This window comes from Nonomuraea sp. NPDC023979 (assembly GCF_040639085.1).
GTDB lineage: Bacteria > Actinomycetota > Actinomycetes > Streptosporangiales > Streptosporangiaceae > Nonomuraea > Nonomuraea ceibae.
Genome location: NZ_JBEZZG010000010.1, coordinates 153,281 through 208,218, shown reverse-complemented (window position 1 = coordinate 208,218; position 54,938 = coordinate 153,281). Strand labels below are relative to the sequence as shown.

The window sequence follows — 54,938 nt, the reverse complement described above, 5'->3', positions numbered from 1 at the left end:
GGCCGACCTGGTCTTCGAGGCGTGCCGGCGGTTCGGGGTCGCCGTCGAGATCAACTCGCGGCCCGACCGGCTCGACCCGCCCAAGCGGCTGCTGCGCCAGGCGTACGAGCAGGGGTGCGTGTTCGCGATCAACTCCGACGCGCACGCGCCCGGCCAGCTCGACTGGCAGCGCTTCGGCTGCGAGCGGGCGGCCAGGTGCGGGATCGAGGCCGGCCGGATCGTCAACACCTGGCCGGTGGACGAACTGCTCGACTGGGCCCGCTGACCCCCTTCCGGACACCCGAAACCCCGGTGCGCTCGGGATTGTCGGTGTCCGCGCGTAGCGTCGCGGGTGTGAACCGTACCGACCGGCTCTACGCGCTCGTCGAGGACCTGCGCGCCATCTCGCCCCGCTGCCGCTCGGCCCGCGAGCTGGCCGGCAGGTTCGAGGTGAGCGTGCGCACGATCGAGCGCGACATCACCGCCCTGCAGGAGTCCGGGGTGCCGATCTACGCCGAGACGGGGCGCAAGGGCGGCTACGCGATCGACAGGAAGATGTCCCTGCCACCGCTCAACTTCACCCCGGCCGAGGCGGTGGCCATCGCGGTGGCGCTCAGCCGGGCCGGCGACCAGCCGTTCGGCCGGCAGGCCCGCAGCGCGTTACGCAAGGTCGTCGCCGCCATGCCCGGCCGCGAGGGCGAGCTGGCCAGGGAGCTGGCGCGACGGGTGGTGCACGTCACCGAGCCCGCCGAGCCGGGCGGCGCCCGGCCGATGGGCGGCGAGGGCATCTCCCGCGCCATCGAGGAGGCGCTGCTGCGCCGCCGGGTGCTCCGGCTCGACTACGCCGACGCCAAGGGCGCGCTGACCTCGCGCGACGTCGAGCCCGGCGTGTTTCTGGGCGGCCGAGGCGGGTTCTGGTATCTGGTGGCGTGGTGCCGGCTCCGTGACGACGTGCGCGTCTTCCGGCTCGACCGCATCGCCGCCGCCTCCGTCACCGCCGAGCGCTGCCCCGACCGGCCGCTGGAGGGCTATGCCACCGACGTCCCCGACATGCTCGTGCACGGCACCGTACTCGATTGAATGCTCGAAAAGTCAAGAGGAAACACCGACATAGGGTTGTCGCCATCACGTTAGATCGTTGTCTTGTTCGAAAGTGATGGAGGAGACGGCGATGGCTGACAACACGGTCAACTGGTTCGAGGTGGCCACCGACGACCCGGAGGGCGCCGAGCGCTTCTACGGCGAGCTGTTCGGCTGGACCTTCGCCCGGGAGGGCGACGGCTCGATGGACTACCGGTTGATCCGCTACCCGGGCGGTGAGCCCGTCGGCGGCCTGTTCGGCACCAAGGGCGAGTTCCCGGCGCACGCGGTCTTCCACGTGCAGGTGGCCGACGTGGCGGAGACCTGCCGGCGCGGCGAGGAGCTGGGCGGCAAGGTGCTGACGAAGGTGGTCGGCGACGCCCCGGGCACCGACTTCGCCTACGTGCGCGACCGGTCGGGCAGCGTCTTCGGCGTCTACCGGCCCCGCGCGTGAGCCGCCCCTGATCGTCGCGGGCCGGGTGCCGCCTTCCCCGCGTCCCGGTCCCGCGCGGGCCGCTCCCGCGAGCGGCCACCCCTGCCCTGGACACGCCGCCGACCGCCGAGTGGCGGCGCGTCCAGGGCCCGGAGCGTCAGGCCCTGAGCGTCAGGTCCGGAGGCGTCAGGCTGCCGGGCAGGAGGCGCCGCGCTCGGGCACCTTGCCCTTGAGCAGGTAGCCGTTCACCAGCTCGGCCACGCACTTGCTGCCCGACAGGTAGGCGCCGTGCCCCTCGCCCTCGTAGGTGACCAGCGTGGCGGTCCTGAGCTGCCTGGTCAGCTTGGGCGCCCACTCGTACGGGGTGGCGGGGTCGTTCTTGCCGCCGACCACGAGGATCGGCGCCGAGCCGGTGGCGTCGACCTTCCTGGCTTCGTCGCTGCCCTTGACCGGCCACACGTCGCACAGCGCGCCCGAGCCCGCGCCGCCGAACAGCGGCGAGATCTTCAGCGAGGCCGTCTCGGTGCGCCGCAGCGTGGCCGCGTCGGGGCGTTCGGCCGTGTCGACGCAGGTGATCGCCGGGAAGCTGGTCGTCTGCGTGGTGTAGGAGCCGTCCTCGCCGCGGCCGGTGTAGGTGTCGGCCAGGTAGAGCAGCGCCGCCCCGTTGCCCTTGAGCGCCTGGCCCAGCGCGCTCTCCAGGAACGGCCACGTCAGCTCCGAGTAGAGGGCGGCGGCGACGCCGGTGGCGGCCAGCCCCTGCGTGAGCTGGCGGTGGTAGACCTTCATCGGCTTGGCGGCCAGGTCGTTCATCAGCTTCTCGACGTTCGCGCCCGCGGTGGCGACGTCGGCGCCGACCTCGCAGGTGTCCTTCACGCAGTCCTTCAGGAAGGCCTCGTACGACTTCTGGAAGCCCTTGGTCTGGGCCAGCGTGCGCTCCTCGAAGGTGACCGTCGGGTCCAGCGGCGCGTCGAGCACCATCCGGCCCACGTTCTCCGGGAACTGCGTGGCGTACACGGCGCCGAGCTGGGTGCCGTAGGACATGCCGACGTAGTTGAGCTTCTCGTCGCCGAGGGCGGTGCGGATGCGGTCCATGTCGCGGGCGGCGTTGGCGGTGCCGACGTACGGCAGGATCTTGCCGGAGTCGCGCGCGCAGAGCTCGGCGAAGCGCCGGTTGGCCGCGTCGATCTCGGCGCGGGTCTGCGCGTTGGCGGGCAGCGTGTCGAGCGAGGTGAAGCGGTCGAGGTCGGCGGTGCCGCCGCAGCGCACGCCCGAGCTGCGCTCGACGCCGCGCGGGTCGAAGCTGATCAGGTCGTAGCGGGCGCGCAGCGCGCCGAGCGCCTTGCCCGCCTGGTCGAGCGTGTCGACGCCGGAGGCGCCGGGGCCGCCGAAGTTGAACAGCAGCGACCCGATCCGCTTCTTCTGGTCGGTCGCCGCGAGCTTGATCAGCGCCAGGTCGATCTTCTCCCCGCCGGGGTCGGAGTAGTTCAGCGGGACGCTCAGCTTGCCGCACCGGACCGTCGCGTCCTTCTCGACGGGCGGTTCGCCGTCGGGGCGGGCCACGTCCGTGCACGGGCCCCACGCGATCTTGTCAGTCTCCGGAATCACATCGGTGGCGGGCTTGGCCGTGCTCACACAACCCGTGGTTGCGGCGGCCAGGACTGCGGCGGCCAGTACGCGGCGCATGCGACATTTCCCCTCGTCAGCTCAGGGGGAAGTAGTGCCCACAATACGTGACGGCCCACCGGAACGGGCGGGACGGCACGGTCGTGCCGTCCCGCCCGTCCGGGTCGTCTCAGACGCCCATCGACTGGGTGTCGTTGCTCTCGGCGCCACCGGCCTCGGTCACGCCGTTCTTCAGGTGGTAGCGGGCGATCGCCTCGCGCAGCACCTCGCCGTCGAGCTCACCCCGCTTGACCAGGCTGGTCAGCACGGCCAGCGTGATCGAGGCGGCGTCGACGTGGAAGTGGCGGCGCAGCGCCGAGCGCGTGTCGGACAGGCCGAACCCGTCGGTGCCCAGCGAGGACCAGTCACCCGGCACCCACTGCGCGATCTGGTCCTGGACGGCCTTCATGTAGTCGCTGACGCCCACGAACGGGCCCTGCGCCTGCGACAGCACCTGCGTCACGTACGGGACGCGCTGCTCGGCGTCGGGGTTGAGCAGGTTGTGCTCCTCGCACGCGAGCGCGTCGCGGCGCAGCTCGGTCCAGGACGTCGCCGACCACACGTCGGCCGACACGCCCCACTCCTCGGCCAGCAGCCGCTGGGCCTCCATCGCCCACGGGCCCGCCACGCCGGAGGACAGGATGTTGGCCTTCGGCCCCTGCGTCTGCGGCCCCTCGGCGAACTTGTAGAGGCCCTTGAGCAGGCCCTCCACGTCGATGCCTTCGGGCTGGGCAGGCTGCAGGTAGGGCTCGTTGTAGACGGTCAGGTAGTAGAACACGTCCTCCGGCTGCTCGCCGTACATGCGCCGCAGGCCGTCCTTGACGATGTGCGCGACCTCGAACGCCCACGACGGGTCGTAGGAGATCGCCGCCGGGTTGGTCGAGGCGATGAGCGGCGTGTGGCCGTCCTCGTGCTGCAGGCCCTCGCCGTTGAGCGTGGTGCGGCCGGCGGTGGCGCCCAGCAGGAAGCCTCGCGTCATCTGGTCGGCCATCTGCCACATCTGGTCGCCGGTGCGCTGCCAGCCGAACATCGAGTAGAAGATGTAGATCGGGATCATGTGCTCGCCGTGCGTGGCGTACGAGGTGCCGACGGCGATCGCCGAGGCCATCGAGCCCGACTCGCTGATGCCCTCGTGCAGGATCTGGCCCTGCACCGACTCCTTGTACGACAGCAGCAGCTCCCTGTCGACGGCCTCGTACGTCTGGCCGTGCGGCGAGTAGATCTTCGCCGTGGGGAACATCGCGTCGAGGCCGAACGTACGGGCCTCGTCGGGGATGATCGGCACGAACCGGTGGCCGATCTCCTTGTCGCGCATGAGGTCCTTGAGCAGCCGCACGAACGCCATCGTGGTGGCGACCTGCTGCTTGCCCGAGCCCTTGGCGAACGTCTGGTAGGCGGCGTCGCCGGGCAGCTTGACCGGCTTGGCGCGCACGACGCGCTTGGGCAGCACGCCGCCGAGCGCGGCGCGGCGCTCCTTCATGTACGCGATCTCGGGGTCGTTCTCGCCCGGGTGGAAGTACGGCGGCAGGTCGCCTTCCAGCGCCGAGTCCGGGATCGGCAGGTAGAGCCGGTCGCGGAACTCCTTGAGCTCGGCCTTGGTGAGCTTCTTCATCTGGTGGGTGGCGTTGCGCGCCTCGAAGTCCTTGCCGAGCGTCCAGCCCTTGATGGTCTGGGCCAGGATGACCGTCGGCTGGCCGACGTGCTCGCGCGCGGCCTTGAACGCCGCGTAGACCTTGTGGTAGTCGTGCCCGCCGCGCGACAGCTTGCGGATGTCGTCGTCGGTCAGGTGCTCGACCATCTTGCGCAGGCGCGGGTCGCCGCCGAAGAAGTTCTCCCGGATGTAGCCGCCCGACTCGACCGAGTAGGTCTGGAACTGGCCGTCGGGGGTGGTGTTCATCTGGTTGACGAGCACGCCGTCGACGTCGGCCGCGAGCAGCGGGTCCCAGTCGCGGCCCCAGACGACCTTGATGACATTCCAGCCGGCGCCGCGGAAGTAGGACTCCAGCTCCTGGATGATCTTGCCGTTGCCGCGCACCGGGCCGTCGAGCCGCTGCAGGTTGCAGTTGATGACGAAGGTGAGGTTGTCGAGCTCCTCGCGCGCGGCCACGCCGATGGCGCCGAGCGACTCGGGCTCGTCCATCTCGCCGTCGCCCAGGAACGCCCATACGTGGCTGCGGCTGGTGTCCTTGATCTGGCGGTTGAGTAGGTAGCGGTTGAACCGCGCCTGGTAGATCGCCCCGATCGGCCCCAGACCCATCGAGACCGTGGGGAACTCCCAGAAGTCAGGCATGAGCCGCGGATGCGGGTAGGAGGGCAGGCCGTGGAAGCCGTGCGACAGCTCCTGGCGGAAGGCGTCGAGCTGGGCCTCGTTGAGGCGGCCCTCCAGGAAGGCGCGGGCGTAGATGCCCGGCGCGGCGTGACCCTGGAAGAAGACCTGGTCGCCCGACTCGCCGTGGTCCTTGCCGCGGAAGAAGTGGTTGAAGCCGACCTCGTACAGGGAGGCGGCCGAGGCGTAGGTGGCGATGTGGCCGCCCACGTTGGTGCGGGCGTTGGCGCGCGAGACCATGATCGCCGCGTTCCAGCGGATGTAGGCCCGGATGCGCCGCTCGACGTGCTCGTCGCCGGGGAACCAGGGCTCGCGCTCCGGCGGGATCGTGTTGATGTAGTCGGTGCTGCGCAGGCCCGGCACGCCGACCTGGTGCTCGCGCGCCCGCTCCAGCATGCGGAGCATCAGGTAGCGGGCTCTGGTGCGGCCCTCCGTCTTGACGACGTTGTCGAGGGACTCGAGCCACTCGTTGGTCTCACTGGGGTCGACATCAGGCAGCTGGCTGGGTAGGCCGTCGCTGATGATCGAGAAACGCTGGCGTCCGGAAGCCACTGGGTCTCGCCTTCCGAGGATGACTGATGTCTGGTCTGGGTCGCTTTCCATCCTGGTCGCTCGGCGTAGAAAGTGCATCTCTACTCACCGGTAACCAGGGTGTCGCGGCTGGCAGGGGTACTACTGGTGGCCTAGACCACCGATGGTAGGACGAATCAACCGCATAGGTTACATCCGTCCCGCATTTTAACAAGACGGGAAAAGCTACAAATTTTTGCCTTGTGCCCCTGAGTATCCCCCGGCGGGGTGGCCGCGTCACTCCCGGGGAGGGGGCAAGTGCCGCGCGGAGTCTAACGGCAGGCGTCCGGGACCCTCCGGCGCCTCTCTTACGGGCGTTCTCAGCGAACTCTCAGGTAACGGTTCGGTCATGATTGCGGCCGTTGTCGCGCCGCTCCGGCCGCCGCCCTCTTTTCGTACGGCCGCGTCCGTACGAGGCTGTAGCTATGAATGCGACGGTAGGAGACCGGCTCCTCGTGCACGGGAACACCGTTGGCGAAAGGGACCGGAGCGGAGTGATCATCGAGGTCCAGGGCGCCGACGGCGGCCCTCCGTACATCGTGCGCTTCGACGACGGGCACACCGGGCTGGTGTTTCCCGGCCCTGATGCCGTCATTGTGCCTCAGTAGAATTTCCCTGTGAGATCAGAACTCATCTCCGTGGCCACGGGTTCACGCGAGACGGTGCACGACATCACCGGGGAATGCGCCGAATTCGTCCGCGCGCGGGGTGACGACGGGCTGCTGCACGTCTTCGTCCCGCACGCGACGGCCGGCGTGGCGCTGCTGGAGCTCGGCTCCGGCAGCGACGACGACCTGCTGTCCGCGCTGCGTGACCTGCTGCCGGCCGACGACCGGTGGCGCCACGCCCACGGCTCGCGCGGTCACGGCAGGTCACACGTGATGCCCGCGTTCATTCCGCCGTACGTCACGGTCCCCGTGCTGGGCGGCAGATTGGCGCTGGGCACCTGGCAGTCCATCGCGCTGGTGGACCTGAATGTCGACAACCCGCAACGCCAGGTTCGGCTGTCGTTTTTGTCTGATTGATTCTGGCCGAGTAGGGCCGTACCCGTGGCGACCGTTGACGACTGAGGGTCACAGCGTGTGGACTGTCCCGAAGCGATAAACCGCATATGCGGGGCCACTCAAGCAGGAGGGATAAACGTGAGCGCGACCGCGGGTCAGGCGCAGGGCGAGCGCGGCCTGGCCGAACGACTCGGCCTCAAGCCGGGTCAGGTGGTGCAGGAGATCGGCTGGGACGAGGACGTCGATGACGAGCTTCGCGATTCCATCGAGGACCTGACCGGCAACGAACTGCTGGACGAAGACACCGACGACGTCGTCGACGTGGTGCTGCTGTGGTGGCGCGACGGCGACGGGGACCTGTTCGACGTCCTGAGCGGCGATGCCATGCGAGCACTCGCCGACGGTGGCCAGATCTGGTTGCTGACTCCGAAGGCCGGGCGCGAGGGCCACGTGGAGCCGAGCGACATCGGGGAGGATGCCACTACGGCCGGTCTATCGCAGACCAGCAGCATCTCCGCGGCCCCCGACTGGTCGGGGACCAGGCTCGTCGCCCCGAAGGGCCGGCGGTAGGAGCCTGACGACAGGAGCGCGGACGCCAGCCGTACGGCAGGATGGAACCGTGAACGGGCATCCTGCCGGGGTCGGCGCCCCGGCTCCCGAATTCGAGCTGCGGGACCAGCACGGCACTCCGGTGAGGCTTTCTCAGTTCCGGGGCAGGAAGGTCGTGCTGGTCTTCTACCCGCTGGCGTTCAGCGGCGTGTGCCACCGCGAGCTGTCCGATCTGCGTGACTTCGCCGCGGGTGACGCGCAGATCCTCACCGTCTCGGTCGACTCGATGTTCACGCATCGTGCCTGGGCGGACCAGGAGGGTTACGTTTTTCCCCTGCTCTCCGATTTCTGGCCACATGGACAGGTGGCGCGGGCGTACGGTGTGTTCGACGAGACGAAGGGCGTCGCGCGGCGGGGCACCTTCGTCATCGACGGCGAGGGCGTGATCCGCTGGTCGGTGGTCAATCCGGCCGGTGAGGCGCGTGACGTCGCCGACTACGCCAAGGCGCTCGCCGACATCTCGTAACGGAGGAAACGATGCCCTGCTACCGCTGCGGGGCCCGGCAGACCGACCCCGTCCGCGGGGCCAGCCCCTGGAAGCGCGCGGTGCGCCGGGAGCGGCAGGTGCTCATCTGCCCGGACTGTCAACGCCTGCACGACCTCGACCTGGAATCGTGCGGCTCGTGCGGGTCCACGTCGATGATCTGCCGGCTCGGCGAGGTCGAGTGCCGTTCCTGCGGCGCCGTCCGCACCGCCCGTGCCCTGGTCGACCCCGAGGCGCTGATCGGCTCCGGCGCTCCGCCCGGGCTGTCCGCGGAGGTCGAGGCGGCGCTCAACCGGGTGCTCGGACGCGCCTGATCTTGCAGGACTTTTCCAGACATTTGCTGAGCTGCGCTATCGTTCCGTTTCGTGTCCTCAACTAGTTCGTTCGTCGTCGCGCTGGACGTCGGTGGCACGTCCATGAAGGGCGGCCTGGTCAGCGAGACCGGCACCGTGCTGCTGAGCGAGCGCCGCTCCACCCCGCGCGCCGAAGGGCCCGAGGCGGTCGTCGCCGCCATCCGCGCCTTCATAAGCCACCTCGCCGCCTCCGGCGACGGCACGCCCGCGGGCGTCGGCCTGGCCGTCCCCGGCCTGGTCTCCGAGGACACGGCCCTCTACGCCGCCAACCTTGGCTGGAGCGAGGTCCCCGCCACCGACTTCACCGAACTCGACGTGCCCGTCATCCTCGGCCACGACGTCCGCACCGGCGGCCTCGCCGAAAGCGTCCTCGGCGCCGGGCGCGGCGTGCCCGACTTCCTCTTCCTCCCCATCGGCACCGGCATCGCCGGCGCCATGATCATCCACGGCGAGCCGTACGGCGGCGCGTCCGGCTGGGGCGGCGAGATCGGCCACATCCCCGTCTTCCCCGACGGCGAACAGTGCGCCTGCGGCCAGCTCGGCTGCCTGGAGACCTACGCCTCCGCCGCCTCCGTCGGCCGCCGCTACAGCCAGCGCGCCGGCGTCGAAGGCGTACGCGCCGAACAGGTCGTCGCCTCCGACGACCCCGTCGCCATCGAGGTCTGGGACGACGCCGTCGAAGCCCTCTCCCTGGCGCTGGCCACGTACACGCTCCTGCTGGACCCCTCGATGATCGTCCTCGGCGGCGGCCTGGCCGAGGCGGGACCCGCCCTGTTCGATCCGGTTCGTACGCGTCTCGTCAAGCGCCTCACGTTCCGCGACGCCCCGCCGCTGCTGCCGGCCGCCCTGGGTGTCGACGCCGGCATGCTCGGCGCCGCCCTCCTCGGCTGGCGCGCCGCCGGCCGCCCGGACCTGGGCGCCGGATGGGACGTGGAGGTGCGATCGGCTCCGTTGGTGTCGTAAGGTGTAGTGCCGATCAGGGGGCGGTTAGCTCAGCGGTAGAGCACTCGCCTTACAAGCGAGGGGTCACTGGTTCGAACCCAGTACCGCCCACCAGGTAAAACTCATCTCACCCGAAGATCGGTAAAACCGTCTGGGGGACGAGCTGGGGACGATCTTCGGAAACGATCTTCCTGGCCGTCCCCAGAAGCGCATCCACCACCGGCACCGAACTGTGACCGCCGAACCGTCGCACCCGTTCGATCAGGGTCCGCTCCCAGCGGGCCTGCAGCCCCACCGTGACCATCTCGACCATCGGTGGCGACTCATGCGCGTACGTGGCCACGATCCCGCGCAGCTTGTGCCCTAGCCGCCCCTCCGATGCGACTGTCGGCACCAGCATCTCGTCGAGCATCACCTTGTGCGTATGCCTGAGGCCGTGGACCTTCCCCAGCTTGTCCGGGTCATCGGTCGGCTCCAGGATCCGCCCCCACGACGCCAGATGATGTACCTCCGGGTCGTAGCGCCAGAATCCACGCCGACGAGGCGGAGCGAACTCCTCGCCTGGGCTGGCAGCAGGCCATGACCGCTTCACGAGGTCAGGTGGCGATCGTTGAGATGGTCATGGGATGGCTCGACTGGGGTCCAGCCGTAGTTGGCGATGACGGCGTGGTCCGGCCTGCCCGCGTGATGGACCCGCCCGTCGTCATGGCCGACAACAGCACCACGGCTGGCACCTACGCGCACTGCGACAACGAGTCGTGCCAGCACCGATGGAGGCTGCGCCGCCAATTCGCCCCGACATCAACCGCGAAGGAGGAGCGCCATGCCTGAGACCCGAGAGCCGAAGCGCATCCGCCGCGAGCGCACCAAGGGCTGGCGCAAAGGCACCAACTGCACGATCATGGACCGCACCTCGAAGTGGGGCAACCCGTTCAAGGTCGGCGAGAAGATCCGTCGCGACTCCCCGCTCTGGCCCTACATCGCCGCCACCGTCCCCGGCGGAGCCCACGGCCTCGCCGCGCTCACTGTGCTGACCGCCGAGCAGGACCTGGCCACGGGGTTGGCAAGATGTCCTGAGACGCCTCTGGATCATGGGTGTCCGTCCGGCTAATGTCGAACGGGAGTTCCCCTCGCTAACCCCGGAGGCCCTTGTGCTCTTTACACGATGGTTACCCAGCGCCACCCCGCCCAGCCGAAGGTTCACGCGCCTTACCCGCCACCTCGCCATCTTGTGCGGAACCGTCACCCTGGTCGCCGGTCTCGCCGTCTCGCAAGCCCCCGCAGCTATGGCCGCTGACTCACTCACCCCCCTCGGCCATGTCACAGTCACCAGCGACATCGCTGCCGCGGCCGGAAAAGTATTCGTCGCCATGGATGACCGGATCGTCGTCGCGGACACCCAAGGCGTCCTCACTGGAAACATCACCGGCTTGGCCGAAGTGAGGGATCTCGTCACCAGCCCGGACGGAACTCGGCTCTACGCGGCGCTTAGAGGGTCGCACGAAGTGATTGAGATCAACACTGACGACCTTGCCATCATTCGGCGGATCGACCTGGCCGCATACCACTGCCCAAGCCGGCTCGCGATGAGCGGACACCGGCTTTGGGTCTCCCACGGCTGCCCTTGGGAAGGTTCGGCCGGCGCTCTTGGCCTCGACCTGTCCGTCCCTGCCCCGCAGCCTGCCGTCGTCTCGCTCGACAACCCTGCTCAAGCGCCACGGATTGCTGCCGCAGGGAACACGCTCGTCGTGGCGGACTTCTGGGAGCTGCGGGTGTTCGACCTCCAAGACGGCGTTCCCGCACTGCGTGGTGCAATAGACGCCTACGATCACGGGTTGTGGAACGGCTGGGGTCAGATCGCACTCACGCCGGACGGCGCGACAGCGATCACCACGCCGGGAGCTGTGAACGACTTCGACGCCTGGGACCTGACCACCCTCACCAAGTCCCGCTCCTATGGCAAGGAAGAGGGCACTCTCGACTACGCGTCGCCCACGATCAGCCCAGATGGGGAACAGGTTGCCGTCACACGAGGAACCGACGATGTAGAAGACGCACCTCTCGTGCTGTTCGACTTGAACACGGGAGCCGCGGTTGAGACGTTCGACTCCCAATCTCTCGTCACGATTTACGACCTCGTCTTCTCCGGATCTGACCTGTTCGCCGTCATCGAGAACACTCTCAATGGCACCTTTCATCTCTGGCGGATGCACGGTGCCACACTTCCGCCGTGCAAGATGACATTGACAGGGCCGGACACATCAGGGCGGTTCAAGGAAGCCACCTTCGCTGGCCGGCTCACCCGGCCGGACGGCGCCAATCCTGGTGTCCAGACGGTCACGGTCAGCCGCCGCCCGTGGGGTGAGAGCACCTTCGAGCCGCTGCCGGACGTCACCACGAACGCCGATGGGACCTTCATCTTCAGCAACGTCCCCGGGGTCGAGACGCAGTGGACCTACAAGGTCTACTACGACAACACCGCAGACAGTCGAAGCTGTAGCGCGACCAAGGTGGTGGAAGTGCCCGGCTCGTGATCCGGGTCGTCGGTTAGGTTAAGAACACGAAAAGTGGCTCTCCGCCACGAACGGAGAGCCGCCTCGTCCCACTAGTCCTCGCCGACCCCGCCAGTCCCTCAACTGCTCAGGTCTCCCGTAAGCGTACAACCAGCTCACAGGGGGACACGTTGGCTCTGGACTGCCCGGTCGCGTCCTGCGACCGCCTCATGCCCGGCACAGCCCGCATCTGCGGAGCCTGCACCGCCGAACTCGCCCGCGAACTCGACGCCGTCCCCAGCCTGGACGCCGACCTCGATCTAGCCATCAGCCGGCAGACCCGCACCACCGGTGGCAGCGTCGGCGGGCGGAGCAGCGAGAAGCCGCTGCCGTGGAACGAACACGCCTCCGAAGCGGCTGAGCGTCTGCAGGTGATTCTGCTCGGCTGGGCTCGCGTCCTCGTCGCCTCTGTCCACCCCTTGCATGGGCCGACCTGCGCATCATGCACGCACCCGTCGTGCATGTACGCCGACCTCGGCCGTGAACCCCGCCACCAGCCGCGCCATGTCGCCCCCTGGCTGCGCCGCCACGCCGGAGCGTTGATCGCCCACCCTGCCGGGCCGGACGCGGTCGACGAGATCCTGACCGCTGTCCGCAATGCCCGCTACGCCACCGACACCCCGCCCCGCGACCTCGTCTACGCGGGGCCTTGCGACGCCTGCAACGGCGACCTGTACGCCCGCCCCGACGCTTCCCGGGTGGCGTGCCAGTGGTGCCGCGACGAAGACGGCCAACGCCTCGTCTACGAGGTCCAGGCCCGCCGCAAGTGGATGCTCGGCGCGCTGGAGGACAAGACGCTGACCGCGCCGGCGATCGCCCGCGCGCTCACGTCGCTGATCCGGCCGATCAAGCCCGCGCTGCTGCACACGTGGGTGGCCCGCAAGAAGCTTCACCCGGCCGGTCTGGACGACCTTGGCCGGATGCTGTTCCGGGTGGGGGACGTTATCGAACTGATGGCCGCCGGGGACGCCCGGGCGGGGGAGCGCGTGTCTGTAGTTGCGTGAACAACCACTTGGTGACATGATCTGCCCTGGTAGGTTCGCAAGAGCCATCGAAAAGCCCCTACCGTCCCGAGCGGTGGGGGCTTTCGCATGTCCGGCCCTATACAGCCGTAGACACGTCAAGACGCGCGCTCTCTTCCCCGAGGAGTGCGCCGGCTCCGCAGTGCCCCGTGCTGCGTGTGAGCCCACCCTGGTCGGGTCCGGTCGGTGTCTTTGGCGAGGTCGCCGACCGGACCCGCCACCCTTCTACGTGCGGCCCGCTCTCCGCTGGGGGGTGGGATGGCGGGCCGTACCTGACCCCCTGAACACCCCTGGAGAAGTCATGCGCATCCAGATCCTTCCTCTTCCGACGGTGGTCAAAGGCGACGACGTAGAAGAGCCGTTCGCGCTGATCGTGGACCAACACGACGTGGACATGGACGAGCAGACGGCCGAGCAGTGGGACCGGTTCAAGACCAGCGCTGGCGCTCGCGCTCTGCTGATCGTCCCCGACACGGTCGAGGTCGTGGACCGGTACGCCGAACCGGCGGTGGCGAAGGACGATGACGCCGACAGGATCCGCGAGCAGGCGAGGCGTGCCATCGAGCGTTATCGGCTGGCTGACTGATGGCCTCCGACATGCTCTCGTGGCTGCGCTCCACGATCACCGCAGACCTCGAAGCTGCCCGCGCTGCTGACGAAGCCTCTCCTGGCCCGTGGGTGAACACTGGCCAGTACGGGTGCGGGGACGCTTGGCAGATCCACGGAGCGCCCACTGAGGAGTCCGGCACGGAGTGGAGCGAGGAACTGCACGATGTGGTGCCCGCCCGGTCTGGCGTGGCTACAGCCGCGTACGAGGACGGCGGAGGGGTGTGGAAGCGGGAAGTTGCTGACCACATGGTGCTACACCAGCCCAGGGACACGATTGCCCGGTGTGAAGCCGAGCTTCGCATACTCGACCTGCACCAGCCTGTGGATGGCTACGGGCGGGTGGAGTATCGCAAGCTGATGGATCCCGGATCGGTGTGTGAGGTGTGCTGCTTCGACTGAGATGGCTCGCGGATTGGCAAGTTCCCGTGCGACACGCTTATGGCTCTGGCCACCGCCCGCCGCCTCCGTCCCGGCTTCAACGCTGAGTGGGTGAGCGACTGATGCGGTTCCGCTGGCGCAAGCCGTACCTCGTCGTAGACGTGCGCGCCAACCTCGACAAGGGCGAGCACCACCCGTACGAGCCGTTCCTGGAATGGATGCGGTCCGAAGGGCTCAACCCTGAAGACGGAACCCGCTGAGAGGTGTACCGGGGGCTCGTCGGCCCGTACGCGGTCGTGACCCTGTTCCGGCGGCACGGCGACGGCAGCATGGTGGTGGACATGAAGGCGGAAGCGTTCGAGACGTACCGCAAGCGCATCACCGTGTCCTCGCTGCCACCACGCCCCTAGACCTCCGGGCGGGTCAGAAGGAATCGTTCTCTCACGCTGAACGCCTCCGCTTTTGGGCTGAGCCCGCCCGGATACACCTAAGATCACGTCATGCCCAGCACTGGTGAGTTAGCTTCAGCGATCTTCGTAGGAGTATTCGCCCTAGTCTTCATCTCCTTATGGATCCTCTTCTTGGTGTCGATGATCAAAGGCGTGCGGCAACGCCGCGTCTTGAAGTACACAGACACCTTCAGGGCTACCGAGCTCATCGGTCGGATACGTCAACTCAAGGTGCGCGGCCAGGAAGAGCAGGCGATCCAACTCGTCCAGGATGAACTGGCGATGCCTCCCAAAGTGGCCCGCTCATGGGTGAAATCCGTCTAACCCGCCCCTTGGAAGCCTGATCATTCCTGCCGATACTTCTCGATGCCTTCCAGGTAGTCGTCATCCACCGGTTTGATCATCCACCAGCCGACGGGCGGCACCTGGTGTACGAGCACGCGCTCGTAGTCGGGTAGCTCCATCGGCTGCCCGTCCAGATCCACGAGGTAGGCGCGCATCTCGAACCGCCGCTTCAACGGTCTCCCGTCTGGTCCTCGCTGCCCTGGTTTGATCTCGGGGGCGACGTAGCGGGCGTACGCGCGGGTGACATGCCACCGCGAGATGGGGTCGCCGTGTGGCGCGACCCAGCCTCCTGGCCCGTGGTTGTGCGGCCATCCGTGCAGTTCAACGCGCGTCGTCTCCATCCGAGCAACCTCGAACAAGCGTGCTGCTGATCGCCAATCACCTGGCCGGCGCACAGCGAACCACTGCCTGACCCTCCCGCGATCGTCACTCTCGGTACAACTCGTCACCGGCGGGAGACCGCCGAACCGCGACGCTCCGTAGTTCCCGCAGGAGTCGGAGAACCGCCCACCCCCCAGCTTCCGGAGGAACGCTCATGACGGGAGTAACCCGGGACGGCAACGGACGCTTCGAGCGCACCGCCACAACCGCCGCCCGCGACGCCGAAGCAGCCCGCCTCCGATCCCGCGGCCTCACCTACCGCCAGATCGCTGAACAGCTCGGCATGGCTGGCCCCGGCAAGGCCCACGAAGCGGTGAAGCGAGTCCTCGCAGAGACCGTGGCCGACGCCGCCGAGGACCTGCGACAGGTCGAGTTGGAGCGCCTCGACCAGATGTATCAGGCGGCGCTCAAGGTGCTGGAGGGCGAGCACTACGCCGTATCCCACGGCAAGGTCGTCTACCTCGAAGGCGAGACCACACCGCTCGCCGACAACGGACCCGTGCTTGCGGCGATTGACCGGCTCCTGAAGATCCAGGAACGCCGGGCGAAACTCCTCGGCCTGGACGCTCCCGCGAAGACGAGCGTCACCGTGTCGGACGCCATCACCTCAGAGATCGAACAGCTCGCCGCCCAGCTCGGCATGGCAGACGAAACGGAGCCGACCAACACGTAGCGAGGTGAGCATGGCCACCCCTGCGGCGCTCCCTCCCGGCTGGCGCGACTGGCCCGCGCAGGCACAGGAACAACTGCTCGCCGAACTTCGCAAGGCCGCTCTCCGCAAGCACGGCCGCCTGAGGCCCTTGTGGTCAACGCCCGGCGACCTGGCGAAAGCGCTCGACGCGAAGACGAGGCAGACGCCGGCGCTGGACCTGATCGACGACGAGCTCGTCCGGCTGCTGAACACGCCGGACGGCAGGCTGGTGCTGAGCATGCCTCCTCAGGAGGGCAAGTCCCAGAGGGCGTCTCGGCGCTTCCCACTGTGGGCTCTCACCCAGCGTCCGGACACGCGGGTCGCGATCGCCTCCTACGAGCACGGTGTAGCCCGACGGTGGGGCCGCGCAATCCGGGACGACATCCTGGTCCACGGCTCACGGCTCGGGCTGTCCGTCCGTGACGACCTGTCCGCACAGCACGAGTGGCAGCTTGATAGCCACGAGGGCGGCGTTTATGCGGCCGGTATCGGCGGAGCGTTGCCTGGCCGCCCCGTGGACCTGCTCATCATCGACGACCCGATCAAGGACCGGGCTCAGGCCGATTCCCCGACCTACCGGGAGCGGGCATGGGACTGGTGGACGGACGTCGCCGCAACCCGGCTCGCTCCCGGCGCCCCCGTGGTGCTGATCCTCACCCGCTGGCATGAGGACGACCTCGCCGCCCGACTCCTCGCCGCCGAAGACGGCCACCTGTGGCGCGTCGTCAACATCCCCGCACAGGCCGACCACGACCCCGCCAAGGGAGAGGCGGACCCTCTCGGCCGTGAGCCGGGCGAGTTCATGAAGTCCGCCCGAGGACGATCCAAAGCCCAGTGGGAAGCCATCAAGGTCCGCTCCGGCAGCCGTACGTGGGCGAGCCTCTACCAGGGCAGGCCCACCCCCGCCGCGGGCGACATCTTCCTCCGCGAGTGGTGGCGAGAGTTCACCACCTCGGTGGATCGTCCGCGACGACGGCTCCTGCTGGGATCCTGGCGCCGACGAGGTGTGCATGTCGTGGGACATGGCGTTCAAGAACACCGACGGCTCCGACTACGTGGTGGGCCAGGTCTGGGCCCGCTACGGGCTGGAGATGTTCCTCCTCGACCAGGTGTGCGAGCGGCTCAGCTTCACCGAGACGTGCGCCGCCCTGCGGCAGCAGGCCGCCAAATGGCCTCAGGCGACGCTCAAGCTCGTTGAGGACAAGGCGAACGGCACTGCGGTCATCAACAGCCTCCGCCGCCAGGTGGCCGGGCTGATCCCCGTGGAGCCAGACGGCAGCAAGGAAGCGAGAGCCCGCGCGGTAACCCCGTTCATCGAGGCCGGCCAGGTCTGGCTCCCCGCACCCGAGATAGCTCCATGGGTGGGCGGCTTCGTGAACGAAGCCGCGGCCTTCCCGAACGGCTCCCAAGACGACCAGGTGGACGCCTGCACGCAGGCGATCAACCGGATACTGCTCGCGCCGATTCTCACAGGGACGCTCATTCTTGAGGGCGCGGACCTCGACGAGGGGATCGACGACTACTCGATAAGTCCGTACTAGCGGAGCGGAGCTGACGTGAAGCCGCCTCAATGAACGCGCTCAGAGCCGCCTGCGATTGTTCCGACCGCTCATCCCTTGCGGACTCGTCAGCGGCGCGGTGGATCGCTGTCGTGGCTTGCAAGGCATCCTGAGCTAGCCCAGCTAGGGCCGGGTCAGGGTTGACGAGCTGGAGCCTGAACAGCGCCGATTTGGCGTTCACTCTTTCGGCGTAAGAGGCGTCACGCGCCTGGGCATGATTCTCTTTCCCGTCAGGCTTGCGCCGTAGCCGCCAGCGAGCGTTCTGACTGCCTCGATACGAGGTGATGGCGTTAGCAAAGGCGTTGTACGCGGCAAGCTGCTCTTGCCACAGCCGTTCGGTGTGAGCTTCTAACCGCGCCTGACGTGCGGCTCGGGCCTGGAAGACATAAGTGGCCAAGGCTCCGAGAAGAGTGCCAGCGACCGCGATGAGGCTCGTTATTGCGCTCTGCATCTGCCCAGTTCAACACCTCGCAGGAACTTCGTCAGCCCAACCAGGGAGCGCACTCTAAAGACGTGCAAGGGAGGCCGCTCGTGGGTATCGCCTCTCGCCTGCAAGAGACCTGGTATAGGGCCACTGGCCGTACAGAGCTCGCCGAGGACTTGCGCGCAGACCGTCAGATGGTGTCGCACATAGCGGAATCCATCGCCGACCTTGAAGCCCGCATGTACGAGCCGGGCTGGCAGCGGCTCACCGCGCACGCCGACGAGGAGTTCTCTCGCAGCGGCTTGCAGCAGATCACTGCCGTGTGCCGCATCATGGCGATCAAGTCTTCATTGCTGCGCCGCGGCCTCAGCCTGCGGACCGGCTACGTGTGGGGGCAAGGCGTCCAGATCTCCGCCCGCGCCACAGGCGAGCAGGGGTAGGACGTCAACGCCGTTGTGCAGATGTTCCTCGACGATGTCGGAAACCGCCGCACCCTGACCGGGGATCAGGCGCACGAAGAACTTGAACGCGCCTTGTACACCGACGGCAACGTGTTCCTCGCGCTGTTCACTAACCCGCGCACGGGCCGAGTGCAGGTGCGGACGCTGCCGTGGGATGAGATCACCGACGTGGTCTGTAACCCTGAGGACAGGTCGGAGCCGTGGTTCTACCGCCGTGAATGGTGGGAGGACCGCCGCACCGAGTCCGGTATGCAGCAGATCCGTAAGGTGGCCTACTATCCGGCGCTCGGCTACAACCCCACGGTCAAGCCGCGCAGGCTGACGTTCCCTCACTACGGCGACTCAACACTGGCCGACGTGGTGTGGGACGCGCCCGTCTACCACGCGAAGGTCAACAGCCAGCTCGGCTGGAAGTTCCGCATCCCCGACTCCTACAGCGCTGTCGACTGGGCCCGCGCCTACAAGGACTTCCTGACCGACTGGGCGACCCTGATCAAGGCGCTGTCTCGCTTCGCCTGGCGGCTGACGAGCAAGGGCAGCAAGCAGTCGCAGGCCCGCGCCAAGCTCGCCGCCGCCCCGTCGACCGACCGCTACTCGGGCGAGCCGCAACGCGCCGGCGCCACAGCGCTGCTTACTCCTGAGATGGCTTTGGAGGCCGTGCCGAAGTCGGGTGCCACCATCGACTCGGAGTCGGGCCGGCCGCTGGCCGCCATGGTCGCCGCCGCGTTGGACGTTCCTGTCACGATGCTGCTCGGCGACCCCGGCACAACCGGCGCCAGGGCAACCGCTGAGACGCTGGACACCCCGACCGAGCGCAGTATGGAGTTGCGTCGCTCGGTGTGGAACGAGGCGCACAAGCGGATCCTCGACTACGTCATCGACCAGGCTGCCAAAGCCCCGCAAGGCTCCCTTAAGATCCGCATGGCCGTGCCCGAACTTCTCGTCATCATCGCTGCCCTCTGTTTGGTCGCGGCTGCGATCTACGCCGCCGTGCACAAGGGCTGGGTGACCACCCATGCAGCTCTCGAAGTGTGAGACCGGGTCGTGCGTGAGCAACGGCCCCACCGGTCGCCTTTGCCCGCGAGAGTGCGTGGCCTGGCGGCAGGGCGTCCCGGTTGGGCGACAGTGGCCAGGAACGGTAGTGGGTCCGCTTCCCGTCATGGGAGAACGCCGATGTCTAGGTGCGGCCGTAGAACTCGCGGATGAAACGGTAACTTCGCGGTACCCTTCGGGCGGCCTCTTCCTTGTCTTGAGGGTCCCACTCCTCGTCCGTTGAATGAAACACTCCCTCGAACGTCTCACCGCGAGCTTCAAGAACGTCGTACAGGGCTTGGGAATCCGTGCCCGTCACCTTCTCCCAGGCGATCGGAGCCACATAGGCGAGGTCTTCCAGCTGCGGCCAGTCGTCATCGGTGCGGGGGAGCCGGTCTCGCTTCATGGTGAGAAAGCGCTGGACCTCGGGCACATCCGAAAGCGTGTCCGGGTCGGCGGTGACCTTTTCGAAGGTTTCACGGCCGAGGCCGACCAGCCACATCTGGAAATACTCGAAGCTATTGCTACCGCCTGTCAGGTATAAGATGTTGGACGCGCCTCCCAACAGGTTGGTGTTGGCCTTGCGCTGAGCTTCGAGAATCCATGACTCAAAGTCGATGATGTCCTCGACGGGTCGTCGCATGAGCTCCTGTTGCAGCCATTGCAGGCGCGCTTCGTTCGGACGATGTTGTGCGGAGCGCTCGATCAGGTGCCAGAACTCGTCGATGTCCATAGTGATGATCGTGGCATATGCCGATGACATAACTGGTGGACTGGCAAGGGGTGCCGCCTCGTCGTCCGCCGGATGACGAGGCGCTGGATCGAAGAGACAAGCGGGACTCCGTGGGCAGGCAGGCTTGAGGCGTGGGAGGTCGTCGCCCTGAGCGGGAGCCACGAACCTGCCACGGCGCATCCTGCCGGCAGGAAGATAGGCGCTAGGAACAATACGAGTGACCAGCCCCGTCACTGTATGGACAGTGGCCGGTGCGCTTTTCGTCGACGGCGTAGACCGCGATGGGATTGGCGTGGAGGAGTGGCGAATTTGAACTGGTCCTGGGGGGCGGCTGATGTGGGCCTCACCTGGTCCGCCGGGTGCCGTCCATGACGTGACCGCGACCCGGGTGATTGGCCTGATCGACGCCCTGAGCAGCGTCGCGTACGAGTTGGTGGGGTTGCGGGACACGGGGGTGGAGAAGGGGACGTGAGCAGCCTCTGGCTTGTGGACATCGACGGCACACTCGCGTTACGCGGCGATCGCGGACCGTACGAGTGGGATCGGGTAGGCGAGGATCAGCCGAACCGGCCCGTCGTCGCGATCGTTCAAGCCCTGCTGCGTGACGAACACCGCATCGCCTACGTGTCCGGTAGGAAGGAGAGGTGCCGGCGCCAGACGGAGAAATGGCTGCGCGCCCATGTCGGCTACTGGGACGACACGGAAGGGCTGTGGATGCGAGGCAACGGAGACAACCGGGCTGACACGGTCGTGAAGCGGGAGATCTACGAGCGGCATTTCGCTCACCTCCGGATCGCCGGGGTGATCGACGACCGGGCGTCCGTGGTCGCGATGTGGCGGCGGCTCGGGTTGACCGTGCTGCAGGTGGCTGGAGGCCGGTTCTGATGAACCTTCTCGATCTCACCGAGCCTGCCGCCCTCGACCACGTCGCCAAGTGTGCGGCCTGCAAGCACACCCTCAGGACCCCGGAGTCCCGCGCGTTGGGGTTGGGGCCTGGCTGTGCTTCCAAGCTGGGGCTGGCTCCCCGGAAGCCGTTGCGGATCACCGGAGTGCCGCGAGGATGGGCTGTCGAAGGGCAGATCGACCTGTTGGAGGAAGAGTGATCCTGGAACGGCATCCCGGAGAGTGGACGTAAGGCTCTGGGGTGGGGCGTTTATGGCCGACCTTGGCGGCGGGGCGGCGCTGTGATCACTGTCTGCGTGACCGAGGTAGGTGACAAGTACCATTCCTCCAGGACCGCCGGGATCTCTCCATGCCGCCCCAGAAGAGTGGCTGTGGCCAGGAGCCGATCGAGTCCGGGGAACTGAGCGAGGCCGTGGCGGAGGGCTGGCGGCCGTGCGGCACCTGCGGAGGGACGACGCCGTGACCAACCACCAGTGCACCTGCTCCGGTTCGGCCGTTGGGGAGCCGTGGCGTTGCCCTGACTGTGGCACGCTGTGGGAACCGCTGCCGCAACAGGCAGCGGAGCATGCCGGCCATCAGGCGGACATGCGGCAGGCGGACACACCGCCGTGGGCCGAAGAGCCGATGAGCACGAAAGGCGTCGTCATCGGTGTCGCCATGGGGTGCGCCGTGGGCCTCCCGATGCTTCTCCAGTACGAGATGCCGATTCTCGCCGGCGTGCTGGCCGTCGTGGGGATCGGGGTTCTCGCCTGGTGGTTCTGGCAGGTCGTCCGCGGGTGAGGCGAATACGGTCCATCCCGTTGCCCGCCCGCCGACCATGATGCTGCCGCCGTTCTTTTGCCGGGCGTGTCTGGCGATTCGGGTGTCCGGTCAGTCGTAGACGCGGATGGCGGCGGTGTTCTCCGCGACCACGGTGAGCCGGATCTTGTGGAGGCGCATTTCCGCGAAGCCGTATCGGCAGATCACTCTCGCGGTGTCGGTGGCGTAGCCGCGGTCCCAATATTCTTTGTCGCCGATCCGAAGGTCGAGTTCGGCGGCGCGGAGGCGTACTGAGCCGATCAACTGGCTTTTGTCGAGCGGTTCGACGCCGAAGAAGACACTGGCACAGGAGTTGCGGGGGAGTTCCTCGAAGCATTCGGTGATCTGTGCGAGCGACTCCGGATAGCTGCCGAACATCCAGCGCCCGACCTCGGGGATGGTCATCGGGCGGGATTCCTGATGGCCGTTTGTGTGAGCCCGCAGGTCGGGATCTCCTGGCTGTGGCCGGCCGCCGTCTGTGGCTGGGGGCGATCGCTGGTGCTCCCTGATTGGGCCGTGCGTTTTGCTTGGTGGAGTTCGGGCTGGAGAGCGGGCTGTGGTCGTAGTATCTTCGCGCCGTGACCACTGTTGAGGTCTTCGGGACCCTCGCCCTCGGGGCGGTGGCCGTCATGTTGCTCGCAAGAGCACGGTGGCCAGGTCGGACGGATCGGGAGCGTAGGGATGCTCGTGTGGCAGTAACGCTGATGTTCGTCGCCTGGTTCAGTGCGATTCTGTACGGGAAGCTCGTTCTCTGGGCGAGTTGATCGGTTCCGACAGGTCGTTAGCCCTACGCTTACTCGCCATGAGAAATCGCGACATACTGCTCTGTTTCATCGGGCTCGGCTTACTCGCGCTGATTGTCGCCGCATTTATGTCGGGAGGCATGTCGGGGGTCACCTTCGCCCTTATCGGGATTGCCTTCATGGTGGCGTCAGGGGTCATGGCGCTGGTGGAACGGAACGATCAGCACCGTGTGCCTCCCGTGGGGCCTCGGCCTCGCGATGGCCGGGAGGGCGGCCCTGGCCGTCCGTAGGCCGGTGGCCTGAGGGGTTCGGGCGACTGCGAAGGGTGGGCACACGCGGCGAAGTGTTCCACCTGTCATGGGCGGGGAGGGGGCGTGTCGGTGCGTCGCCTGGTGCCTTGTGCTGACATTTGGTGACTCGTCCGAAAATCAGGTGTGACTCATCATGCCTCCCGCTACGGTGGAGGCAGTTCATGAGGCCCGAAAAGCGCAGGATCGAATGCGGCGCCTTCCCGGGGCTCATGAGCTGGTCAGGTCTGGTGCTGGTACGGGTCGAAGCTTGTCGGTTATCCACTTCTCATGGGGTTGTCGCAGGTTCGAGTCCTGCCCGAGGCTCCGGTCTCGGTAGCTCAGTCGGTAGAGCGCCAATACCGGCGGGCGCGCCCATATCCGTGCCGGTTCCAGACCTGATCGCTCGTCAGTCCCGTCGGTGGCGCGGGTCGAATCTGATCGGTTATCGCTCTTCAAAGCGGAGACCCGGGTTCGAATCCCGGCGCCGCCCCTCGGGCGGTGTGGTGCAGCGGCCTAGCACGTCTTAAGCCGGTCAGTCCCTCCACATCCGCGCCACCGACGGGGCTGACGAGCGAGGGGAGCGGGTCGAAGGTCGTCGGTTATCGGGAACAGAGGGTCGCAGGTTCGAATCCTGCCCTCCCGGCTCGTCGGGAGGTGGCGCAGCCTGGACAGCGCATCTGTCTAACCCGGCGGTCACCACCACATCCGCTCCCTTTTCTCATGTCCGCCCCCGGGCGGGTCGAATCGAAGGAGCGCACGATGGCACGTGACCCTCTCGCGAACGTCTCGACGATCGCCACTCCGCAGACCCTGCCGATGCCGGGCCGCGCCGACCAGGTGCGCAACGCCGCCGGCGGCTACGTGTTCGCCAAGGACCTGTGGACGCGCGTGGAGGACTTCCTGATCCTCGGCACCACGGGCGGCACGTACTACGTGGGCGAGGACCAGCTGACCGCCGAGAACGCGGGCGTGCTGTTCCAGGCGATCGCCGAGGACGGGCCGCGCGTCGTCGCCCTGCTCACCGAGATCTCGACGGCGCGGCCGCCGCGGGCGCCGAAGCAGGGCCCGGCGCTGTTCGCTCTCGCCGCGGCGTACGCGAGGGGGGACGCGGACACGCGCCAGGCGGCGAAGGCGGCGTTGGCGAAGGTCGCGCGCACCACGGATCATCTGGCGAAGTTCTTCGGCTACTACAAGAACCTCGGCGGCAAGCCGACCGCCCGCGGCACCGCCCCCAGGGTGGGGCGTTCGCTGCGGACGGCGCTCGGCTCCTGGTTCCTGGCCGGGTCGCCGGACGACGTGGCGTTCCGGGCGTGCAAGGCCCGGCAGCGCAGGACGCCGCAGGGCGAGAGCCTGGACCTGCGCGACGTCCTCCGGATCGCGCACCCGGTGGCCGACGACGAGCAGCGTAAGACGTTGTTCGGGTGGATCGCCGGGAACGTGTCCGACGACGAGGCGCGTGACGAGCTGCCCGCCGTCGACCGGTTCCTGACCGCGAAGGCCGTCACCACGCCGGCCGAGGCGGTCCGGGTGGTGACGGCGGCGCGGGCGCCGTGGGAGTTCCTGCCGGACGCGATGCTGCGTGAGCCCTCGGTGTGGGAGGCGCTGATCGACACGGTCGGCCTGACCGCGCTGATCCGGAACCTGGCCCGCATGACGCGGATCGGCGCGCTGGAGCCGCTCGGCGACGGCACCGCCCGCGCCGTGGCGCGGCTGACGGACCGGGAGGCGATCACGCGTGCCCGCATCCACCCGATGGACGCCTGGCTGGCATTGCGCGTCTACGCCTCCGGCCAGGCGCAGCCGAACCCGCGCGCCGTCCGGCACACGTGGAAGCCGGTCCCGGCGATCCTGGACGCGCTGGAGCAGACGTACGAGCTCGCCTTCGGCACGGTCGAGCCGTCCGGGAAGCGGCTGCTGGTCGCGGTGGACTCGTCCGGGTCGATGGCCTGGGGCGATGGCGTCCGCGTCGGAGGCTCGCCGGTCGGCTCGCCGTACGAGGTCGGCTGCGCGATGGCCGTCATGCTGTCCCGCGTCGAGAAGGGCAACGTCCACGTCATCGACGTCGACACGAGGGTGCGCGGGTCCACGGTGACGCCGCGCACCAACCTGCGCGAGATCGCCCGCTGGCAGCCGTCCGGCGGCGGCACGGACCTGTCGCTGCCGTTCACGTGGGCGGCCCGCAAGGGGTTCCACGCCGACGGGATCGTCGTGTTCACGGACAACGAGACGTGGGCGGGGCGGTCCCACCCGGCGCAGGCGCTGGCCGCCTACCGGCGTACGGTCAACCCGGACGCGCGGGTCGTCGTCGCGGCGATGACCTCCACCGGGCACTCGATCGGCGACCCGGGCGACGACGGCGTGCTGAACGTGGCCGGGCTGGACGCGTCGCTGCCGCTGATCGTGAACGGGTTCGTCCGCACGCGGTAGCCGGGCCAGGAGTCAGGCCGGGCCTGCCCGGCCTGAAGGGGCGCGTCGGCCGGGCGGGCGGCGATATAGGGGAAGTATAGCGGCCCCGACAATTCTTCCTTCATCGAAGTTTATGGAGGAGAAGAATGACGGAGCTAAGTGCGGCCGCCGGTCTTGATTCGGAGCAGCGCAGCCTCATCAAGGAAATAGTCTGCGAGATTCTCGAGATCGACCCCGCGGAAATCACGGACGACAGCCTCTTCAAGGAGGACCACGACGCCGACTCGCTGCGCGCCATCGAAATTCTCGCCGCGATAGAGCGAGCCTGCAAGGTCACCATCGACCAGGCCGAACTGTCCAGGATGACCAGCCTGAACGGCGTCTACGCCGTCGTCGCAGAGGCCTAGGGCAGACAACCGCGGAGGCGTTGTGATGCGCAGGGTGGTCATCACCGGCATCGGAGTGGTAACCAGTATCGGGATCGGCGTCGGAGAATTCCTCTCCGGCATCAGGTCCGGGCGCAGCGGGGTCAAGCCGATCGGCGCGTTCGACACGACCGGGTTCGAATATGGCAACGCCTGCGAGGTCGCGGGTTTCGATCCGGAAGCGTATATCGAGAGGCTCGACCCGGCCGAGCTCGGGCGGGCGAGCCAGTTGTCCGTGGCGGCGGCCGGGATGGCCGTCAAGGATGCCGGGATGTCGCTCGCCGAGCTGCGGTCGCGGCGTTCCCTGGTGTCGGTGGGGACGACCAACGGCGAGGGGCGGGACTTCGACGTCCTGACCGGCCAGGGGGTCGACTCCGGGATGGAAGGGCTGGACCCTGCCCTGGCCGGCAGGATCGGCGCGGGGCGGCTGTCGTCCAGCATCGCGCGGGAGATGGGCCTGACGGACACCGAGGCCGTCACGCTGCCGACCGCGTGCGCGGCCGGCAACTACGCGATCGGCTACGGCTTCGACGCCGTACGCAGCGGTGACGTGGAGGTGGCGCTGTGCGGCGGCGCCGACGCGCTGTGCCGTAAGACGTTCGCCGGCTTCTACCGGCTCGGCACGATCGCGCCCGAGGTGTGCCAGCCGTTCGACCGGGATCGCAAGGGCATCCTGACCGGTGAGGGCGCGGGGATCCTCCTCATGGAGAGCCTCGACACGGCGCTGGCCCGGGGCGCGAAGATCTACGCCGAGGTGCTGGGGTTCGGGCTCAACTGCGACGCCCACCACCCGGTGGCCCCGGAGCGCGACAGCATCGCCTCCTGCATCCGGCTGGCGCACGAGGACGCGGGCATCAAGCCGTCGGAGGTGGACTTCATCTCCGCGCACGGCACCGGCACCAAGGCGAACGACGTCACCGAGGCGCAGGCCATCCACCAGGTGTTCGGCGGCAGCCCGCCGCCCACGGTGTCGATCAAGTCGATGCTCGGGCACTCGATGGGCGCGGCCAGCGCGCTCGCCGCGGCGGCCTGCGCGCTGGCGCTCACCGAGGGCTTCATCCCGCCGACGATCAACCACGTCGAGACGGACCCGGAGTGCGCCGTCGACTGCGTGCCGAACCAGGAGCGGGTCGCCGACCTGCGGGTGGTGCAGAACAACGCGCTGGCCTTCGGTGGCAACAACGCGGTGCTCATCCTCGGCAAGCACGAGGAGAGCTGATGTCGGGTGTGGCCATCTGCGGCGCGGGCGCCGTGGCGAGCGTCGGCTCCAGCCTGGGGGAGATCTTCCAGGCGCTGTGCGCGGGCCGCAGCGGGCTGGGCACGCCGAACGGGTTCGACCTCGGCAAGTACCGTACGCGGCTCTCGTTCGAGATCGACGACCGGCCCGAGCGCGGCCGGGACGTGCCGCTGCGCTCGACGCGCTGGCTGGAGCACGTGATCGAGGCCGCGGCGGCCGAGGCGGAGCTGCCGGACCTGCGCGGCGTGCCGATCCTGATCGGCACGACGCTGCGCGAGCTGCGCTCGGTGGAGCTGCGCTGGCGTGACGGCGTCGACTTCGACCTGGAGGAGCTGCACTTCGGGCCCGCGCTGCGCCGGCGTTTCGGCGCGGTGCAGGTCTCCACGGTCGCGAACGCCTGCGCCGCCTCCCTGTACGCGCTCGCGCTCGGGTGCGACCTCATCGAGACCGGGGCGGCGGACACGGTGATCGTGGCCGGGGTCGACAACATCTCCGAGAGCACCTACGGCCTGCTGGACCGCTGCTACCCGGAGGCCCCGGACGCGCTGCGGCCCTTCGACAAGGCGCGCCGGGGCATGCTGCAGGGCGAAGGGGCAGCGGCGATCGTGCTGCGCCGGGCGGAGAGCGCGCGGCACGGCTGGGTGCGCTCGGTCGCGGTCAACTGCGACGCGCACCACCCGTCCGCGCCGGACGCCAAGAGCATCACGATCGCGATGCGGCAGGCGCACACGCGGGCCGGGCTGACCCCGGCCGACATCGACCTGCTGATGCTGCACGGCACCGGCACGCCGCTCAACGACGAGGCCGAGGCCAGGAGCGTCGGCGAGGTGTTCGGCCAGAGCGCCCCGCCGCCGTGGATGACCGCGATCAAGTCGATGACCGGTCACACCGCCGGCGCGTCCGGGCTGCACAGCCTGCTCGTGGCGGTGGAGTCGATGCGCACCGGCACGATCCCGCCGGTGGTGGGCGTGCGGGAGGTCATGGACGAGATGGCCGGCCTGCGGCTGGTACGCGACCAGGCGGTCGGCGACGAGCTGCGGCTGGCGCAGGTCAACGCGTTCGGGTTCGGCGGGCTGAACGCCGTCGCGGTGGTGGAGCGCCCATGACGACCCCGGAAGCGGAGCGCCCATGACGACCCCGGACGAGGACATGCTGATCACAGGAGCGGGCACGGCGATCAGAGGCGTGGCGGGTCCGGCCGGCCTGCTGCGGCCCGCCGTGCCGGAGGCGTCCGCCGACCCGACGGCGAGCCTGACCGGGCGCGGCCTGCGCTACAAGGACCGGGCCACCAAGCTCGCGCTGTGCGCCGGGCGCGACGCGCTGGCCGACGCCGGGCTGCTGCTCGACCCCGGCCTCGCGGTGCCCGGCGAGAGCGTCGGCGTGGTCGTCAGCTCCAACTACGGCAACCTCGACACCGTCTGCGACACGGTGTCGGCCATCGCCGCGCACGACTACACCGCGACCAGCCCGATGGCGCTGCCGGGTACGGCCAGCAACGTCACCGCCTCCTGGGTGGCGATCACGTACGGGCTGCGCGGGGTCAACCTGACCCTGTGCAACGGGGCGACCTCGGGGCTGGACGCGGTCTCCTGGGCCCGCGTCATGGTCCGGGCGGGACGGGTGCGGCACATGCTGGTGATCGGCGTCGAGCCGGCCAACCCGGTGGTCGCCGAGCTGGTGGGGCCGACCTTCGACGGGGCGGCGGCCCTGGTGCTGGAGTCGGCGGAGACCGCGCGTGAGCGCGGCGCCACGGCGATGGCCCGGCTGGGACGCCACGCCAGGCGGGAGACGCACGCTGGGGCCGTCGGCGACGTGCTCGGCGGCCTGCTCGACGACCGGGTGGACCTGTGGTGCCGTCCGGAGACGGCGCCCGGCGACCGGGTGGAGAGCGCCGAGGAGCAGGATCTCACCGCCCTGCTCGGGCCGGCCTCGGGCGCGCTCGGCGTCGTGCAGTGCGTGACGGGCGCCGCCTGGCTGAACGAGAGGGCGGGCGGCACCGTCCTGGCCACCACCCAGGGCGTGGACGCCGCCGCGGCGACCGTCCTCACGGGAGCGGGAGCCGCCCGATGACCAGCACCCACCCCGCGCTCGCGTCCCGGCCCGCCACCGGCGGCCGGGCGGCGGGCCAGGGGCGGGCCCTGAGGCTGCGCAGGGCGGGACCGGCGGAGCCCGGGGTGCGGACGGTGCTGCTGCACGGGCTCGGCGGCGGCCCCGCCACCTGGAACGCGTTCGCCGCGCTCGCCCCGCCCCGCCTGGAGCTGTGGGAGGCCGACCTGCCGTGGTCGGCGGTGGGGACGCGGGAGTGGACCCTCCAGCCGGACCCCGGCCGGTGGGTGGTGGACGCGGCCGAGGGGGCCGAGGTCGTCATCGCCCACTCCTTCGCCGCCAACCTGCTCCTGGAGTCGCTGGCCCGAGGGCTGAAGGTCGGCGCCGCCGTCCTGGTCGCGCCGTTCTACCGGGCCAGCCCGGCCGAGTTCGACTGGGCGACCATCGAGAGCTACCTGGCCGGATTCCACACGATCCTCGATCACGGCCTGCGCGTCACCTCCGGCGACCGGCTGCCCCCGGACACGCGCCACGACATGGCGGTGAAGCTCCGCGAGCGGCTCGGCCCCTACAGCTGGATGCGCTTCTTCGAGGCGTACCTGCGCTCGCCCCTGGTGGACACGGCGGCGGTCACCACGCCGTGCCTGGTGGTCAGCGGGCGCGACGACCGGGCGGCACCGCCGCGTGACGGGCGGGCGCTGGCCGGGGCGCTGCCCCGGGCGCGCTTCGAGACCCTGGCGGCCGGCCACCTGCCGATGATCGAGCAAGCACAGGCCTTCGCCGAGCTCGTCGGCGACTTCGTTTCCGCGCACACCTTGGAGATCACGTGAACACCACCCGGCTCAGGCCCCGGTACGAAGGCGCCAACGTCGGCACCTGGATCGGCTTCAAACACCTGAACTACCTGGTGGAGGAGGCTGTCCTGGAGCACCTGCGCGGCGCCGGGCTCCGGGTCACCGACCTCTATCACGACCACGGCCTGTGCGTGGACCTCGTGGACATCGACACGCGGATCCTGCGCGCGCTGCGGGTGGACGACGTGGCGGTGGCCGAGGTGGCGGCCGACGGCATGTCGTACACCGTGAAGATCACCGCCGAGGGTGACGCGCGCAAGGCGATCCACGCGCGGGCCACCGTGGCGCTGCGGCTCGACCCGTGGGGCGAGGACGTCAAGGACGCCCCCGCCGAGCTGGCGCCGTACGTGGTGAAGCGGCTGGGGGAGGGCGGGGCGGGCGAGCGGCTGCCCGAGGGCGTGACGGTGGAGGACCACCTGACCGCGGGCCGCAACGCGTTCGCCTGGAAGTGGCGCATCCCGTACTTCTACTGCCATTTCACCGAGCGGCTGCAGATGTCCGGCTACCTGCGGCTGATGGAGGAGGTCGTGGACCGCTTCCTCGCCGACCGGGGAGTGTCGGTCAAGCGGCTGCTGGACGAGCAGCGGCTCATCCCCGCCGTGCCGCACTCGCGCATCACCATCCTCGACGAGGCCCTCATGGAGGAGGAGCTGTACGTCGTCTACACCGTCGAAGAGGTGTTCAAGCGCCTGACGTACACCAGCCGGATGGACTGCTACGTGCTGCGGGACGGCGTGCTCGTCCGGACGGCGACGGGCCGGATCACCCACGGCTACGCGCGGCTGACCGGCAGGTCCGAATGGAGCCTGGTCGACCTCGACGACCGGCTCCACGACGCGCTGACCAACCGCCCGTCATGACGGACGTCCTGGTCACCGGGGTGGGCGCGGTGACGTGCCAGGGGTACGGCGCCGCCGCCCTGAGCGCCGCGATGACCGCCGCGGCGCCGCCGGTGCCGCAGCGGCTGACCGATACCCCGGCCGTCATGCGCCACCCGCTGATCCACCGGGTCCCGGGCGTGGCGTCCGGCGCGGTGGCGCTGGCGGCCTCGGCCGTGGGGGAGGCGCTCGACGACGCCGGCCTGGAGCTGCGGCCCGACCTGCGCGCCGGCGTGGTCCTCGGCTCCTGCCTGGGCGAGGCGGGCCCCGACGGGAGCCCGGACTTCCAGGTGGCCTCGGCGGTGGGAAGGCTGCTGGGCGCGTTCGGCGCCAACATCAGCGTCAGCAACGCCTGCGCGGCGGGCGGGTTCGCGCTGTGCCTGGCCGCCGACCTCATCCGCACCGGCGACGCCGACGTGGTGATCACCGGCGGCGCCGACGCCTACTCGCGGGTCGGCTGGGCCTCGTTCGACCGGCTGGGCGCGGTGGATCCCGTACGGTGCCGCCCGTTCGACCGGGACCGCCAGGGCACGATCCTCGCCGAGGGCACCGGCATCCTGGTCCTGGAGAGCGCCGAGCACGCGCACCGGCGCGGGGCGGAGGCGTACGCGAAGCTGACCGGGAGCGGGTGGAGCTGCGACGCGCACCACCTCACCGCGCCCGAGCCGAGCGGCGAGCAGATCATCCGCGGCATGCGCGAGGCGCTGGCCGGCGACGAGCCCGGCTGCGTCATCCCGCACGGCACCGGCACGGTGCTCAACGACCTGGTCGAGAGCCAGGCCCTGCGCGCCGTCCTCGGGACGGCCGCCGACCGGGTGCCTCTCTACAGCGCCAAGGCCCTGCTCGGACACACCGGCGGCGCGTCGGCGGCGATCGGCGCGGTGATGGCCTGCCTGATCCTGCGGGACGGCGCCGTGCCGGCCAACGTCCCGCTCGACGAGCAGGACCCGCGCTGCGAGGTCTACCTGCCCGTGGACGCGCCGGTGCCGCTGCCGGTCCCCCGCGTCCTGGTCAACGCCTACGCCTTCGGCGGCGCCAACGCCTCGTTCGTCCTGGAGGCCGCATGATCGCGGTCACCGGGGCGGGCGAGGTCCACGCCCCGTCCGACGTCTCGCAGGAGCTGGGCCGGCGCGGCTACAAGTACCTGCTGCCCGCCTCCCGCTACCTGCTGGCCGCCACGCGGCGCGCGGTGGCCGGGGGCGGCCGGCTCGACCACGCGCCGGCCGAGCGCCGGGGCGTGGCGGTCGGCTCCAACACCGCCGTCCGCGAGTACTTTTCCCAGGCCATGACGGCCACCGGCCAGGAGGACCTGAGCCCGGCCATGGCGCCCTACTTCGCGATCAACGCGCTGGCCGCCCGCGTGACCGGCGAGCACGAGCTCAAGGCGTTCAGCCTGACCTGCACGTCGCCGCACGTCGCCGGGTTCGAGGCGATCGAGCTGGGCGGGCGCGCGCTGGCGGCCGGGCGGGCCGACGTGATGGTCGTGGCCGCGATGGAGGGCACGGGCGCGGTGGCGCTCGTCGTCGAGCCGGGCGCCGCCCACCTGCCCCGCGTGCTGGCGCGCACCGCGTTCGCGCCGCCGGACCTCGTCGCCTCCGACCAGGGACGCCGCAGGCTGCTCGCCGACGCCGAAGCGGTCATCGAACGGGTCCGGCCGACGCGTGTCCACGCGGTCGTCGACGGCTCGCCCGTGGCCGAGGCGGTCATCCGGGCCGTCGCCATCGCCGGCGACGGCGTGGTGCCGCTCGTCTCCGAGCCTGCGGCCGGCGGCTGCCTGGCGCCCATGACGCTGCTGTCCGACCTCCTGCGCACCGCGCGGGAGAACACCTTAGTGATCACCGCGACGGCCGAGGGCCACTACGCCTTCGGCGCCTTCCTCCCGGGGGTACCGGCATGCTGACCTCACTCGACAAGACCTGGGGCCTGGTGCTGGGCGCATCCAGCGGGATCGGCCGCGCGTGCGCCCTCGCCATGGCCCAGCAGGGCATGAACGTGGTGGGCGTCCACTTCGACACCGCGGCCGCGGCCCGATCCGTGGCGGAGCTGGCCGACGAGATCACCGCCTGCGGCGTCCAGGCCCGCTTCCACAACCTCAACGCCGCGCGCAAGTCCACCAGGGACGAGCTCGTCGGCACGCTCGGCGAGCTGACGGACGGGGCGGGGCTGAAGATCCTCCTGCACTCGCTCGCCTTCGGCACGCTGGTCAGATACCTGCCCGAGCAGGCCGGCGGCCCCGTGCTCACGCAGCGCCAGCTGGAGATGACCATGGACGTCATGGCGCACAGCCTCCTGTACTGGGTGCAGGACCTGTGCGCGGCCGACCTGCTCCGGCCCGGGGCCAAGGTCTACGCGATGACCAGCGCCGGAGCCGTGCAGCACCTGCCCAGCTACGGGGCCGTCTCGGCGGCGAAGGTGGCGCTGGAGGCGCACGTGCGGCAGCTCGCCTGCGAGCTGGCCCCGCGCGGGGTCGCGGTGAACGCGCTGCGCGCCGGCGTCACCCTCACCCCGGCGCTGCGCCGCATCCCGGAGCACGAGGAGTTCAGCCGCGACAGCGCGCGCAACAACCCGCACCACCGGCTCACCACCCCGCAGGACGTGGCCGAGGCCGTGGTCCTGCTGTCCGCGACCACCTCCTCGTGGATCACCGGCAACACGATCGGAGTCGACGGCGGCGAACTGCTGGCCGCGGGCGGCTCCTGGGCATCTCAGGAAGGGATTCGGCAGGATGGATGAGCTGGTCATCTCGGGATGCTCCGTGATATCCCCGTTCGGGCTCGGCGTCGACGCCTTCGCCGCGGGCCTCGCCTCCGGCGACCGGCCGACGTCCGCCACCTCCGGCGGGCCGTACGCCGACGCCTGCCTCATCCCGGACTTCGACGTCCGCGCCGTCCTCGGCGCGAAGGGGACGCGGGCGATGGACCGGGCCACCGCGATCGCCGTGGCGGGCGTCGGCATGCTGCTCGACACCCCCGTGGCCGAGCACCCGCACCAGGTCGGCCTGGTCCTCGGGACGAGCTCGGGCAGCATCAAGAGCATCATGGACTTCACCGAGGAGTCGCTGACCGGGGACAAGCCCTACCACGTCGACCCGGCCCGCTTCCCCAACACGGTGATGAACCGGGCGGCCGGGCAGAGCGCGATCTGGCACGGGCTGAAGGGCCCCAACGCCACCGTGGCCGGGGGCGCCGCCACCGGCCTGCTGGCGCTCAACTACGCCACCCGTCTGCTGCGCCGCGACCGCTGCCGGGCCGTGCTGTGCGGCGCGGTCGAGGAGTACTCCGAGCAGCGCGGCTGGCTCGCCTGGCACGTCGGCCAGCGGGACGTCCCGCCGGGCGAAGGTTGCGCGATCTTCCTGCTGGAGTCGCGGGAGGCCGCGCTCGCCGCCTCCCGCGAGCCGCTGGCGGCCGTGCTCGGCTCCCGCTTCATGGCCTACGAGCGCGCGGTGGAGGTCCGCGCGATCCTGGCCGCGTGCGTGCGCGGGCTGCTGGACGACCTCGGCCTGCGCGCCGAGGACGTCGGCCTGGTCGTGTCCTCGGGCGCCGAGTCGGAGGACGCCGCCCTCGACGGCGTCGTCGGCCCGCAGACCGAGCGGCGGAGCTGCCGGGACGCGCTCGGCGACACGGCCTCCGCCGCGTCCGCGTTCCAGCTCGCCGCCGCCCTCACCGGCGGGCCGTCCGGAGCCGTGACGCTGGTGACCTCGGTCGACCGCGACGGCGTCGTCGGATGCACGGCCGTGCGGCTGGAGCGCGCCGCATGACCGTGCTGGAGCAGATCAACGCGCTGCCCGAGGGCACCTGGCTGCGCTGCCAGGGCTGCGCCGTCCTCCTGCACCACGAGGCGCTGGCCAGGCACGAGCACACCTGCCCGAACTGCGGCCGGCACTTCCCGGTACGCGCGCTCGACCGCGTCGCCATGCTGGCCGACCCGGGCAGCTTCACCGAACGCCACGCGAACCTGGCCCCGCTCGACCCGCTCGGCTTCACCGACCGGCTCGCCTACCCCGACCGGCTGGCCCGCGCCCAGGCCAGGACCGGGCTCAACGACGCCGTCGTCACCGGCCTGGCCACGCTCGGCGGGCGGCCGGTCGCGCTGGCCGTCATGGAGTTCGCCTTCTTCGGCGGCAGCATGGGCTCGGTCGTCGGCGAGAAGGTGGCCAGGATCGCCGGTGACGCCCTGCGCGGCCGGGTCCCGCTGGTCGTGGTCTCCGCCTCGGGCGGCGCCCGCATGCAGGAAGGCGTGCTGGCGCTGCTGCAGATGGCCAAGACGGCCGAGGCGGTGCGATCGCTCAGGCAGGCCGGGGTGCCGTTCGTCAGCGTGCTGGCCGACCCGGTCTACGGCGGGGTGGCCGCCTCCTTCGCCGGCCTCGGCGACGTGATCGTCGCCGAGGAGGGGGCCAGGGCGGGGTTCGCCGGCCCCCGGGTGATCGAGCAGACGATCAGGCAGGAGCTGCCGCTGGGCTTCCAGACCGCCGAGTTCCTGCTCGAACACGGCCACGTGGACCGCGTCGAACGGCGTCAGGAGCTGCGCGGCCTGCTGGACCGCGTCCTCGGCATCCTGTCGGGGGAGCGCGACGCGGCCGCGCCCGCCGAGCCGCCCGCCGAGCAGCCGCCCGGGGACCTCGACGCCTGGGAGACGGTCCGGCTGGCCCGCGACCCGGGGCGGCCGAACGCCCGCCGCCGGGTGGAGGAGCTGTTCACCGGCTTCGTCGAGCTGCACGGCGACCGCCAGGGCGGCGACGACCCGGCGATCCTCGGCGGCCTGGCGCGGCTCGACGGCCTGCCCGTCGTGGTCGTCGCCCACCACAAGGGCGCCGACACCGCCGAGAACGTCGCGCGCAACTTCGGCATGCCGCATCCGGCCGGCTACCGCAAGGCCATGCGCCTGTTCCGGCTCGCCGAGCGCCACCGGCTGCCCGTGGTGACGCTGGTCGACACCCCGGGCGCGTACCCGGGGGTGGCGGCGGAGGAGGGCAACCAGAGCGGCGCCATCGCCGAGTGCCTGCTGCTCGCCGCCGGGCTGCGCACCCCCGTCCTGTCGGTGATCACCGGCGAGGGCGGCAGCGGCGGGGCGCTCGCGCTGGCCGTCGGCGACCGCCTGCTCATCCAGGAGCACGCCGTCTTCTCGGTGATCAGCCCCGAGGGCGCGGCGTCGATCCTGTACGGGACGGCCGCCCGGGCCCCCGAGACGGCCAGGGCATTGAAGCTGCGCGGCGCGGACCTGCGGGCGCTGGGGGTCGTCGACGCCGTGGTGCCCGAGCGGAACCTCGGGCCCACCCTGGCCCGGCACCTGCGCGACCTGCTCGGCGTGCCGATCGACGACCTGCTGGCCGCGCGCCGCGGCCGATTGCGCTCCTACGGGGTGTGGAGCACGGAGGGAGAAGACCATGACTGATCTCCGCGCGACCGTCGAGGCCACGGGCCGGATCCTGGATCTGGTCCGCGGCAGCGACGTGCGCCGCCTGGTGGTCAGGGGCGAGGACGTCACGATCGAGATCGAACGCTCCGCCCCGGCCGCCGCCGCGGAAGCGCTGCCGGCGGCGGCGCGGCAGGAGGAGGAGCCCCGCGAGGAGCCCGCCGCGGCGGTGACCGCCCCGCTGATGGGCGTCTTCTACCAGCGGCCGGCCCCCGACCAGCCGCCGTTCGTCACCGTCGGCCAGCACGTCGAGGCCGGGGAGCAGGTGGCGATCGTCGAGGCGATGAAGATGATGAACCCGGTCGTGGCCGGGCGCGCCGGCGTGGTGCTGCGCGTCAACGTCGCCGACGGCGACGTCGTGGAGTTCGAGCAGCCGCTCATGGAGCTGGGGGCGGTGGGCTGAGGTGGAGCGTCTGCTGGTCGCCAACCGCGGCGAGATCGCGGTCCGCATCGTCCGCGCCTGCCGCGACCTCGGCATCGGCAGCGTCGTCGCGTACTCGTCCGCCGACCGTGACAGCCTGGCCGTGCGGATCGCCGACCGGAGCGTGCACATCGGCCCCGCGCCCGCGCGGCGCAGCTACAACGACATCCCGTCGCTGCTGTACGCGTGCGCGCTGACCGAGGCCGACGCCGTGCACCCCGGCTACGGTTTCCTGTCCGAGGAGCCGCTGTTCGCGACGGCCTGCGCCGAGGTGGGCGTCACGTTCGTCGGGCCGTCGGCCAAGCACATCGCGCTCATGGGCAACAAGCTCGACGCCAGGGCGGCGATGCGGGCGTGCGGCGTGCCGGTGCTGCCCGGCTCCGACGGGCCGGTGGAGAGCGCGCACGAGGCCGCCGAGGAGGCCGCCCGGATCGGCTACCCGCTGATCCTCAAGGCGGTCGCGGGCGGCGGCGGCCGGGGCATGCGCGTCGTCCGCGACCCCGGCGAGCTCGCCAGGACGTGGGAGGAGACGCGGGCGGTCGCCCGGACGCTGTTCCGCGACGACCGCATCTACCTCGAACGGTACGTGCCGCGCGGCCGGCACATCGAGGTCCAGATCCTCGCCGACTCCTTCGGCAACGTCGTCGACCTCGGCGAGCGCGACTGCACCGTGCAGCGCAGGCACCAGAAGCTCGCCGAGGAGTCCCCCGCCCCGTCGCTGCCCGGCGACCTGCGCGAGCGGCTGCGCGACGCCGCCGTGCTGGGCGCCACGTCGGTGGAGTACGTCAGCGCGGGCACCATGGAGTTCCTGGTGTCCGACGAGGGCGAGCCGTACTTCCTGGAGATGAACACCCGCCTCCAGGTGGAGCACCCGGTCACCGAGGAGTGCACCGGGATCGACCTGGTCGAGTGGATGATCAGGATTGCCCGCGGCGAGGCGCTCCCCTTCGGGCAGCGCGGCCCCGACCTCGGCCGGCACGCCGTCGAGGTGCGGATCAACGCCGAGGACGTGGCGCGCGACTGGGCGGGCAGCACCGGGCGCGTCGAACGGCTGCGGCTGCCCGGCGGCCCCGGCATCCGCGTCGACACCCACCTGTACGAGGGCTACGTGGTGCCGCCGTTCTACGACTCGCTGCTCGCCAAGATCATCGCGACCGGTCCCACCCGCGAGGTCGCGCTGCGGCGGATGGACCGGGCGCTGCGCGAGTTCAGCTGCGAGGGCGTGGTGACCAACGCCGACTTCCATCGAACCCTGCTGTCCGACGAGGGCTTCCGGGCCGGTGACTACCGGCTGGACCTGGTCGAGGACATCGTCGACAGGCTGTGCACGACCGAGAGGAGCACGACATGACCGCCTCCCTGGTGGACAAGGACGAACTGCGGAAGGTGATCGCGACGACGCTCGACATCGACGTCGACGAGGTCACCGACGACGCGCACTTCGTCCAGGACCTGGAAGTGGACTCGCTGATGGCGCTGGAGATCGCGGTGACGCTGGAGAAGCGGTTCCAGGTCAAGATCGACGAGACCGAGATGGCCGGGATCACCTCGTTGTCCAGCACGTACGAGCTGCTGTGCGGGTTGCTGGCGGAAGGGGCCGGACGGTGAGCGCGATCCTGCCGGCGGGCACGCCGCGTGACGGCGGCGTGCGCGTCGATCCGGGGCTGCCGGTGCTGGCCGGGCACTACCCGGGTTTTCCCGTCTTCCCCGGCGTGGGCGTGCTGGAGGTGGCCGACCAGGCGATCCGCGCGAAGTTCGGCGCGGACCTGGTGCTGAGCGAGATCGTCAGCGGGCGGTTCCTGCGGCCGGTCCTGCCGGGCGACACGATGACCGTGGAGGTGGCCGAGCAGGGCGAGGGGTTCGCCGCGGTGGTGAGCACCGAGCGCGGCGAGACCGCCCGGCTTCAGGTGCGCTACCGGGAGACGGCATGAGCGGCCCCGAGGAGATCGGCGTCGACCGGATCAGGAAGGTCATCCCACACCGCTTCCCGATCCTCCTGCTGGACCGGGTCGTCGCCGTCACGCCGGGCGAGAGCCTGGTCGCGGTCAAGGCCGTCACCTGCACCGAGCCCTGCTACGAGGGCATCGGCGACGAGGCGGGGCCCGCCGCCTACGACTACCCGTGGCCGCTGCTGCTGGAGTCCTGGGCGCAGGCCGCGGCGCTGCTGGCGCTGTGGGAGTCGCCCAACCCCGACGTGCTGGCCGGGGACGTGGTGCTGGCCGGCGGCATGCGCAACGTGCGCTTCCACCGGCCCGTACGGCCCGGCCAGGTGATCGAGCACCGGGTGCGCATGGTCCGCAAGGTCGGCGAGAACGCCGTCATGGAAGGCGAGTCGCTGGTCGGCTCGGAGGTCGTGCAGGAGATGGGAACCATGATCGAGACGACTCGGCCGATCGGGGTGCTGGCATGACCGTCGCCCTGGTCACCGGAGGTTCGCGCGGCATCGGCCGGGCCGCCGCCGTCGCCCTGGCGGCGGACGGCCAGGACGTCGCGCTGTGCTACCAGTCCAACACCGAAGCGGCCGAGGAGGCCGCCAAGGAGATCGAGCGGCACGGCGTACGCGCCCTGATCAGGAAGGTCGACGTCACCGACCGGGCCGCGGTGCGCGCCTTCGCCGGCGACGTGGAGACCGAGCTCGGCCCGGTGCACACGGTCGTCACCTCCGCCGGGATCACCCGCGACCGGCCGCTGGCGCTGCTGCCCGACGACGACTGGGACCAGGTCCTCGACGTCAACCTGGGCGGCACCCACAACATCGTGCGCGCGGTCGTCCTCGGCATGATGAAGCGCGGCGGCGGGCGGATCATCACGATGTCGTCGGTCGCCGGGGTGGCGGGCAACGTCGGGCAGACGAACTACGCCGCGTCCAAGGCCGGGATCATCGGCTTCACCAAGGCGCTGGCCAAGGAGGTCGGCCGCTACCGCATCACCGCGAACGTGGTCGCGCCGGGCTTCATCGAGACCGACATGACCGCCGACCTGCCGGAGAAGGCCACCGCCCAGCTGCGCGATCGCATCTCGCTCGGGCGCTTCGGCGCCGCGGACGAGGTCGCCCAGCTCGTGTCGTTCCTCGCCTCCGAGCGGGCCGCCTACATCACCGGGCAGGTCATCCGCGTCGACGGGGGGATGGCGCTGTGAGGTTCTACTTCAACTTCCGCAGCCCCTACTCCTGGCTGACCCTCCACGACTTGCTCGCCGAGCGGCCCGGCCTGGCGCGGCGGCTGGACTGGATCCCGTACTGGGACCCGGAGGAGGCCACGCTGCGCGAGCTCGACGCGGCCGGCGGCCGGTTCGGCTACTCGGCCATGTCCCGCGAGAAGCACCTGTACATCCTCCAGGACGTGCGGCGGCTGGCCAGGGCGCGCGGCCTGGAGCCGAGCTGGCCGCTGGACCGCGGCCCCCGCTGGGAGGTGCCGCACCTGGCCTACCTGGTCGCGGCCGACCACGGCGTGGGGCAGGAGTTCGCGGCGGGCGTCACCGAGCTGCGCTGGCAGCGGGGGGCCGACGTGTGCGACCCGCGCGTGGTCGCCGAGCTCGGGCGCTCGCTCGGGCTCGACGAGGCCGCGCTGACCGGCGCGGCGGACGACCCCGAGCTGCGCGAACGGGGCATCGAGGCGCTGCGGACGGCCGACCGCGACGGCGTCTTCGGCGTGCCGTTCTTCGTCCACGGGCGGGAGAGGTTCTGGGGGCTGGACCGGCTGGCCGCCTTCGCCGAGTCGGCCGGCGAGCAGGAGGCGGACGCGTACCCGCCGGAGGACCACCCCGGTGGCTGTGGCTGAGAGGAGGAGGGGATGAGCTCCATGGACTTCATGAGCACGCTGAGCAGGCACGCCGCCGAGTTCGCCGGCAGGCGCGCCGTGTTCTTCCACGACCGGCGGGGTGAGAAGGCGCTCACCTACGGCGAGCTCGACCTCGCGGCCCGCCGGATCGGCGGCTGGCTGGCCGGGCGCGTCGAGCCGGGCGAGCGGGTGCTGCTGTGCTACCCCGCCGGCCTGGAGTTCGTCGAGGTCTTCCTCGGCTGCCTGGCCGCGGGCGTGGTGGCCGTCCCGGCGCCGTTCCCCGACGCCTCCTCCCTGCACCGCGAGCGGGTCCTCGCGGTGGCCGCCGACGCCGAGCCCGCCCTGGTGCTCACCTCGGCCCCGCTCACCGGGGCGCTGACGGCCGCGCTCGCGGACGGCGAGCCCGCCCTGGTGGCCGAGGCCGCCCAGTACGGCGAGCCGCTGCCCCGCCCGCACGCGACCGGGCCGGAGACGCTGGCGTTCCTGCAGTACACCTCCGGCTCGACAAGTGACGCCAAGGGCGTCATGGTCACCCACGGCAGCCTGGTCGACACCCTGCGGGTCGGCGCGGAGCTGCTGGACCTGCGGGAGGGCGCGCGGTTCTGCAGCTGGCTGCCCATGCACCACGACATGGGGCTGGTGGCCATGCTCCTGCTGCCGCTCCACCTGGGCGGCAGCACCGTGCTGATGTCGCCGACCGACTTCCTGCGCCACCCGTGGCAGTGGCTCGACCTCATCGGCCGGCACGGCGCGGAGGTCAGCGCGGCGCCGAACTTCGCCTACGACCTGTGTGTACGCCGCGTCACCGACCAGCAGTTGCGCGACCTGGACCTGTCCTCGTGGAAGCACGTGTGCAACGGCGCCGAGCCCATCGACGCGGGCACGCTCACGCGCTTCGCCGACCGGTTCGCCGCCGCCGGGCTCAAGCCGGAGTCGCTGACCGCGGGCTACGGCATGGCCGAGACCACGCTGTTCATCTCCGGCACCGCTCCCGGGCACGCCCCGGTCGTGACCACGGTCGACCCGTGGGCGCTGGAACGCGACACGCTGGACCCGGCCGCGACCGGCAGGGCGCTGGTGGGCTGCGGCCGGCCGAGGGCGCTGGAAGTCCTCATCGCCGACCCCGACACGGGCGCGGAGCTGCCGGAGGGCCGCGTCGGCGAGATCTGGGTGCGCGGCCCCGGCGTGGCCGCCGGATACTGGCGCAAGCCCGAGGAGACCCGGCGCACCTTCGGCGGCACCACCGCTGCGGGCGAGGGCGGCTTCCTGCGCACCGGCGACCTGGGCGCGCTGCTGGAGGGCGAGCTCTACATCACCGGCCGGATCAAGGACCTGGTGATCGTCAACGGCCGCAACCTCTACCCGCACGACCTCGAACGCGCGCTGACCCGGGTGCACGCGGCGGTGGAGAACATGCCGTCGTGCGTCTTCTCCGTCGCCGTGCCGCGCGAGGAGATCGTCGTCGTCCAGGAGGTCAGGTCGCGGGCGCTCGCCTCGCCCGGCGAGCTGGTCGAGGAGATCAGGTCGGCGCTCAGCCGCAGGTTCGGCGTCGGGGCGGCCAACGTGTGCCTGGTGCGGCCGGGCGAGATCCGCAGGACGACCAGCGGCAAGATCCGTCGGCAGGTCACCAGGCAGCTCTTCGCCTCCGGCGGGCTGACCGCGCACCACGAGGCCCTGTCCCGTGCGGTGACCGCCCGCTACCGGAAGGCCGCCGATGGCTGAGCCGGTGCTGCCGTCGGTGCTGACCGTCGAGCGCTGCCTGGAGCTGGACGCGCGCGAGGAGTTCCCCGGCGAGATCTGCCGCGCCCTGACGGACCTCGGCGCGGAACGCCACTACCTGCCCGGCGTGCCCGCCGAACGCCTGCTCGCCCTGATCAGGAGCCTGGCCGGCCGCGACTTCACCGTGGCGCTCGCGCACTGCAAGACCTACCTGGGCTCGGTGGCCACCTGGGTCGGCGGCACCCCCGAGCAGGTGGCCGCGCTGTCGGCCCGCGTCTCGGGCGGCGCCGTGGTCTCCCTGGCGCTCACCGAACGCGACCACGGCAGCGACGTGCTGGCCGGGGAGGTCACCGCCACGCCCGTCCCCGGCGGCTACCGCCTCGACGGCGAGAAGTGGCTGATCAACAACGCCACCCGCGCCGACGTGGTGTGCGTGCTCGCCAGGACCGGCGACAGCGGCGACGCCCGGGGGTTCAGCCTCTTCCTGGTGGACAAGGACACGCTGCCCGCGCACGCCTACCGGTGCCTGCCGAAGGTGGCCACCCACGGCGTGCGCGGCGCCGACATCAGCGGCATCGCCTTCACCGGCGCCGTGGTGCCGCCGGAGGCGATGGTCGGGGAGCCGGGAACGGGCCTGGAGGTCCTGCTGAAGGGCCTGCAGCTCACCCGCACGCTGTGCGGCGGCATGTCGCTGGGCATGGGGGAGCACGCCCTGCGGATCGTGCTGGACTTCGCCGAGCGCCATCACATGTACGGGCGGCCGCTGGCCGACCTGCCCCTCACCACCCGCGCCCTGGCCGACTCGTACGTGGACCTGCTGGTCGCCGAGGCCGTCACCGTGGTCTCCACCCGGTCGATCCACTCGCTCACGGGCGAGCAGAGCCTCGTCTCGGCCGTCGTCAAGTACTACGTGCCCACGCTGATCGACCGGACCCTGCAGCGGCTGGCCAAGGTGCTGGGCGCCCGCGCGCTGCTGACGGACGGGCCCTTCCAGAAGATCTGGCGCGACCACGCCATCGTCGGCGTCTTCGACGGCAACACCTGGGTCAACCTCGGCACGCTGGTCAACCAGTTCCCGGCGCTGGTGCGCGGCTACCGGCGCGGGCGCGTGGACGCGGCGGGGCTGGCGGCGGCGACCGGGCTGAAGCAGCCGCTGCCGCCCCTCGACCCGGCCCGGCTGAGCCTGGCCGCGCGTGACGGCTGCAGCCTGGTGCAGAGCCTGGCCGGCGACCCGGACGCGCCGCTGGAGCTGCGCGAGCGGGCCGACCGGCTGCACGAGGCGATGGCCGGGTGGCGGCCACGCGGGCGGGAGGTCCCGCCCGAGCTGTTCGGCCTGGCGCGCGAGTACGCCCGGCTGTACGCGGCGGCGGCCTGCGTACGGCTGTGGGCGGACAACGCCCTGGACGACGTGTGGCTGCGCGCCTGCCTGGCCAGGGTCTTCGACCGCCCGGACGCGGCCACCGATCATCTGCTGGACCTGACGCGGCGCGGCCGCGCGTTTTCCTTCCTGCGAGGAGTCGACCATGACGCTTGACCACATCCGCAACTGGCTGCGCGCACGGGTCGCGTTCTACGTGGAGCGCACGCCCGAGGAGATCGACCCGGACGTCAAGTTCGTCGAGGTGGGCCTGGACTCGGTGTTCGCGATGAGCCTGAGCGGCGACATCGAGGACGAGTTCGGGCTGGTCGTCGAGCCGACCGTGGCGTGGGACCACCCGACCGTCAACGCGCTGGCCGACTACCTTCACGCGGAAGCGGCCTGATGGAGCTGACGATCGGCCAGCAGGCCCTGTGGTTCCTGTACCGGCTGGCGCCGGAGAGCACGGCCTACCTGATCACCGTCGCGCTGCGCGTCCACGACGTGCTGGACCTCGACCGGCTGCGCCGGGCCACCTCGGCCGTCATGGCCAGGCACGAGGTGCTGCGCTCGGTGTTCGACGAGGTCGACGGGGCGCCGCGGCGGTCGGTGGCCGATCGGCCGCCGCCCTTCACGGTCACCGAGCTGGGGGCGGTGGGCGAGAGCGAGCTGCGGGCCGCGGCGGCGCGGGCGGCGGGGGAGCCGTTCGACCTGGGCGTGGGGGCGTTCCGGGTCACGCTGGTGCGCGGCGGCGGCGGGTCGGTGCTCCTGGTGACGGCGCACCACATCGTCAGTGACGCGATGTCGCAGTGGATGATCCTGCGCGACCTGCTGTGGGCGTACGAGCAGGACGAGCCCGGCTGGCCGGTGATCACGCGGACCTTCGGCGACTACGTCCGGCACGAGCGGGAGCTGCTGGGCTCGCCCCGGCGGGCGCGGCTGGAGCGCTACTGGCGCGGCGTCTGCGAGGGCGCCGAGCCCGGGGGGCTGCCGGCCGGCCGGGCGCGGCCGGCGGGGGCGTTCCGGGGGGCCTCGGTGACCGTCGTGTGGCCGGAGGAGACCGGGACGCGCCTGATCGAGCAGGCCAGGACGCTGGGGGTGACGCCCTTCGCGCTCGTGGTCGCCGGGGTCCAGGCGGCGCTGCACCGGCGGGGCACGGGCGGCGACTTCCTCATCGGCTGCCCGGTCAGCACCCGCTTCGCCGGGCGGGCGCGCGACGTCGTGGGCTGCTTCGCCAACACGGTGCCGCTGCGGGCGCGGCTGCGCCCGGGGACCACGCTGGGGGAGGCCGCCCTGGCCGCGCACCGCGAGCTGGTGGCGGCGACGGCGCACGGGGAGTTCCCGTCGGCGCTCATCCGGGAGCTGACGCCGGGCCGGGGCCTGCCCTACCAGCTCGCGGTGAACCTGCTGTCGATGGACGCGATGGACCCGCCGCTGCCGCTGGCGGCCGACGGCTCGATCGAGGGGCCGGTGACGACCTACCGGGGGCTGCGGTTCGCGGTTCTCGACCTCGCGCAGATGGAGGGCCAGTTCGAGCTGATGGTGGATGTGCGCAGGGCGGGCGCGCTGTTCACCGCCGTGGTCAAGTATGACGCCGCCCTGTTCGACCGGCTCACGATCGAGCGTTTCACCGGGCGGCTCCGTCAGGCGGTGGAGTCGGGTCCGGATTCGCCGATCGGCAGGCTGCCGGCGGTGGACGAGAGTGAGGTGGCGCGTTTACTGGCCTTCGGTGAAGCATGAGTCATGCTCATTGTTATTGGCTGACAAAGGCGCCCCGCAACCCCTAATAGAATATTGTTCCCCCCTTTTGGTTTCTGGGGTCTGTCCCGAATGATGGGTATAGTTGCGTTTGGCCCGATCGGGCGCAAGGTCCCATCCTTGTGAGCCTGCAAGGGGAGTTCGTATGGGGGATATTTCTGTTTTCGGGGCGATGCTTCGTCACGTCGAGGAAAGGCCGCAGGCTGACGCGGTCATATTCAAGGGGGACGGCGAAACTCGTATCGGCTACCTGGATCTCCACCTGGCCGCGAGGGAGGTGGCGTCGTGGCTGCAGACCGTGTGCAAACCGGGGGATCGGGTGCTGCTCTGCTACCCGACGGGCATCGAGTTCGTGCGGGCGCTGCTGGCCTGCCTCTACGCCGACGTCGTCCCGGTGCCGCTGCCGCTCCCCACGCACGCGGCTCACCATCTCAGCACGCAGACCGGCGTCGCGCTTGACGCGGACGCCCACCTCGTCCTCACCGACACGGCCCACGCCGACGCCATCCACGCCTGGCTGACCCACGACGACCTGGGCACCTACGCCTGCGTCGCCACCGACGGCGTCACGTACGAGGACCCGGCCGACTGGGTCGAGCCCATGCGGTCCGGCGACGACGCGGCCCTGCTCCACTACACCAGCGGCCTGGCCGGCGAGCCCGTCGGCATCCCGCTGTCGCACACCAACCTGCTGCACAACGTGGAGACCCTGGCCGAGGCCTGCGGCCTGCGCCCGGGGACGCGCACGGGCGGCTGGCTGCCGCTGCACCACGGGCTCGGGCTGTTCTCCATGCTGCTGGCGCCGCTCCTGTCGGGGGGCACGGCGGTGCTGCTGCCGCCTGAGACGTTCTGCGTCGACCCGCTCGCCTGGCTGCGCCTGCTCGACCGCCACCAGGTCGAGGTGAGCGCGGCCCCGAGCTTCGGCTACGACCAGTGCCTGCACGAGATGACCGACGAGGAGTGCTCGACGCTGGACCTGTCGCGATTACGTCACCTGCTCGTGCTGGAGATGACGGGGCTGCCCCCGATCGAGCCGGACATGCTGCACGACTTCGCCGGCCGCCTGCGCCCCGCCGGGCTGCGCGCCGACGCCCTGCGCACCGCCTACTGCCTGCCCGAGGCCACGATGATCGCCTCGATCGGCGCGGCCGGCCAGGCCCTGGCCGCGCCCGGCTTCGACACGCGGGCGCTGGACAAGGGCCTGCTGCTGCCCGGCGCCGACGGGCCCCGGCTCGCCGGTCTCGGCCGGCCCGCCGGGCACGAGCTCCTCATCGTCGACCCGTTCACCGGGGTCCCGGCGGCCGAGGGCGCCGTCGGCGAGATCTGGGTGCGCGGGCCGCACGTCGCCGCGGGCTACTGGCGCAGGGACCGGCTCAGCGCCGAGCGCTTCGAGCAGAGCACTGCGACCGGGGAGAAGGGGTTCGTGCGCAGCGGCACCCTCGGCGCCACCGTCGACGGCCGCCTCCACGTGACCGGCACCTCCCGCGACCTGGTCCTCTTCCAGGGCCGCCCGCTGCACCTGGGCCGGGTCGAACGCAGCCTCCTCGACCTCGGCACCCTCGTGGCCTGCACCGCCTTCCCCGCACCCGACTCCGCCGAGAAGATCGTCGTGGTCGCCCAGCCGGGCGGCGGCCGGGCCGGCGACGGCCTGGTTCGCGCCGTCCGCGACCGGCTCGCCCTGCGGTTCGGGCTGCAACGGGTCGGCGTGGTCCTGGTCAGGCCCGGCCAGTTCCCGGTCACGCCTGACGGCGGCGTCAACCGCCAGCTCGTCCGGGAGCTGCTCCGGGCCAACGCCCTGGACGTGCTCGACCCCACCGTCGCGGAGAACCGCTGACGGCGTCGCCCGGCTTGACCGGCTCCATTTCTCCGCACGCGGAATATAGGCGAGATATAGCGGCGTGCCCGGATAGTGAGCTGGCTGGTTCTGGTTGCGGAACCGGCGCAATTTCATGGACGGAGCCAGCGCTGTGCCAATATCCACCACGACTGGAATTATTTCGGCTATTGGTGGGACGCCGCTTGTCGAACTCGAACGGCTGGTCCCCGGACTGTTGGTGTATGCGAAGCTGGAGCGGTTCAATCCCGGCGGAAGCCTCAAGGACCGCAGCGCGCTCAGCATGCTGAGCGCGGCCATCGACGCAGGTGATCTCGTTCCAGGGATCTCCGTCGTGGTGGAGTCCAGTTCGGGAAACCTGGCGATCGGCATGGCGCAGATCTGCCGCTACCTCGGCCTCAGATTCATCTGTGTCGTCGATGCCAGGACCACGGAGCAGAACCTCGCGATTTTGCGGGCATTCGGCGCCGAGGTCGAGGTCGTGGAGTTCCCCGACCCCGACACCGGCGAGTACCTGCCGCGCCGGATCCAGCGGGTGCGCGAGCTCCTTGACAGCGTTCCGAACTCCTTCCACCCCAACCAGTACGGGAACCGGCTGAACGCGCGGGCGCACGTCCAGACGATGCGCGAGATCGCCGAGGCGCTCAACGGGGAGATCGACCACCTGTTCGTCCCCGTGAGCTCGTGCGGCACGCTGGTCGGCTGCGCCGACTACGTCGCCGAGCACGGCCTCTCCGTCCAGATCACCGCCGTGGACGCGATCGGCAGCATGATCTTCGAGGGGCAGACGCCGGGTCCCCGCCTGCTGCCGGGCCACGGCGCGGCGATCCGCCCGGCCCTCTTCCGCGAGGGCGCCGCCGACCGCGTGGTCCACGTGTCGGACCTGGACTGCGTGGTGGGGTGCCGGAGGCTGACCGAACGCGAGGCCATCCTGGCCGGCGCGTCGTCCGGCGCGATCGTCTCCGCGCTCACCGCGACCCAGCGGGACATCGCGCCCGGGTCGACGTGCGTGCTGCTGCTCCCGGACGGCGGAGATCGTTACCTCGACACTATCTACTCCGACGAGTGGGTGCGCCGCACCTTCGGCGAGGTCTCGCACCTGTGGAAGGAAGGGATCTGACCCATGCTGGTCATCCGACACGACGAGGTGCGCGACATCCTCCACGGCGCCGAGGACGCCGTGCTGGACCTGGTACGCGACACCTACCGCGAGCACGACGCCGGTGAGACGGTCGTGCCCCACTCCACGTTCCTGCGCTTCCCCGGGGACAGCGCCAACCGCATCATCGGCCTGCCCGCGTTCGTGGGCGGCGACCAGCCCGTCGCGGGCATCAAGTGGGTGGCGTCCTTCCCCGGCAACCTCGGCAAGGGGCTGCCCCGGGCCAGCGCCACCATCGTGCTCAACTCCATGGACACCGGCCGGCCGGTGGCCTTCATGGAGGGCGCGCAGATCTCCGCCGCGCGCACCGCCGCCTCCGCGGCGGTCGCCGCCCGCACCCTCACCGGCCCGGACCCCGTCCGGTCGATCGCCGTGATCGGCTGCGGCCTGATCAACCTCGAGGTCCTGCGGTTCCTGCCCGATGTCACGGAGCTGACCCTCTTCGACCTGTCGCGGGAGCGCGCCGAGGAGTTCGGCGAGCGCGCCCGCGCCCTGCTGCCCGGCCTCGGCGTACGCGTCGCCGCCACCGCCGCCGAGGCCGTCGCGGCGGCCGGGGTGGTGTCGCTGGCGACCACCGCCGTCGAGCCGCACCTGACCCTGGACGGGGCCCGGCCGGGAACGGTCGTGCTGCACCTGTCGCTGCGCGACCTCACGCCGGAGACCGTCCTGGCCGCGCGCAACGTCGTCGACGACGTCGACCACGTGCTGCGCGAGCGCACCTCGCCGCACCTGGCCGAGCAGGCCACGGGCGACCGCGCGTTCGTCCACGCCACGCTCGGCGGGCTGCTGCGCGGAACCGCCACGCTGCCCGGCGGCGACTCACCGATCATCTTCTCCCCGTTCGGCCTCGGCGCGCTGGACCTGGCGCTGGCCCGGTACGTGTTCCAGCAGGCCGTCGCCCGGGGCTCCGGGCTGGCCGTCGAGGCCTTTCAGCAACCCGCGTGAAGGAGCAGTCCGCCATGAGCGACAAGTACCTGGTAGTGCTCAACGACGAAGAGCAGTACTCCATCTGGTGGGCGGACCGGGACCTGCCCTCCGGCTGGCAGGCCGAGGGGACCCAGGGCACCAAGGACGAGTGCCTGCGCCACATCGAGCAGGTCTGGACCGACATGCGCCCGCGGAGCCTGCGGTGAGCGACGGTCTCCTCGGCGACCTGGTGTGGCGGCAGGCGGCGGCCACACCGGACGCGGTCGCCGTCGTGGACGGGGACCGCACCCTGACCTACGCCCAGCTGGCCCGCCGGGCCGCCCGCCTGGCCCACCTGCTGGGCGGGTGGGGCATCGGCCGGGGCGACGTCGTCTGCCTCAACCTGCCGCGCGGCGCCGACTTCATCGTCGCCGTCCTCGGCGTGTGGCGCAGCGGCGCCGCCTACCTGCCGACCGACCCCGAGCACCCGCGCGAGCGCCGCGACCGCATCCTGCGGGACGCCCGGCCCGCCATCGTGCTCACCCCGGAGCTGCTGCGCTCGCTGCCCACCCCGGAGGCCGCGCCCGTCCCGGTCTCCGGCGCGGACGCCGCGTACGTGATCTACACCTCCGGCTCGACCGGGCGGCCCAAGGGCGTCGTCGTGACGCACGGGGGCATCGCCAACCGGGTGCTGTGGACGACGCGGACGCACGAGCTGGGCCCGCGCGACAGGCTGCTGCACAAGACGTCCGTCACCTTCGACGCGGCCGGCTGGGAGATGGTCGGGCCGCTGGTGAGCGGCGGCACGGTGGTCGTCGCGCCGCCGGGCGCCGAGCGCGATCCGGCCACGCTCGTCGGGATGGCGCGCGAGCACGGCATCACCGTGCTCCAGGTCGTCCCGTCGCTGCTGCGCGAGCTGGTCCGCGAGCCCGGCTGGGCGGGCCTCGGATCGCTGCGGCTGCTGTTCAGCGCCGGCGAGCCGCTGCACGCCGGGCTGGCGCGGGCCGCCGCCCTGCCGGGGCTGGCGATGTGGAACACCTACGGGCCCACCGAGTGCGCCATCGACGTGACCGCGCACCTCGTCGACCCGGACCAGGACGGCGAGGCGGTGCCGATCGGCCGGCCGATCTCCGGCATGCGGGTGCGCGTCCTGGACGAGGAGGGCGGCCTGGCGCCCATCGGCGTGCCCGGCGAGCTGTGCGCGGGCGGGCCCGGCGTCGGCCGCGGCTACCTGGGCATGCCCGCCCTGACGGCCGAGCGTTTCGTGCCAGACCCCTTCGGCGACGGCGAACGGCTCTACCGCACCGGCGACCTCGTGCGCTGGTCCGAGGACGGCGTGCTGCACTTCATGGGCCGCCTCGACGACCAGCTCAAGGTCAACGGCGTCCGGGTCGAGCCCGGCGAGATCGAGGCCGTCCTCCAGGGCCATCCGGCCGTGGCGGCCGTGGCCGTCGTCGCGTCGGAGGGACGCCTGGTCGCGCACGTCGCCGGCGGCGTCGCCCCGGCCGAGCTGCGGCTGTTCGCCCGCGACGTGCTCCCCGACACCCACGTGCCGACCCGCTACGTCCTGCACGACAGGCTGCCCGTGCTGCCCAGCGGGAAGATCGACCGCGCGGCGCTGAAGGCTCCCGCCGAGGAGGCCGCCCACACGCCGCCGCGCACCCCCGCCGAGCGGCGGGTCGCCGCCGTCTGGTCCGAGCTGCTGGGCGTCGAGCGGATCGGCGCCGAGGACGACTTCTTCCAGCGGGGCGGCACCTCGCTGCTCCTGACCAAGCTCGCCAACCGGCTCGGCGTGCCCGTCCCCGACCTGTACGCGATCTCCACGGTGTCCGGCCAGGCCGAGCTCCTGGACCGGCAGGCCCCCGGTGTCGAGCGCGTCGGCCCGGCCCGGCGCGGGGCCGCCGCCGAGGTCTCCTACGGCCAGCGCCGCCTGTGGTTCCTCGACCGGATCCAGCCCGGCAGCCCCGAGTGGGTCGCGCCGCTGTTCGTCAGGCTGGAGCACGCCGACCCGGACACCGTCCGGGCCGCCCTGTACCGGCTGGCCGAGCGGCACGAGATCCTGCGCACCCGCTACGTCCCGGCCGACGGCGAGCCCCGGCCGGTCGTCGACGCCCCCGCGCCGGTCGAGCTGCGGGTCGCCGCCCCCGGCGAGGACCCCGCGACGCTGGTCGCCGAACAGCTCGCCCGGGGCTTCGACCTGGAACGCGGGCCCGTGTGGCGGGCGCTGCTGGCGGGCGACCTGCTGCTGATCACCGTCCACCACATCGCCAGCGATGGCTGGTCGACCGTGGTGCTCGACCGGGAGCTGCGCGCGCTCTGCGCCGGCCAGGACCTGCCGCCCGCGCCCCTGCAGTACGCCGACTACGCGGCCTGGCAGCGCCGCACCCTGACCGAGGACAGCCTCGCCGGCGACCTCGCCTACTGGCGCGACCACCTGGCCGGCGTGCCCGCGCTCGACCTGCCCACGGACCGGCCCCGGCCCGCCCAGCGCGACCCGCGCGGCGCCATGGTCACCTTCGACATCCCGGCGGACCTGGCCAACACCCTGGCCGCGTGGGGGCGCGAGCGCGGCGCCACGCTGGTCGCCGTGCTGCTGACCGCCTGGGCGATGCTGATCTCCCGGCACAGCGGGCAGCGGGACTTCGCCGTCGGCACCCCGGTCGCCGGGCGCGATCGCGCCGAGTTCGCCGACGTCGTGGGGTTCTTCCTCAACGCCCTCGCCCTGCGCATGGACCTGACCGGCAACCCCTCCTTCGAGGAGGCCGTGGCCCGCGTCAACGAGGTCTGCCGCGCCGGCTTCGCCCGCCAGCGCCTGCCCTTCGACCGGCTCGTGGAGGAGCTCCAGCCGGAGCGCGACCTGACCCGGACGCCGATCTACCAGGTCACCTTCGACCTGCACGAGGTCGGCCACACGGACACGGCGCTGGAGGCGGCGGACGCCGAGGTGATGGCCGGGTCGTGGCTGATCGCCAAGACCGACCTCAGCCTGCTCGCGCAGCGGCGGCCGGACGGCTCGGTGCTCGCCTCGATCGAGTACGCCACCGCGCTGTTCGACAGGGACACCGCCACGCGGATGGCCGGGCGCCTGCTCAGGCTCCTGCGCGAGGTCGCCGCCCGGCCGCGCACCCGGCTGTCGGCCGTCGACCTGGCGGACTTCGAGCAGCCCGCGCGCCGCGCCGCCCCGCCCTCCCGCTGCGTGCACGAGGCGTTCCAGGAGCAGGCGGCGCGCACCCCCGGCGCCCCGGCCGTGGACGGCATGACGTACGCGGAGCTGAACGGCCGGGCCAACCACCTGGCCCGCCACCTGCGCGCCCGCGGGGCCGGGCCGGGCGGCCTGGTCGGCGTCTGCCTGGAACGCGGCCCCGAGCTGATCGTCACGCTGCTGGCCGTGCTGAAGTCGGGCGCCGGATACCTGCCCCTGGACCCCGGCCAGCCCGCCGAGCGGCTCACGTACATGATCGAGGACGCCGCCGCCGCGCTCGTGGTCACCACGCGGGATCTCGCGGACCGGGTCACCGGGCCGGTGGTGCTGCTCGACGCGTTCCCGGCCGGCTCCTCGCCCGACGACCCGCGGACGCCGGTCGCGCCCGACGACGTCATGTACGTGATCTACACCTCGGGCTCCACCGGGCGGCCCAAGGGCGTCGAGGTGACGCACGCCAACGTGCTGCGCCTGTTCAGCGCGACCGAGGCGGCCTTCGCCTTCGGCCCCGAGGACGTGTGGACGCTCTTCCACTCCTACGCCTTCGACTTCTCGGTGTGGGAGATGTGGGGCGCGCTGCTGTACGGCGGCCGGCTCGTCGTCGTCCCCCGCGACGTGGTGCGCGACCCGGGCCGGTTCCTGGACCTGCTGCGCGAGGAGCGGGTCACGGTGCTGAACCAGACGCCGTCCGCCTTCCGGCAGCTCGTCGCGTTCGCCGCCGAGGACGACCCCCGGGTGGGGGAGCTCGCGCTGCGCGCCGTGGTGTTCGGCGGCGAGAAGCTGGAGGTGGGCGAGCTGACGCCGTGGATCCGCCGGTTCGGCGCCGAACGCCCACGGCTGATCAACATGTACGGGATCACCGAGACCACCGTCCACACCACGCTCCACGAGATCCGCCCGGACGACCACGGCAGCCCGATCGGCGTCCCGCTCGCCGACCTCACCGTGCACCTGCTGGACGAGCACGGGGGCGTCGCGCCCGTCGGCGTGCCCGGCGAGATCTACGTCGAGGGCCCGGGCGTGGCGCGCGGCTACCTGAACCGGCCGGCGCTGACCGCCGAGCGGTTCCTGCCCGCCCCCGGCGGCGGACGGCTCTACCGCAGCGGCGACCTGGCCAGGCGCAACCCCGACGGCAGCCTGGAGTTCCTGGGCCGCGCCGACGACCAGGTGAAGATCCGCGGCTACCGCATCGAGCTGGGCGAGATCCAGGCGGCGCTGCTCGGCCAGCGGAGCGTCCGCGACGCGGTCGTCGTCGTGCGCGACCAGGCGCTGGTCGGCTACGTCGAACCGGCCGGCGACAGCATCGACGTGGGCGAGCTGAAGGAGGCGCTGGGCCGGAGCCTGCCCGACTACATGGTGCCCGCCGCCGTCATCGCGCTGGACCGCATCCCCCTGACCGTCAACGGCAAGCTCGACCGGGCCGCCCTGCCGCTGCCCGGACGCGAGGAGACCGGCGCGGCGAGGTTCGTCGCGCCGCGCACCACGGTGGAGACGCTGCTGGCCGAGATCTGGCAGGACGTGCTCGGCGTCGACAAGGTGGGCGCGCGCGACGACTTCTTCGCCCTGGGCGGCAACTCGCTCCAGGTGCTCAAGATGATCTCCCGGGTCCGGGAGGAGCTCGACGTGGAGCTCGGCGCCCGCGAGGTCTTCGAGCAATCCGAACTCGCCCTGCTGGCCGGCCGCGTCGAGGCCGTCCTGCTGGACGAGGACTTCCGAGTGGAGGAAACGGCATGACGCCCCAGCACCTGATCTCGATCGACGACCTCTCGGACGAGGCCCTGCGCCACCTGGCCCGCCGCGGCCTGGACTTCCGCAACGGCGGCGTCACCACGCACCCGCTCGCCGACCAGATCGTCGGAATCTACTTCAGCAAGACCTCCACCAGGACGCGCACCGCCTTCACCTCGGGCGCGCTGCGCCTGGGCGCGCGCACGATCGCCTTCGGCCCGAACGACCTGCAGACCAACACCGGCGAGTCCGTCGAGGACACCGCCAAGGTGCTGAACCGGATGCTGGACGTCTTCGTCATGCGCACCGCGGGCGACCCGGCCGAGATGCGCATGTACGCCGCGGACAACCGCATGTCGGTGATCAACGCGATGAGCGCCACCGAGCACCCCACCCAGGCGCTGACCGACCTCACCACGCTGCTGTGGCGCTTCGGCGCGATCGAGGGCCTGCGCATCCTGTACGTGGGCGAGGGCAACAACACCGCCGCCGCCCTCGCCCTCGCCCTGAGCAGGTACGACGCGGTCGAGCTCGAACTGCGCACCCCGCCGGGCTACGGCCTGGCCGACGACGTGCTCGCCCGCGTGAACCCGAAGGTGGTCACCGAACGGCACGACATGCGGGACCTGCCGGAGGCCGTGGACGTCGTCTACACCACCCGCTGGCAGACCACGGGCACCGCCAAGCCCGATCCCGGCTGGCGTGACACGTTCGCGCCCTTCCAGGTGACCGGCGAGCTGTGGCGGGCCAGCCCCGGCGCGGCGTTCATGCACGACCTGCCCGCCCACCGGGGTGAGGAGGTCACCGCCGAGGTCATCGACGGCCCGCACAGCATCGTCTTCGACCAGGCGGAGAACAAGCTGCACAGCGCCATGGCCGTGCTCGAGTGGTGCCGATGACGACGCTGGACGAGCTTTTCGGGGACCCCTGGAACGCGGCGAACCCCACCGGGGTAGACCGCGGCCATGCCCCCCTCGGGAGGGGCGTGCGTGTCGGCGCCCGGGC

General features: G+C 71.0%; 60 protein-coding genes, 2 tRNA genes and 2 pseudogenes (1 of these 64 cut by a window edge). 58 read left to right on the top strand and 6 right to left on the bottom strand.

Translation table 11 applies throughout. The annotated features are described in order from the left end of the window. The 3 genes from AB0G11_RS20330 to AB0G11_RS20320 form a co-directional block, all read left to right on the top strand. A protein-coding gene (locus AB0G11_RS20330) for a PHP domain-containing protein (RefSeq protein WP_357587414.1) crosses the window boundary here: on the top strand, window positions 1-265 show its end. 755 nt of this gene lie to the left of the window's left edge; only the last 265 of its 1,020 coding nucleotides appear in the window; its start codon lies beyond the left edge, outside the window; it ends in the stop codon at window positions 263-265. Window positions 266-333: 68 nt separating this feature from the next. Beyond that, a complete protein-coding gene (locus AB0G11_RS20325; protein WP_357587412.1) occupies window positions 334-1,059 on the top strand; it encodes a YafY family protein in 726 nt (241 codons plus the stop codon). A gap of 91 nt (window positions 1,060-1,150) precedes the next feature. Beyond that, window positions 1,151-1,513, top strand: coding sequence for a VOC family protein (locus tag AB0G11_RS20320; RefSeq protein ID WP_219517465.1), 363 nt, complete (start codon window positions 1,151-1,153; stop codon window positions 1,511-1,513). Between the two features lie 165 nt (window positions 1,514-1,678). On the opposite strand, the gene AB0G11_RS20315 is transcribed toward AB0G11_RS20320, so the two are convergent. After that, the gene (locus AB0G11_RS20315; RefSeq protein ID WP_357587410.1) at window positions 1,679-3,175 is read right to left on the bottom strand and encodes an alpha/beta hydrolase; all 1,497 of its coding nucleotides are present in this window, start codon (window positions 3,173-3,175) and stop codon (window positions 1,679-1,681) included. Window positions 3,176-3,284: 109 nt separating this feature from the next. Continuing rightward, complete coding sequence (gene aceE / locus AB0G11_RS20310) at window positions 3,285-6,032, bottom strand: pyruvate dehydrogenase (acetyl-transferring), homodimeric type (protein WP_357587408.1); 2,748 nt, start codon at window positions 6,030-6,032, stop codon at window positions 3,285-3,287. Between the two features lie 443 nt (window positions 6,033-6,475). Here aceE and AB0G11_RS20305 point away from each other — a divergent pair, with 443 nt between their 5' ends. The 7 genes from AB0G11_RS20305 (at window position 6,476) to AB0G11_RS20275 (ending at window position 9,556) form a co-directional block, all read left to right on the top strand. Further along, window positions 6,476-6,658, top strand: coding sequence for a DUF1918 domain-containing protein (locus AB0G11_RS20305; RefSeq protein WP_219517460.1), 183 nt, complete (start codon window positions 6,476-6,478; stop codon window positions 6,656-6,658). Between the two features lie 9 nt (window positions 6,659-6,667). Beyond that, window positions 6,668-7,075 carry a secondary thiamine-phosphate synthase enzyme YjbQ gene (locus AB0G11_RS20300; RefSeq protein WP_219517458.1) on the top strand — a complete coding sequence of 136 codons (408 nt, stop codon included), beginning with the start codon at window positions 6,668-6,670 and terminating at the stop codon, window positions 7,073-7,075. Window positions 7,076-7,192: 117 nt separating this feature from the next. Continuing rightward, window positions 7,193-7,624, top strand: coding sequence for a DUF3052 domain-containing protein (locus AB0G11_RS20295; protein WP_219517457.1), 432 nt, complete (start codon window positions 7,193-7,195; stop codon window positions 7,622-7,624). Between the two features lie 49 nt (window positions 7,625-7,673). Continuing rightward, on the top strand, window positions 7,674-8,129 hold the full coding sequence (locus AB0G11_RS20290; RefSeq protein WP_357587406.1) for a peroxiredoxin: 456 nt from the start codon (window positions 7,674-7,676) through the stop codon (window positions 8,127-8,129). A gap of 11 nt (window positions 8,130-8,140) precedes the next feature. Next, window positions 8,141-8,461, top strand: a complete 321-nt coding sequence (locus tag AB0G11_RS20285; protein WP_219517455.1) for a hypothetical protein — start codon at window positions 8,141-8,143, stop codon at window positions 8,459-8,461. Between the two features lie 51 nt (window positions 8,462-8,512). Beyond that, entirely contained in the window at window positions 8,513-9,463 is a 951-nt protein-coding gene (locus tag AB0G11_RS20280; RefSeq protein ID WP_308126175.1) for an ROK family protein, read from the top strand. A gap of 18 nt (window positions 9,464-9,481) precedes the next feature. Continuing rightward, window positions 9,482-9,556, top strand: a tRNA-Val gene (locus AB0G11_RS20275). A 13-nt stretch (window positions 9,557-9,569) separates the two neighbouring features. Here AB0G11_RS20275 and AB0G11_RS20270 read toward each other — a convergent pair. Further along, the gene (locus AB0G11_RS20270) at window positions 9,570-9,854 is read right to left on the bottom strand and encodes a hypothetical protein (protein WP_357587404.1); all 285 of its coding nucleotides are present in this window, start codon (window positions 9,852-9,854) and stop codon (window positions 9,570-9,572) included. Between the two features lie 188 nt (window positions 9,855-10,042). On the opposite strand from AB0G11_RS20270, the gene AB0G11_RS20265 reads away from it, so the two are divergent. The 9 genes from AB0G11_RS20265 to AB0G11_RS20225 all read left to right on the top strand — a co-directional run bounded on the left by AB0G11_RS20265 (window position 10,043) and on the right by AB0G11_RS20225 (window position 14,776). Next, window positions 10,043-10,273, top strand: a complete 231-nt coding sequence (locus tag AB0G11_RS20265) for a hypothetical protein (protein ID WP_357587402.1) — start codon at window positions 10,043-10,045, stop codon at window positions 10,271-10,273. Continuing rightward, window positions 10,266-10,553, top strand: coding sequence for a DUF4326 domain-containing protein (locus AB0G11_RS20260; RefSeq protein WP_357587400.1), 288 nt, complete (start codon window positions 10,266-10,268; stop codon window positions 10,551-10,553). Before AB0G11_RS20265 ends, AB0G11_RS20260 begins: the two co-directional genes overlap by 8 nt. Window positions 10,554-10,728: 175 nt before the next feature. Then, window positions 10,729-11,976, top strand: coding sequence for a WD40 repeat domain-containing protein (locus AB0G11_RS20255; protein ID WP_357587398.1), 1,248 nt, complete (start codon window positions 10,729-10,731; stop codon window positions 11,974-11,976). A 188-nt stretch (window positions 11,977-12,164) separates the two neighbouring features. After that, window positions 12,165-12,998, top strand: a complete 834-nt coding sequence (locus AB0G11_RS20250; protein ID WP_357587396.1) for a hypothetical protein — start codon at window positions 12,165-12,167, stop codon at window positions 12,996-12,998. Between the two features lie 319 nt (window positions 12,999-13,317). Continuing rightward, entirely contained in the window at window positions 13,318-13,602 is a 285-nt protein-coding gene (locus AB0G11_RS20245; RefSeq protein ID WP_357587394.1) for a hypothetical protein, read from the top strand. 11 nt (window positions 13,603-13,613) lie between these two features. After that, on the top strand, window positions 13,614-14,024 hold the full coding sequence (locus tag AB0G11_RS20240; RefSeq protein ID WP_357587392.1) for a DUF6221 family protein: 411 nt from the start codon (window positions 13,614-13,616) through the stop codon (window positions 14,022-14,024). Between the two features lie 101 nt (window positions 14,025-14,125). Next, window positions 14,126-14,263: a hypothetical protein gene (locus AB0G11_RS20235; protein WP_357587390.1), complete on the top strand. Its 138-nt coding sequence runs from the start codon at window positions 14,126-14,128 to the stop codon at window positions 14,261-14,263. Window positions 14,264-14,266: 3 nt separating this feature from the next. Further along, entirely contained in the window at window positions 14,267-14,413 is a 147-nt protein-coding gene (locus AB0G11_RS20230; protein ID WP_357587388.1) for a hypothetical protein, read from the top strand. A gap of 90 nt (window positions 14,414-14,503) precedes the next feature. Beyond that, complete coding sequence (locus AB0G11_RS20225; protein WP_219511689.1) at window positions 14,504-14,776, top strand: hypothetical protein; 273 nt, start codon at window positions 14,504-14,506, stop codon at window positions 14,774-14,776. A 20-nt stretch (window positions 14,777-14,796) separates the two neighbouring features. Here the strand turns inward: AB0G11_RS20225 and AB0G11_RS20220 are convergent, their stop codons facing one another. Continuing rightward, window positions 14,797-15,138: a hypothetical protein gene (locus tag AB0G11_RS20220; protein WP_357587386.1), complete on the bottom strand. Its 342-nt coding sequence runs from the start codon at window positions 15,136-15,138 to the stop codon at window positions 14,797-14,799. A gap of 194 nt (window positions 15,139-15,332) precedes the next feature. On the opposite strand from AB0G11_RS20220, the gene AB0G11_RS20215 reads away from it, so the two are divergent. The 5 genes and pseudogenes from AB0G11_RS20215 (at window position 15,333) to AB0G11_RS20195 (ending at window position 19,348) form a co-directional block, all read left to right on the top strand. After that, window positions 15,333-15,851: a hypothetical protein gene (locus AB0G11_RS20215; protein ID WP_357587384.1), complete on the top strand. Its 519-nt coding sequence runs from the start codon at window positions 15,333-15,335 to the stop codon at window positions 15,849-15,851. 10 nt (window positions 15,852-15,861) lie between these two features. Further along, window positions 15,862-16,791 (top strand): annotated as a pseudogene (locus AB0G11_RS20210) (terminase family protein); the annotation flags it as partial. Window positions 16,792-16,879: 88 nt separating this feature from the next. Further along, entirely contained in the window at window positions 16,880-17,410 is a 531-nt protein-coding gene (terL, locus tag AB0G11_RS20205; protein WP_357587382.1) for a phage terminase large subunit, read from the top strand. Window positions 17,411-17,959: 549 nt separating this feature from the next. Further along, window positions 17,960-18,292, top strand: a complete 333-nt coding sequence (locus AB0G11_RS20200) for a hypothetical protein (protein ID WP_357587380.1) — start codon at window positions 17,960-17,962, stop codon at window positions 18,290-18,292. Between the two features lie 21 nt (window positions 18,293-18,313). Further along, window positions 18,314-19,348, top strand: coding sequence for a hypothetical protein (locus AB0G11_RS20195; RefSeq protein WP_357587378.1), 1,035 nt, complete (start codon window positions 18,314-18,316; stop codon window positions 19,346-19,348). A gap of 142 nt (window positions 19,349-19,490) precedes the next feature. On the opposite strand, the gene AB0G11_RS20190 is transcribed toward AB0G11_RS20195, so the two are convergent. Next, window positions 19,491-20,078 (bottom strand): DUF4240 domain-containing protein, encoded by a 588-nt coding sequence (locus AB0G11_RS20190; protein ID WP_357587377.1) that lies wholly within the window; start codon window positions 20,076-20,078, stop codon window positions 19,491-19,493. A 319-nt stretch (window positions 20,079-20,397) separates the two neighbouring features. Here AB0G11_RS20190 and AB0G11_RS20185 point away from each other — a divergent pair. From AB0G11_RS20185 to AB0G11_RS20170, 4 genes and pseudogenes are all read left to right on the top strand, one after another. Further along, window positions 20,398-20,493 (top strand): annotated as a pseudogene (locus tag AB0G11_RS20185) (IS5/IS1182 family transposase); the annotation flags it as partial. A gap of 71 nt (window positions 20,494-20,564) precedes the next feature. Continuing rightward, window positions 20,565-20,963: a hypothetical protein gene (locus AB0G11_RS20180; protein WP_357587375.1), complete on the top strand. Its 399-nt coding sequence runs from the start codon at window positions 20,565-20,567 to the stop codon at window positions 20,961-20,963. Then, window positions 20,963-21,181 carry a DUF6011 domain-containing protein gene (locus tag AB0G11_RS20175; RefSeq protein ID WP_357587373.1) on the top strand — a complete coding sequence of 73 codons (219 nt, stop codon included), beginning with the start codon at window positions 20,963-20,965 and terminating at the stop codon, window positions 21,179-21,181. Before AB0G11_RS20180 ends, AB0G11_RS20175 begins: the two co-directional genes overlap by 1 nt. A gap of 259 nt (window positions 21,182-21,440) precedes the next feature. Next, window positions 21,441-21,761 carry a hypothetical protein gene (locus tag AB0G11_RS20170; protein ID WP_357587371.1) on the top strand — a complete coding sequence of 107 codons (321 nt, stop codon included), beginning with the start codon at window positions 21,441-21,443 and terminating at the stop codon, window positions 21,759-21,761. Between the two features lie 90 nt (window positions 21,762-21,851). Here AB0G11_RS20170 and AB0G11_RS20165 read toward each other — a convergent pair whose 3' ends face one another. Next, complete coding sequence (locus AB0G11_RS20165) at window positions 21,852-22,184, bottom strand: GNAT family N-acetyltransferase (RefSeq protein ID WP_357587369.1); 333 nt, start codon at window positions 22,182-22,184, stop codon at window positions 21,852-21,854. Between the two features lie 1,045 nt (window positions 22,185-23,229). On the opposite strand from AB0G11_RS20165, the gene AB0G11_RS20160 reads away from it, so the two are divergent. The 30 genes from AB0G11_RS20160 (at window position 23,230) to AB0G11_RS20015 (ending at window position 54,832) form a co-directional block, all read left to right on the top strand. Then, window positions 23,230-23,302: transfer RNA gene (locus tag AB0G11_RS20160), tRNA-OTHER, on the top strand. A 269-nt stretch (window positions 23,303-23,571) separates the two neighbouring features. Then, window positions 23,572-25,239, top strand: coding sequence for a TROVE domain-containing protein (locus AB0G11_RS20155; protein ID WP_357587367.1), 1,668 nt, complete (start codon window positions 23,572-23,574; stop codon window positions 25,237-25,239). A 125-nt stretch (window positions 25,240-25,364) separates the two neighbouring features. Continuing rightward, the gene (locus AB0G11_RS20150; protein WP_219511677.1) at window positions 25,365-25,625 is read left to right on the top strand and encodes an acyl carrier protein; all 261 of its coding nucleotides are present in this window, start codon (window positions 25,365-25,367) and stop codon (window positions 25,623-25,625) included. A 25-nt stretch (window positions 25,626-25,650) separates the two neighbouring features. Further along, window positions 25,651-26,862 carry a beta-ketoacyl-[acyl-carrier-protein] synthase family protein gene (locus AB0G11_RS20145; RefSeq protein ID WP_219511675.1) on the top strand — a complete coding sequence of 404 codons (1,212 nt, stop codon included), beginning with the start codon at window positions 25,651-25,653 and terminating at the stop codon, window positions 26,860-26,862. Further along, window positions 26,862-27,986, top strand: coding sequence for a beta-ketoacyl synthase N-terminal-like domain-containing protein (locus AB0G11_RS20140; RefSeq protein WP_357587365.1), 1,125 nt, complete (start codon window positions 26,862-26,864; stop codon window positions 27,984-27,986). Before AB0G11_RS20145 ends, AB0G11_RS20140 begins: the two co-directional genes overlap by 1 nt. 22 nt (window positions 27,987-28,008) lie before the next feature. Continuing rightward, window positions 28,009-28,950 (top strand): beta-ketoacyl synthase N-terminal-like domain-containing protein, encoded by a 942-nt coding sequence (locus AB0G11_RS20135; RefSeq protein ID WP_357587363.1) that lies wholly within the window; start codon window positions 28,009-28,011, stop codon window positions 28,948-28,950. Next, window positions 28,947-29,756: an alpha/beta fold hydrolase gene (locus AB0G11_RS20130; RefSeq protein ID WP_357587361.1), complete on the top strand. Its 810-nt coding sequence runs from the start codon at window positions 28,947-28,949 to the stop codon at window positions 29,754-29,756. The genes AB0G11_RS20135 and AB0G11_RS20130 overlap by 4 nt, the downstream gene beginning before the upstream one ends. Beyond that, a complete protein-coding gene (locus AB0G11_RS20125; RefSeq protein WP_219511668.1) occupies window positions 29,753-30,640 on the top strand; it encodes a hypothetical protein in 888 nt (295 codons plus the stop codon). The genes AB0G11_RS20130 and AB0G11_RS20125 overlap by 4 nt, the downstream gene beginning before the upstream one ends. Further along, window positions 30,637-31,725 carry a beta-ketoacyl synthase N-terminal-like domain-containing protein gene (locus tag AB0G11_RS20120; protein WP_219511666.1) on the top strand — a complete coding sequence of 363 codons (1,089 nt, stop codon included), beginning with the start codon at window positions 30,637-30,639 and terminating at the stop codon, window positions 31,723-31,725. Before AB0G11_RS20125 ends, AB0G11_RS20120 begins: the two co-directional genes overlap by 4 nt. Continuing rightward, the gene (locus AB0G11_RS20115) at window positions 31,722-32,558 is read left to right on the top strand and encodes a beta-ketoacyl synthase N-terminal-like domain-containing protein (RefSeq protein ID WP_219511665.1); all 837 of its coding nucleotides are present in this window, start codon (window positions 31,722-31,724) and stop codon (window positions 32,556-32,558) included. Before AB0G11_RS20120 ends, AB0G11_RS20115 begins: the two co-directional genes overlap by 4 nt. Next, window positions 32,552-33,391 (top strand): SDR family oxidoreductase, encoded by an 840-nt coding sequence (locus tag AB0G11_RS20110; RefSeq protein ID WP_219511663.1) that lies wholly within the window; start codon window positions 32,552-32,554, stop codon window positions 33,389-33,391. The genes AB0G11_RS20115 and AB0G11_RS20110 overlap by 7 nt, the downstream gene beginning before the upstream one ends. Continuing rightward, window positions 33,384-34,415 carry a beta-ketoacyl synthase N-terminal-like domain-containing protein gene (locus AB0G11_RS20105; protein WP_357587359.1) on the top strand — a complete coding sequence of 344 codons (1,032 nt, stop codon included), beginning with the start codon at window positions 33,384-33,386 and terminating at the stop codon, window positions 34,413-34,415. Before AB0G11_RS20110 ends, AB0G11_RS20105 begins: the two co-directional genes overlap by 8 nt. Then, window positions 34,412-36,049 (top strand): acetyl-CoA carboxylase, carboxyltransferase subunit beta, encoded by a 1,638-nt coding sequence (accD, locus tag AB0G11_RS20100; protein WP_357587357.1) that lies wholly within the window; start codon window positions 34,412-34,414, stop codon window positions 36,047-36,049. The genes AB0G11_RS20105 and accD overlap by 4 nt, the downstream gene beginning before the upstream one ends. Further along, window positions 36,042-36,473: an acetyl-CoA carboxylase biotin carboxyl carrier protein subunit gene (locus AB0G11_RS20095; protein WP_357587355.1), complete on the top strand. Its 432-nt coding sequence runs from the start codon at window positions 36,042-36,044 to the stop codon at window positions 36,471-36,473. The genes accD and AB0G11_RS20095 overlap by 8 nt, the downstream gene beginning before the upstream one ends. A 1-nt stretch (window position 36,474) precedes the next feature. Then, entirely contained in the window at window positions 36,475-37,842 is a 1,368-nt protein-coding gene (locus tag AB0G11_RS20090; RefSeq protein ID WP_219511655.1) for an acetyl-CoA carboxylase biotin carboxylase subunit, read from the top strand. Continuing rightward, the gene (locus AB0G11_RS20085) at window positions 37,839-38,099 is read left to right on the top strand and encodes an acyl carrier protein (protein WP_219511653.1); all 261 of its coding nucleotides are present in this window, start codon (window positions 37,839-37,841) and stop codon (window positions 38,097-38,099) included. Before AB0G11_RS20090 ends, AB0G11_RS20085 begins: the two co-directional genes overlap by 4 nt. After that, the gene (locus AB0G11_RS20080; protein ID WP_219511651.1) at window positions 38,096-38,422 is read left to right on the top strand and encodes a hypothetical protein; all 327 of its coding nucleotides are present in this window, start codon (window positions 38,096-38,098) and stop codon (window positions 38,420-38,422) included. The genes AB0G11_RS20085 and AB0G11_RS20080 overlap by 4 nt, the downstream gene beginning before the upstream one ends. Next, window positions 38,419-38,901 (top strand): hypothetical protein, encoded by a 483-nt coding sequence (locus AB0G11_RS20075; protein WP_357587353.1) that lies wholly within the window; start codon window positions 38,419-38,421, stop codon window positions 38,899-38,901. Before AB0G11_RS20080 ends, AB0G11_RS20075 begins: the two co-directional genes overlap by 4 nt. Further along, the gene (fabG, locus tag AB0G11_RS20070; protein WP_219511648.1) at window positions 38,898-39,629 is read left to right on the top strand and encodes a 3-oxoacyl-[acyl-carrier-protein] reductase; all 732 of its coding nucleotides are present in this window, start codon (window positions 38,898-38,900) and stop codon (window positions 39,627-39,629) included. The genes AB0G11_RS20075 and fabG overlap by 4 nt, the downstream gene beginning before the upstream one ends. Then, entirely contained in the window at window positions 39,626-40,270 is a 645-nt protein-coding gene (locus tag AB0G11_RS20065) for a DsbA family protein (protein ID WP_357587351.1), read from the top strand. Before fabG ends, AB0G11_RS20065 begins: the two co-directional genes overlap by 4 nt. Before the next feature lie 12 nt (window positions 40,271-40,282). Further along, the gene (locus AB0G11_RS20060; RefSeq protein WP_357587349.1) at window positions 40,283-41,992 is read left to right on the top strand and encodes a fatty acyl-AMP ligase; all 1,710 of its coding nucleotides are present in this window, start codon (window positions 40,283-40,285) and stop codon (window positions 41,990-41,992) included. Continuing rightward, on the top strand, window positions 41,985-43,523 hold the full coding sequence (locus AB0G11_RS20055) for an acyl-CoA dehydrogenase (RefSeq protein WP_219511642.1): 1,539 nt from the start codon (window positions 41,985-41,987) through the stop codon (window positions 43,521-43,523). Before AB0G11_RS20060 ends, AB0G11_RS20055 begins: the two co-directional genes overlap by 8 nt. After that, the gene (locus AB0G11_RS20050) at window positions 43,513-43,752 is read left to right on the top strand and encodes an acyl carrier protein (RefSeq protein WP_357587347.1); all 240 of its coding nucleotides are present in this window, start codon (window positions 43,513-43,515) and stop codon (window positions 43,750-43,752) included. The genes AB0G11_RS20055 and AB0G11_RS20050 overlap by 11 nt, the downstream gene beginning before the upstream one ends. Further along, a complete protein-coding gene (locus AB0G11_RS20045) occupies window positions 43,752-45,086 on the top strand; it encodes a condensation domain-containing protein (protein WP_357587345.1) in 1,335 nt (444 codons plus the stop codon). The genes AB0G11_RS20050 and AB0G11_RS20045 overlap by 1 nt, the downstream gene beginning before the upstream one ends. Window positions 45,087-45,276: 190 nt before the next feature. Next, window positions 45,277-46,938, top strand: coding sequence for an AMP-binding protein (locus AB0G11_RS20040; RefSeq protein ID WP_219511634.1), 1,662 nt, complete (start codon window positions 45,277-45,279; stop codon window positions 46,936-46,938). 115 nt (window positions 46,939-47,053) lie between these two features. Further along, window positions 47,054-48,058 carry a 2,3-diaminopropionate biosynthesis protein SbnA gene (gene sbnA, locus AB0G11_RS20035; protein ID WP_219511630.1) on the top strand — a complete coding sequence of 335 codons (1,005 nt, stop codon included), beginning with the start codon at window positions 47,054-47,056 and terminating at the stop codon, window positions 48,056-48,058. 3 nt (window positions 48,059-48,061) lie between these two features. Next, window positions 48,062-49,042, top strand: a complete 981-nt coding sequence (gene sbnB, locus AB0G11_RS20030; RefSeq protein ID WP_219511629.1) for a 2,3-diaminopropionate biosynthesis protein SbnB — start codon at window positions 48,062-48,064, stop codon at window positions 49,040-49,042. Window positions 49,043-49,056: 14 nt separating this feature from the next. After that, window positions 49,057-49,230, top strand: coding sequence for an MbtH family protein (locus AB0G11_RS20025; protein WP_219511627.1), 174 nt, complete (start codon window positions 49,057-49,059; stop codon window positions 49,228-49,230). After that, complete coding sequence (locus tag AB0G11_RS20020; protein ID WP_357587343.1) at window positions 49,227-53,939, top strand: amino acid adenylation domain-containing protein; 4,713 nt, start codon at window positions 49,227-49,229, stop codon at window positions 53,937-53,939. The genes AB0G11_RS20025 and AB0G11_RS20020 overlap by 4 nt, the downstream gene beginning before the upstream one ends. Beyond that, on the top strand, window positions 53,936-54,832 hold the full coding sequence (locus tag AB0G11_RS20015; RefSeq protein ID WP_357587341.1) for an ornithine carbamoyltransferase: 897 nt from the start codon (window positions 53,936-53,938) through the stop codon (window positions 54,830-54,832). Before AB0G11_RS20020 ends, AB0G11_RS20015 begins: the two co-directional genes overlap by 4 nt. Window positions 54,833-54,938 lie beyond the last annotated feature (106 nt).

Coding starts and splice junctions, on each gene's coding strand:
- AB0G11_RS20320 (WP_219517465.1), top strand. CDS start 1,151: ATGGCTGACAACACGGTCAACTGGTTCGAGGTGGCCACCGACGACCCG.
- AB0G11_RS20315 (WP_357587410.1), bottom strand. CDS start 3,175: ATGCGCCGCGTACTGGCCGCCGCAGTCCTGGCCGCCGCAACCACGGGT.
- AB0G11_RS20305 (WP_219517460.1), top strand. CDS start 6,476: ATGAATGCGACGGTAGGAGACCGGCTCCTCGTGCACGGGAACACCGTT.
- AB0G11_RS20285 (WP_219517455.1), top strand. CDS start 8,141: ATGCCCTGCTACCGCTGCGGGGCCCGGCAGACCGACCCCGTCCGCGGG.
- AB0G11_RS20270 (WP_357587404.1), bottom strand. CDS start 9,854: ATGCTCGACGAGATGCTGGTGCCGACAGTCGCATCGGAGGGGCGGCTA.
- AB0G11_RS20260 (WP_357587400.1), top strand. CDS start 10,266: ATGCCTGAGACCCGAGAGCCGAAGCGCATCCGCCGCGAGCGCACCAAG.
- AB0G11_RS20255 (WP_357587398.1), top strand. CDS start 10,729: ATGGCCGCTGACTCACTCACCCCCCTCGGCCATGTCACAGTCACCAGC.
- AB0G11_RS20250 (WP_357587396.1), top strand. CDS start 12,165: ATGCCCGGCACAGCCCGCATCTGCGGAGCCTGCACCGCCGAACTCGCC.
- AB0G11_RS20245 (WP_357587394.1), top strand. CDS start 13,318: ATGCGCATCCAGATCCTTCCTCTTCCGACGGTGGTCAAAGGCGACGAC.
- AB0G11_RS20240 (WP_357587392.1), top strand. CDS start 13,614: ATGCTCTCGTGGCTGCGCTCCACGATCACCGCAGACCTCGAAGCTGCC.
- AB0G11_RS20235 (WP_357587390.1), top strand. CDS start 14,126: ATGCGGTTCCGCTGGCGCAAGCCGTACCTCGTCGTAGACGTGCGCGCC.
- AB0G11_RS20225 (WP_219511689.1), top strand. CDS start 14,504: ATGCCCAGCACTGGTGAGTTAGCTTCAGCGATCTTCGTAGGAGTATTC.
- AB0G11_RS20220 (WP_357587386.1), bottom strand. CDS start 15,138: ATGGAGACGACGCGCGTTGAACTGCACGGATGGCCGCACAACCACGGG.
- AB0G11_RS20215 (WP_357587384.1), top strand. CDS start 15,333: ATGACGGGAGTAACCCGGGACGGCAACGGACGCTTCGAGCGCACCGCC.
- terL (WP_357587382.1), top strand. CDS start 16,880: ATGTCGTGGGACATGGCGTTCAAGAACACCGACGGCTCCGACTACGTG.
- AB0G11_RS20195 (WP_357587378.1), top strand. CDS start 18,314: ATGTTCCTCGACGATGTCGGAAACCGCCGCACCCTGACCGGGGATCAG.
- AB0G11_RS20190 (WP_357587377.1), bottom strand. CDS start 20,078: ATGGACATCGACGAGTTCTGGCACCTGATCGAGCGCTCCGCACAACAT.
- AB0G11_RS20175 (WP_357587373.1), top strand. CDS start 20,963: ATGAACCTTCTCGATCTCACCGAGCCTGCCGCCCTCGACCACGTCGCC.
- AB0G11_RS20165 (WP_357587369.1), bottom strand. CDS start 22,184: ATGACCATCCCCGAGGTCGGGCGCTGGATGTTCGGCAGCTATCCGGAG.
- AB0G11_RS20155 (WP_357587367.1), top strand. CDS start 23,572: ATGGCACGTGACCCTCTCGCGAACGTCTCGACGATCGCCACTCCGCAG.
- AB0G11_RS20150 (WP_219511677.1), top strand. CDS start 25,365: ATGACGGAGCTAAGTGCGGCCGCCGGTCTTGATTCGGAGCAGCGCAGC.
- AB0G11_RS20145 (WP_219511675.1), top strand. CDS start 25,651: ATGCGCAGGGTGGTCATCACCGGCATCGGAGTGGTAACCAGTATCGGG.
- AB0G11_RS20140 (WP_357587365.1), top strand. CDS start 26,862: ATGTCGGGTGTGGCCATCTGCGGCGCGGGCGCCGTGGCGAGCGTCGGC.
- AB0G11_RS20135 (WP_357587363.1), top strand. CDS start 28,009: ATGACGACCCCGGACGAGGACATGCTGATCACAGGAGCGGGCACGGCG.
- AB0G11_RS20130 (WP_357587361.1), top strand. CDS start 28,947: ATGACCAGCACCCACCCCGCGCTCGCGTCCCGGCCCGCCACCGGCGGC.
- AB0G11_RS20120 (WP_219511666.1), top strand. CDS start 30,637: ATGACGGACGTCCTGGTCACCGGGGTGGGCGCGGTGACGTGCCAGGGG.
- AB0G11_RS20115 (WP_219511665.1), top strand. CDS start 31,722: ATGATCGCGGTCACCGGGGCGGGCGAGGTCCACGCCCCGTCCGACGTC.
- AB0G11_RS20110 (WP_219511663.1), top strand. CDS start 32,552: ATGCTGACCTCACTCGACAAGACCTGGGGCCTGGTGCTGGGCGCATCC.
- AB0G11_RS20105 (WP_357587359.1), top strand. CDS start 33,384: ATGGATGAGCTGGTCATCTCGGGATGCTCCGTGATATCCCCGTTCGGG.
- accD (WP_357587357.1), top strand. CDS start 34,412: ATGACCGTGCTGGAGCAGATCAACGCGCTGCCCGAGGGCACCTGGCTG.
- AB0G11_RS20095 (WP_357587355.1), top strand. CDS start 36,042: ATGACTGATCTCCGCGCGACCGTCGAGGCCACGGGCCGGATCCTGGAT.
- AB0G11_RS20085 (WP_219511653.1), top strand. CDS start 37,839: ATGACCGCCTCCCTGGTGGACAAGGACGAACTGCGGAAGGTGATCGCG.
- AB0G11_RS20075 (WP_357587353.1), top strand. CDS start 38,419: ATGAGCGGCCCCGAGGAGATCGGCGTCGACCGGATCAGGAAGGTCATC.
- fabG (WP_219511648.1), top strand. CDS start 38,898: ATGACCGTCGCCCTGGTCACCGGAGGTTCGCGCGGCATCGGCCGGGCC.
- AB0G11_RS20060 (WP_357587349.1), top strand. CDS start 40,283: ATGAGCTCCATGGACTTCATGAGCACGCTGAGCAGGCACGCCGCCGAG.
- AB0G11_RS20055 (WP_219511642.1), top strand. CDS start 41,985: ATGGCTGAGCCGGTGCTGCCGTCGGTGCTGACCGTCGAGCGCTGCCTG.
- AB0G11_RS20050 (WP_357587347.1), top strand. CDS start 43,513: ATGACGCTTGACCACATCCGCAACTGGCTGCGCGCACGGGTCGCGTTC.
- AB0G11_RS20045 (WP_357587345.1), top strand. CDS start 43,752: ATGGAGCTGACGATCGGCCAGCAGGCCCTGTGGTTCCTGTACCGGCTG.
- AB0G11_RS20040 (WP_219511634.1), top strand. CDS start 45,277: ATGCTTCGTCACGTCGAGGAAAGGCCGCAGGCTGACGCGGTCATATTC.
- sbnA (WP_219511630.1), top strand. CDS start 47,054: ATGGACGGAGCCAGCGCTGTGCCAATATCCACCACGACTGGAATTATT.
- sbnB (WP_219511629.1), top strand. CDS start 48,062: ATGCTGGTCATCCGACACGACGAGGTGCGCGACATCCTCCACGGCGCC.
- AB0G11_RS20025 (WP_219511627.1), top strand. CDS start 49,057: ATGAGCGACAAGTACCTGGTAGTGCTCAACGACGAAGAGCAGTACTCC.
- AB0G11_RS20015 (WP_357587341.1), top strand. CDS start 53,936: ATGACGCCCCAGCACCTGATCTCGATCGACGACCTCTCGGACGAGGCC.